Consider the following 57,223-nt stretch of genomic DNA (forward strand, 5'->3'; position numbering starts at 1 on the left):
GGGAAATCATCAACATCAACAACAGCTACTGGCTCCAACCACCAAAAAACATCGACCCCACCCAAACCCTCATCCTGCTCCCCAGCAGAACACCCGCCATCGCCGCCATCACGAAGAAGAAGAGAGCGAGCTGACCATGAAACTCCCCGAAGCCACACGCACGAGCGATCGAGGCTCCGCGCGAGATGCAGCGGGTGACACGAGATTTGGGCGCCGGAGGCACGTAGGGGCAGGCGTCAACAGCGATAGATAGGGGCTCAGGAACTCAGTCAGTGTCCCGACCGCGACAGCATTTTGGGGAGCGCCAGATCAGCCCAGCGCCGACTTCACGGAGTCCGTGAGCATCTGCGCGTCGCGGGCGGCGCCGAAGTACGGGGACGACGCGACGATCCAGTACTTGTCGGTGAAGATCTGCACGGTGCCGACTCCGCTGGCCGACGCGAATCCCTCGCCCGACGCGCGCAGCTGCGTGAGCGCGGCGCTCGACGGCTGGGCGACTCCGATGGTGATCCTCGAGCCATCCGTCGCCTGCACCCACGTGCACGCGACGCCACCGTTCGCGACCGCCGTCGCCGCGAGCGAGCCCGGCGCGGGTGCTTCCTCGACGAGCCCGAAGTTCGGATTGAACTCGTACATCGTCTCCGGCGACACCAGATCGACGCAGCTTGCCGCGATGGGAGTCCCCGGCGCGACGGGAGCTGCGGTGGCGGACGGTGACGCTGAGGACTCGGGGGACGCCGAAGGCGAGACGGACGGCGACACGGACGGCGACACGGAGGGCGACGGCGACGAACTCACCCCCGCGGACGCACGTGGCGACGGGGTTGGCGCATCATCGGCCGAGCACCCAGCAAAGCCAAGAGTCAGAACGCCCACGCCGACAAACGTCAACGCGAACCGGGAGACAACGACACCGCGCTTCAGTGACAAACCGACGACCTTTCTTCTGCAACTCTTCATGTCATCTTCACTCACAAGTACGCCGGGCCTGACCCTAGGCGCGCGGAGCGGCCGGGATAGAATCATCGATCGTGACCCCCGCTGAACTTTCCGCACTGCTTCTGACGTCCGCCACCGAGCTGCTGGCGCGCCGTTCCGGGCCGGATGCCCCCGTGATCACGGTCGCGGACATCTCGCTCGAACGCCCGAAAAACCGCGACCACGGCGACTGGTCGTCGAACATTGCGATGAAACTCGCCAAGGCTGTCGGCAGCTCGCCCCGGGACCTCGCGGCCGCGTTCGCGGAGGGCTTCCGCCTCATCGACGGCGTCGAGGCGGTTGACGTCGCCGGTCCCGGCTTCATCAACTTCACCCTGGATGCCGCCGCGGCCGGATCCCTCGCCAAGCGGATCGTTGAACTGGGCGACAAGTACGGCCACACCGACGCTCTGGCCGGCCAGACCATCAACCTCGAGTTCGTCTCCGCCAACCCCACCGGGCCGCTGCACATCGGTCACACCCGCTGGGCCGCCCTCGGCGACTCGATCGCCCGCGTTCTCACGGCATCCGGCGCCAAGGTCGCCACCGAGTTCTACATCAACGACGCCGGCGCGCAGATGGACAACTTCGGCGCCTCGATCCTCGCCGCCGCACGGGGGCTGCCGACGCCCGAGAACGGATACCCGGGCGCCTATATCGCCGAGCTCGCTGCCAAGGTGCTCGACGTGCAGCCCGACCTGCTCGATCTTCCTGACGACGAGGCTCTCGCCGACGCCCGGGAGCTCGGCTACCAGCTTCAGCTCGGCGAGATCCGCGCGTCGCTTGAACGGTTCAACGTGCACTTCGACGTCTGGTTCAGCGAGCGCACCCTGCACGCCGTCGACCCTTCCGCCGGGCATAGCCCCATCGATGACGCCATCGACCGCCTCCGCGCGCAAGGTCACGTCTTCGACGACGACGACGCGGTCTGGGTGCGCACCACCGACTTCGGCGACGACAAGGACCGCGTCATCCGCCGTGGCAACGGCATTTTCACCTACTTCGCCGCTGATGCCGCCTACTACCTGAGCAAGACCGACCGCGGTTACGAGCACAAGATCTACCTGCTCGGCGCCGACCACCACGGATATGTACACCGCCTCAAAGCCCTCGCCGGTGCCGCCGGCGACGACCCCGAGCGTGACATCGAGGTGCTCATCGGCCAGCTCGTCAGCATCAATGGCGCGCGCCTCTCGAAGCGCGCCGGCAACATCATCGAGCTCAACGACCTGCAGTCCTGGCTGGGGACGGATGCGCTGCGCTACTCGCTCGGACGCTATCCGGCCGACTCGCCGCTCACCCTCGACCCCGAGCTGCTCCGCAAGCGCACAAACGACAACCCCGTCTTCTACGTTCAATACGCGCACGCCCGCACCTTCTCGGTCGCGCGCAATGCGGCCGACTCGGGCGTGGACCGCAGCGTCTTCGACGCCTCCCTGCTTACCCACGAGACCGAGAGCGCGCTCCTCGGCCTGCTCGCGGAACTTCCCCGCATCGTCGCCCAGGCGGCCGAGCTGCGCGAGCCGCACCGCATCGCGCGGTATTGCGAGGAGCTCGCCGGCGCCTACCACCGCTGGTACGACAACTGCCGCGTCACCCCCCTCGGCGAGGAGCCCGTCGGCGACGTTCACCGCACCCGACTCTGGCTGAGCGACGCGACCGGAACGGTGCTGCGCAACGGCCTCGCGATGCTCGGCGTGAGCGCCCCGGACCGGATGTAGCGGGTGTCGTCCGACCCGTCGATGCGCGACACAGTGCCACTTAATCCGATTGGCACGGCGCCCTCGTCTGTGCGCACCGCACAGCGGGGCCGCCCACTTCTCCCGGCCGTCATCGGCGGCGTCGTCCTTCTGCTGATCGCCGTGCTGCTCGTGATCGCCGACAACACCGTGCGAACCGTCGTGCGCGACGCGATCGCGAGCGAGCTCGGCACAGCACTGCCGATCGAGCGCGGCAGCGACGTCGCAGTAGAGATCGGCGGGTTCTCGATGCTGGCCCAGCTCGCGGCCGGCCGCCTCGAACGGATCGAGGTGACCGCCGATGCTGTCGACTTCGGGCAGGTCTCCGGCGCCGCCGAGGCCGTCGCGACCGGGGTGCCGCTCGATCGCTCCCAACCCGCCGACTCGCTCACGATCGACTTCTACCTGCCAGAGGGCGAGCTGGTGAACCTGGCGGACAACCTGAGCGGCATCCCGCTCGACACGATCTCGATCGATGGCGACGAGATCCTCCTCGAAACCGAGGTGCGGGTGTTCGGAATCCCGATCCCGGTCTCGATCGGCATCGCCCCCGGCGCCGCCGACGGCCAGTTGACCTTCGACCCGAACAGCCTCAGCGTGAGCCAGGCGACCGTGACCGCCGAGCAGCTCCGCGGCGTGCTCGGTCCGGTCGCCGGTGCCGTGTTGCAGACCCGCTCGTTCTGCATCGCCGAGTTCCTGCCGGAGGCCTTCACCCTCAAGTCCGCAGACATCCGGCGTAATGAACTGGTCGTCCGGCTCGCCGCCGACCGTGTGATTCTCAGCGATGAGGCCCTCCAGCAAGTGGGCGCCTGCCCCGCTTGAACGCCTCCCAGCCACCCATTCGCTAGAATTCACACGGCCCGTAGCTCCGATCCGGGTTCGATCCCACCCCCACGTCACTCGCGAGGCACCCCTTTGGTCGACAACCCGCTCGCCCCGTCTTGGCTCGCCGAGCCTGACGACGCGAACGCGCTGGCTCCGACGGTCTGGTCGGTGGGAGCGCGCCGCGCGGCATCCGGCACAATCGAGGTCGCCGGCGTCGCGGCGACCGACCTCGCGGCGAGGTTCGGCACTCCTCTCTATGTCTGCGACGAGGCCGACGTTCGCGCACGCGCCGAGCGGGTCCGGGCCGCCTTCGACCGCGAATTCGCCCGCATCGGCTCGAGCGCGAAGGTCTACTACGCCGGCAAGGCGTTCTTGTCGACCGAGGTCGCCCGCTGGGTCACCGAGGCCGGGCTCAACATCGACGTGGCGAGCGGCGGCGAGTTCGCCGTCGCCATCGCGGCTGGAGTGGATGCTGCCCGCCTCGGCTTCCACGGCAACAACAAGTCACTCGCCGAGATCGAGCGCGCCGTCGCGGCCGGTGTCGGCGTGATCATCGTCGACAGCGTCATCGAAATCGAGCGGATCGCGGATGCTGCGGCCCGCCACCACACCGTGCAGCCGGTGCGACTGCGGGTCAACAGCGGGGTGCACGCGCACACCCACGAGTATCTGGCCACGGCGCGCGAAGACCAGAAGTTCGGCATTACGCTCACCGACGCGCCCAGCGCCGTCGCGGCGATCCGCTCGCACACGGGCCTGCGCTTCCTCGGCCTGCACTCGCACATCGGGTCGCAGATCTTCGAGTCAGACGGCTTCGCCGAGGCGGCCCGGAGGCTGCTCGCACTCCATGCCGAACTCCTCGACGGCGGCGACGTGCCCGAGCTCAACCTCGGCGGCGGATTCGGCATCGCCTACACGAGCGTCGACGAGGCCATGCCGATCGATCAGATCGCGACCACCTTTGCCGACATCGTTGCGGGGGAGTGTGCCCGTCTCGGCATCGCGGTTCCCGTCGTCGCGATCGAGCCGGGGCGCGCGATCGTCGGCCCGTCGACCTTTACCCTCTACGAGGTCGGCACCATCAAGGACGTGCTCGTCGACGGTTCGGCTGTGCGCAAGTACGTGAGCGTCGACGGCGGGATGAGCGACAACGCCCGCACCGCCCTCTACGGGGCCGACTACGCGGTGCGGATCGCGAACCGAATGTCGGCTGCCGCGCCCGCACTCGTGCGCGTCGTCGGCAAGCATTGCGAGAGCGGCGACATCGTCGTGAACGCCGACTACCTCCCGAGCGACGTCGCCCCGGGTGACCTGCTCGCTGTTCCCGCCACCGGCGCCTATTGCTGGTCGCTCTCGAGCAACTACAACTACCTCGGCCGTCCCGCCGTCGTCGCCGTGCGGGACGGGCAGGCCCGCGTGATCGTGCGCGGCGAGACCGAGGCCGACCTGCTTTCCCGCGATGCCGGCCTCGATTCGTTGGCCGCGCATCCGAACACCGCAACGAATGGAGTCGAATGATCGAGTACCGCAACCTCCGGGTCGCGCTCCTGGGCGCAGGATCGGTCGGTGCCCAGGTGGTATCGCTGCTCCTCCAGCACGGCGACGAGCTCGCCCAGCGCTCCGGCGCCGGCCTCGAGCTGGTGGGGGTCGCGGTGCGTGACATCGATGCCCCGCGCTCGGCCGAGATTCCCAAGCACCTGCTCACGACCGACGCCGAGGCGCTGATCGTCGGCGCGGACATCGTGATCGAGCTCATCGGAGGCCTCGAGCCCGCCCGCAGCTACATCCTGCAGGCGCTCAACTCCGGAGCCGACGTCATCACCGCCAACAAGGCGCTGCTCGCGACGCACGGACCGGAGCTGTTCGACGCCGCCGAGCAGGTCGGCGCCCAGTTGTACTACGAGGCCGCCGTCGCCGCGGCGATCCCGATCATCCGCCCGCTGCGCGACAGCCTTGCCGGCGACCGCATCCGCCGCATCATGGGCATCGTCAACGGCACCACGAACTTCATCCTTGACCGGATGGACACGGCAGGGGAGTCGCTCGAGGCGGCACTGAAGACCGCGACCGAGCTCGGCTACGCCGAGGCCGACCCGACCGCCGACATCGAGGGCTATGACGCCGCCCAGAAGGCCGCGATCCTCGCGAGCCTCGCGTTCCACACGAACGTGCCGATCGGCAAGGTGTACCGCGAGGGCATCACGTCCGTCACCCTCGAGCAGGTCGACGCGGCACGCAAGGCCGGCTACGTCGTCAAGCTGCTCGCGATCGCCGAGCGGCTCGTCGACAAGGAGACCGGCACCGAGGGCGTCAGCGCCAGGGTGTACCCCGCGCTCGTGCCCCGCACGCATCCGCTCGCGACCGTCCACGCGGCGAAGAACGCCGTGTTCATCGAGGCAGAGGCTGCGGGCGACCTGATGTTCTACGGCGCAGGCGCCGGCGGGATCGAGACAGCCTCCGCCGTGCTCGGCGACCTCGTCTCGGCGGCCAGGCGTCACGTCATCGGCGGCCCCGGACTCGCCGAGTCGACCGATGCCAACCTGCCGATCCTGCCCATCTCGAGCGTGACCACGAGGTACCAGATCTCGCTCAGCGTCGTAGACCAGCCCGGCGTGCTCGCGGCCGTCGCGACGCTATTCAGCACCCACGGCGTCTCAATCGAGACCGTCGAGCAGACCGTGGCGCAGCCCGATCCGCTCACCGGCGAGATGGCGGGCATGCCCGGCGCTACCCTTGTAATCGGAACGCACGAGGCGTCCGAGTCCGACCTGTCCGCCACCGTTCTCGCCCTCGGCGAGAGCAGTGTCGTGAGTTCTGTCACATCCGTTCTGAGAGTTGAGGGTTCCGAGTAATGTCCAACACTGAGAAGGCCACCAGTCGGCAGTGGCGCGGAGTGCTGCGCGAGTATGCCGACCGTCTCGACATCACCGACGCCACGCCGATCATCACCCTCGGCGAGGGCGGCACCCCGCTGATCCCCGCGCCGGCCCTGTCGGCCCGCACCGGGGCCAAGGTCTGGGTCAAGTACGAGGGAATGAACCCGACGGGTTCGTTCAAGGACCGCGGCATGACGATGGCGATCTCCAAGGCCGTCGAGCACGGGGCGAAGGCGGTCATCTGCGCCTCGACCGGCAATACCTCCGCGGCGGCCGCCGCCTACGCGACCCACGCCGGCATCACGTCGGTCGTGCTCGTGCCCGAAGGCAAGATCGCCATGGGCAAGCTCAGCCAGGCCGTCGCGCACAACGCGGAGATCCTGCAGGTGCAGGGCAACTTCGACGACTGCCTCGAGATCGCCCGCGACCTCGCCGACAACTACCCCGTGCACCTGGTCAACTCGGTCAACCCCGACCGCATCGCCGGCCAGAAGACCGCCGCGTTCGAGGTCGTCGAGGTGCTCGGCGACGCGCCCGACTTCCACATCGTGCCCGTCGGCAACGCCGGCAACTACACCGCCTACTTCCGCGGCTACAGCGAGGACCTCGCGCGCGGCGCATCCACCAGGCTCCCGCGCATGTTCGGGTTCCAGGCGGCCGGAAGCGCGCCGCTCGTGCTCGGCCACATCGTCAAGAACCCCGACACGATCGCGAGCGCCATCCGCATCGGAAACCCCGCTTCGTGGAAGTTCGCCCTCGAGGCGCATGAAACGAGCAACGGCTACTTCGGGGCCATCTCCGACAAGCTCATCCTCGAGGCGCACCGCATCCTCTCGGCCGAGGTCGGAATCTTCGTCGAACCGGCGTCCGCGATCAGCGTCGCCGGCCTGCTCGAGCGCTCCGATGCCGGCGAGATCCCGCGTGGCGCAACCGTGGTGCTCACGGTCACCGGCCACGGCCTCAAAGACCCACAGTGGGCCCTCCGCCGCGCGGACGGAACCGACGTTCAGCCCACGAGCGTTCCCGTCGACACCGCCGAGATCGCCAATGTGCTGGGGCTGCAGAAGGTCCCTGCGTGACACTGGGGCTCGCGCCCATTCCGGTCGGGCGCGCTGTTCAGGTCAAGGTTCCGGCGACAACCGCGAACCTCGGGCCGGGTTTCGACACGCTCGGCCTGGCCCTCTCGCTCTACGACAACCTCACCGTGACGGTGCGCGACGCACGCGGCGCGAGCGTCGAGGTCATCGGTGTCGGCGCGGGGGAGGTGCCGACGGATGAGAGCAACCTCGTGGTTACGGCAATCCGCCATACCTTCGCCGAGTACGGCTACGCGCTTCCGGGGCTCGACCTCGTCGCGCGCAACGCGATCCCGCACGGGCGCGGCCTCGGATCCTCCGGCGCCGCGATCGTCTCGGGCGTCATGGCGGCGAAGGGGCTCCTCGACGGCTTCGTCGACATCGACTCCAACGCGCTCCTCGCGATCGCGACCGGGCTCGAGGGGCACCCCGACAACGTCGCTCCCGCGCTGTTCGGCGGGCTCACCATCGCGTGGACGTCGGATGACACCCCGCAGCACAAGAAGCTGATGGTGCACCGGGGCGTGTCCCCGCTCATCTGCGTGCCGGAGAGCACGATGTCGACGGAGCTCGCCCGCAGCCTGCGCCCGGCATCCGTTCCCCACGAGGACGCGATCTTCAACGTCTCCCGCTCGGCGCTGCTGATCGCGGCACTGATCCAGAGCCCGGAACTGCTGCTCGACGCGACGGAGGACAAGCTCCACCAGAGCTACCGCGCCGCGGCCATGCCGGGCACCGAGTCGCTCATCACCGAACTGCGCTCACACGGCCTCGCGGCCGTGGTCTCGGGCGCTGGACCGTCGATCCTCGTGCTGTGCAGCGATCCTGCGCAGCGGCTCGAGGCCGCCGAGTTGGTCGCGAAACACACCGCGACTCACTGGCAGACGCTCATGCTGGCCGTCGACTTCAAAGGTGCTACAGTGATTCCGCACCCGGTGGAAGCGTTGGTCTAGCCAACGGCACTGACCTAATCCGCAGTGTGGCCTTGTCCGCATTTCGGATTCACGTCACTCCGCCCGGCGCAATCTCAACTAGCACTCGCTAATCGCAGACATCTCCTGCGCAACCCGCCCAGAACTGCGAATACGCGATCAATTTCCCCCCGGCAATCTTGTGCACGGGGCGAAAGGAACCTACTCAGTGACTGACGTCAACGTCCGTGCTTCCCTGAGCGCACTGCGCCTTCCGGAGCTCCAAGCTCTCGCGGCCAGCCTCGGCATCAGCGGAATATCCAAACTACGTAAAGGAGAGCTCGTGGATTCGATCACCGAGATCCAGAACACCACCGGAGCAGAGCCGACCGGCGACAGCGCCGCGGTGACCGAAGAAGGCAGTGCCGCCGCCGAGGCGTCCGTTGTCGAGGCGCCCGCCGCGTCTGAGCCGGCTGCAGCTGAGCCGGCTGCAGCTGAGCCGGCTGCAGCTGAGCCGGCCCCAGCCCGCAAGCGCGCACCGCGCCGCGCCAGTGCAGCCGCAGGCGTGATCACCGCGCCGCAGGCGATCGTGGCAGAGAAGACGCCCGAGGCCGCTTCGGCGCCGGTCGCCGCCCCGACGGCGGAGGCCACCGCTCCCGCCGGCGACTTCGTCGCGACCGCGTTCGACCCAGAGTCCGCCATCATCGACGAGGCAACCGCGGCCGAGACCCCCGACCCGGTGCCTGCGAAGGCCCACGTCAACCGCGGCCGCTCGCGCCGCGCCACCTCCGCCGGCGACGCGCCGCAGCAGGTCGCTGCCGACGCCGATGCCGACACCGCCGTCGAGGCTGTCGAACCCGCCCCGGCGACCGCCCGCAACTCGCGCAGCCGCAACGCCCGCAGCAAAGCGACCCGCGACGCCGCAGCCGACACCACGACCACCGAGGGCGCGTCTGACGCAGTCTCCGTTGACGCGCCGACCGACTCGGCCGCGGCCGATGCGCCGACCGACTCGGCCTCGGCCGACTCCGGCGACGAGAACCAGGCTCCGCAGCGCGGCTCGCGCAACCGCAACCGCAACCGCGGTGGCGGAGAGAACCGCCAGCAGGACACCCGTCAGGACACCCGCCAGCAGGATGGCCAGGACGACGAAGACCAGGGCGATTCCCGCCCGTCTGGCCGTGGTCGCAATAACCGCCGTGGCGACTCCAACGCGCAGCAGGACAACCGCCAGCAGGATGGCCGCCAGGACAATCGCCAGGACAACCGTCAGCAGGACGGTCAGGACGACGAAGACCAGGGCGACTCCCGCTCGTCTGGCCGTGGTCGCAATAGCCGCCGTGGCGACTCCAACGCGCAGCAGGACAACCGCCAGCAGGACAACCGCCAGCAGGATGGCCGCCAGGACAACCGCCAGCAGGATGGCCGCCAGGACAACCGCCAGCAGGATGGCCGCCAGGACAACCGCCAGCAGCAGGACAACCGTGGCGAAGACCGCAGCGAGCGCCAGATGCAGGCGGATGCCGAGGGCGACCGCAGCGGACGCAACCGCTATCGCGACCGCAAGCGCCGCGGACCGGGCGCCGGCGATGACTTCGAGCCGGAGATCTCCGACGACGATGTGCTGATCCCCGTCGCCGGAATCCTCGACGTGCTCGACAACTACGCCTTCGTGCGCACGAGCGGCTACCTGCCCGGCAACAACGACGTCTACGTCTCGCTCGGCCAGGTCAAGAAGTACAACCTGCGCAAGGGCGACGCCGTCGTCGGAGCGATCCGCCAGCCGCGCGAGAACGAGAACACCGGTCGCCAGAAGTACAACGCGATCGTCAAGATCGACTCGATCAACGGGCTTCCGGTCGAGCAGGCCGCCGACCGAGTCGAGTTCGGCAAACTCACCCCGCTCTACCCGCAGGAGCGCCTGCGCCTGGAGACCGAGCCCAACAAGCTCACCACGCGCATCATCGACCTCGTCGCCCCGATCGGAAAGGGCCAGCGCGGCCTGATCGTCTCCCCGCCCAAGGCAGGGAAGACGCTCGTGCTGCAGGCCATCGCGAACGCCATCGCGAAGAACAACCCCGAGGTTCACCTCATGGTCGTTCTCGTCGACGAGCGTCCGGAAGAGGTCACCGACATGCAGCGCACGGTCAAGGGCGAGGTCATCGCCTCGACCTTCGATCGTCCCGCCGAGGACCACACGACCGTCGCCGAGCTCGCGATCGAGCGTGCCAAGCGTCTCGTCGAGCTCGGTCACGACGTTGTCGTGCTGCTGGATTCGATCACCCGCCTCGGCCGCGCGTACAACCTCGCAGCCCCGGCATCCGGTCGCATCCTCTCCGGTGGCGTCGACTCGTCGGCGCTCTACCCGCCGAAGCGCTTCTTCGGAGCCGCCCGCAACATCGAAGACGGCGGTTCGCTGACGATCCTCGCCACGGCACTCGTCGAGACCGGATCCAAGATGGACGAAGTCATCTTCGAGGAGTTCAAGGGCACCGGCAACATGGAGTTGCGCCTCTCGCGGCACCTGGCCGACAAGCGCATCTTCCCCGCGGTCGACGTCAACGCCTCCGGCACCCGCCGCGAGGAGATGCTCATGGGCGTCGACGAGACGAAGATCAACTGGAAGCTGCGCCGCGCCCTCGCCGGCCTCGACACCCAGCAGGCGCTCGAGCTCGTGCTGACCCGCCTGAAGGACACCAAGAGCAACGTGGAGTTCCTCATGCAGGTGCAGAAGTCGATGCCGTCCTCAGCGGGAACAGACAAGGACTAAGTCATGTTCGAGTCAGTTGAAACCCTGCTGACCGAGCATGACGAGCTTCAGGAGCAGCTTGCTGACCCGGCTCTGCACTCGGATCCGGCCAGGTCGAAGAAGGTGAACCGGCGCTACGCGGAGCTCGCGCGAATCATCGCGGCGTACCGGGAGTGGCAGCAGCTGAACGACGACCTCGACGCGGCCACCGAAATGGCCGAAGAGGACGCGTCGTTCGCTGCCGAGGTTCCTGGCATCAGGGTGGAGCTGGATGCCGCGGCCGAGAAGCTTCGTCGCCTGCTCATCCCGCGCGACCCGCTTGATGCGCGCGACGTGATCATGGAGATCAAGATGGGGGAGGGCGGCGCCGAGTCGGCGCTGTTCGCCGCCGACCTCCTGCGCATGTACCTGCACTACGCGGAGTCCAAGCGCTGGAAGACCGAGATCATCGAACAGACCTCGAGCGACCTCGGCGGCATCAAGGACATTCAGCTCGCGATCAAGGGGTCCTCGTCCGACCCCGCCGAGGGGGTCTGGGCGCACCTCAAGTACGAGGGCGGGGTGCACCGCGTGCAGCGGGTGCCCGCGACCGAGTCGCAGGGGCGCATCCACACCTCGGCGGCCGGTGTGCTCGTCTTCCCCGAGGTCGACGAGCCCGAAGAGGTCGAGATCAGCCAGAACGACCTCAAGATCGACGTCTACCGGTCGAGCGGCCCCGGCGGGCAGTCGGTCAATACGACCGACTCCGCCGTGCGGATCACCCACCTTCCGACCGGCATCGTCGTCGCGATGCAGAATGAGAAGAGCCAGCTGCAGAACAAGGAGGCCGGAATGCGCGTGCTGCGCGCCCGGGTCCTCGCCCGCCAGCAGGAGGAGCTCGACGCCGAGGCGTCGCTGGTGCGCAAGAGCCAGATCCGCACCATGGACCGGTCCGAGCGCATCCGCACCTACAACTTCCCGGAAAACCGCATCGCCGATCACCGCACCGGCTACAAGGCCTACAACCTCGACGCCGTGATGAACGGGGCTCTCGAGCCGGTCGTCGAGTCGTGCATCCACGCCGACGAGGAAGCCAGGCTCGCCGACCTCGGCGACCAGTCCTGACCAGGCCGGGAACCGCGATGACGGATGCGAGCGCGCCCGTGCCGAGCGACGTCTCCGCGCTGCGCGCGGGCGCGATCGATGCGCTCGGCCTGGCCGGCATCGAGAGCCCCGACGTCGACGCCGAACTGCTCATCGGGCACGTGCTCGGGCTCAGCCGCGGGCAGGTGCAGGCGAAAGCGATCACCGGATCGCCGGTCTCGGGCGCCGATGCAGCGGAGATCGCCGGCGCCGTCGAGCGGCGCGCCGGCCGCGAGCCGCTCCAGCACATCACCGGCACCGCGCCGTTCCGTTCGATCGAGCTCTCGGTCGGGCCCGGGGTGTTCGTGCCGAGGCCGGAGACCGAGACCGTGGCCCAGTACGCCATCGACGCGCTCGGCGCCGTCGCCGGTGGTGCCCCCATCGGAGTCGACCTCGGCACCGGCAGCGGCGCGATCGCCCTCGCGATGGCGACCGAGGTCCCGCACGCGATGGTGCACGCGGTCGAGAACTCGGCCGACGCGTTCATTTGGGCCACGCGCAATTTCGAGCGGGTCGGGGGAGAAAACGCGCGACTGGTATTCGGCGACCTCGCCAGCGCATTCCCGGAGCTCGACGGCCTCGTCGACGTCGTCATCTCGAACCCGCCGTACATTCCGCTCGGCGCCATCCCGCGCGACCCCGAGGTGCGGCTGTTCGACCCCGAGCACGCCCTCTACGGAGGCGCGGACGGGCTGGATGTCGTGCGTTCGGTGTCCACGACCGCCCGCCGCCTGCTGCATGACGGCGGCACCCTCGTGATCGAGCACGGCGAGCTGCAGGGCGCCGCGATCTCGGCGCTGCTCGCCTCCGACGGCTGGAACGCCATCGCGACCCACCGGGACCTGCTCGGTCGCGACCGCGCCACGACGGCGCTGCGCTAGCCGCCGCTCAGGCTCGTGCGAGCGCGAACTCCTCGATCGCCCGCAGCATCCGCTCTCCGCTCGAGAAGTGATGTGCCGTGATTCCGATCGAGGCGGCGCCCTCGACGTTCTCGAGCATGTCGTCGGCGAAGAATGCCTGCTCAGCGGACACATCGTACTTCTGGAGCACCCGCGCAAAGACCGTCGGGTCCGGCTTCCGCGCGCCATAGTGGCTTGTCGTGAGCAGGTGGTCGCCGAACAGGTCGGTGAGTTCGGGCGCGAGCGCTGCGAGATGCTCGCCCGCGAGCGCGTTGTTGTTGGTGAGGAGCGTGATCTGCCCGAGCTCGGATGCCCGCCGCACCGCCGCGATCGAGTCGGGCCAGGGCGTCATCGCCCCGCCGCGAAGGCGCACCCACTCGCTCACGTCGACCTCGCATCCGACGGCGACCTCGAAGGCAGCCAGGTATTCGCGCCCGGTGCTGAAGACACCGGCTTCCGCTGCCCGCTCCCCGGTATCGTGCCACCAGCGGCGGCGCAGCTCGTCGAAGCTGAGGCCGGTCAGTTCGGCCATGCCGCGCATCCGTTCGCGCCAGTCGTAGGAGTACAGCACGTCGTCCATGTCGAAGATGAACAGCAGGCCCGTGTCGATCTCGGCACGGACTGGAACCCCCCGCGGTGGCCGCGATTGGGCGTCGGGGGAGGATGTGATCACGATGGTGCAAGCCTAGACGCTGGGCGCTCGGGCATGGCCGCTACGATGGGGGACGACATGGCGACGATTTTCGACTGCTCGGACAGCTCCGGGCTCCTCACGGGCATGCGCCTCGCGAGGGCTGCCATCGGCCGCGGCGAGCTCGTGGTCTTTCCGACCGACACCGTGTATGGAATCGCTGCCGACGCGTTCAACCCCGTCGCGGTGCAGCGCCTGCTCGATGCCAAGGGTCGCACCAGGCAGGCGCCGCCTCCCGTGCTCATCCCCGGGATCCCGACGCTCGATGCCCTCGCCGAAGAGGTGCCCGATGAGGTACGGGCCCTGGTGCAGACATTTTGGCCGGGCGGTCTCACCGTGATCCTTCCCGCCCGCAGCTCTCTCCAGTGGGACCTCGGCGAGACCGGCGGCACCGTCGCGCTCCGGATGCCAGCGAACGGGCTCGCCCTCGAGCTGCTCTCCGAGACCGGTCCGCTCGCCGTCTCCTCGGCGAACCTCTCGGGGGAGCCGGCCGCGATGACGGTTGCCGAGGCGGAGCGGATGCTGGGATCGAGCGTCTCCGTCTACCTCGACGGTGGCGAGACCGGCTCCGACTACAGCGAGTTCGCCGCGGCCGGAACCGGCTCCACCATCATCGACGCGACCGGGCTGCTACGCCCCGGAGGCGAGCTCAAGGTCGTTCGTGCCGGGGTCATTCCGGCGGAGGCGATCTACGCTGCGATTGCCGAGTCGAAGGTGGCGGCGGATGCTGCGGCTGGTGATAGTGACGACGAGGCAGCCGACGCTGTCGACCCCGACGACAATGTCGACCCCGACGACCCCGGCCCGCGCCCCTCGTGAGCATCACTTACTACGTGCTCGCCGCCGGCATCGCCGCCGTCATCACACTCACCCTCTCGGTCATCATCCTCAAGATCAGCCAGCGCTACCAGCTGTACTCCTCATCGATCCGCGACCGCGACGTGCACACCAGCCCGACGCCGCGGCTCGGCGGCGTCGCGATGTTCCTCGGCATCGTCACCGCCTTCTGGGTCTCCTCGCAGACCGCCCAGTTCTCGCTCATTTTCGCCGACCCCGGCCGCGTCGTGGCGATCCTCGGCGCGGCACTCATCATCGTGCTGATCGGCGTCGCGGACGACCTGTGGGACCTCGACTGGATGACCAAGCTCGCCGGCCAGATGATCGCCGCCGGAATCCTCGTCTGGCAGGGGGTGCAGCTGCTCACCATCCCGATCGGCGGAGTGACGGTGGTGCCACCCGTCCTCGGACTCATCCTCACCGTGGTCGCCGTCGTTCTCGTGATGAATGCCGTCAACTTCATCGACGGCCTCGACGGCCTCGTCGCCGGCGTCGTGCTCATCGCCAACATCGTGTTCTTCATCTACAGCTTCATCATCACCGACCGCACCTACCAGTCGGAGTTCTTCAATCTCGCGTCGCTGATCAGCGCGATCCTCATCGGCGCCTGCATCGGGTTTCTGCCGGTCAACTGGCATCCCGCGAAGATGTTCATGGGTGACTCCGGCGCGCTGCTGGTCGGGCTGCTGATGGCGGCATCCGCTGTCTCGGTCACCGGCCAGGTCGATACCGGCTCGGCGATCTCCGGCCGCCAGCTGCTGCCCGCCTTCATCCCGATCCTGCTCCCGCTCGCCGTGCTCGTCGTGCCCCTGCTCGACTTCGGGCTTGCGGTGTTCCGACGGCTGCGCGCCGGTAAATCGCCATTCAGCGCCGACCGAAAACACCTGCACCACCGTCTGCTCGACATGGGTCACAGCCACTTCCACGCCGTGCTGATCTTCTACGCGTGGACCGCGGTCGTGGCCGTCGGGTTCCTCATGTTCCTCTTCGTGCCGCCGTGGTGGGCGGTAGCGTTCATCGTCGTCGGCTTGTTCATCTGCTCGTGGATCACCCTGGCACCGCTCACCGGGCGCAAGGCTGTCGAGGCGGCCGTTCAGCGCGCCAGTGCCAGCCAGACCCTCGAGACCCACGGCAACCGCTACGACCCGCTCGACGCGGCATCCATCGACATGCCCGACGACGAGCACATCCCGGCCGAGAACGCCGCAGATCAAGCGGCGATCCTCGCGGCCCTCGCCAGAAAGGAACGACAATGAGCGCCATCCCCATCCTCCGGAGGGCGCTGGTCCTCGGCGGCATCTTCGCGCTCGTGCTCGCGATTGTCGGCGCCCTCGTGGGCTTTCTCGTCGCCGGCGGCATCGGCGTCGTCTCCGCCCTGATCGGCGCGGCGATGGCCTTCGTATTCCTCGGCATCACGGCCATGAGCATCCTGCTCGCGAGCCGCTACGACGTGCTGGCGTTCTTCGGAATCGTCATGGGCGCCTGGCTACTGAAATTCATCCTGTTCCTCGTCCTCGCCGTCGCGCTGCGCGATCAGGCCTTCATCGACCAGACCGTGATGTTCGTCACCCTCGTTGTCGGCGTCGTGGGAACCCTGGTCGTCGACATGGTCGTCGTCTCACGCTCCCGGTTGCCGTACGTGAGCGACATCAGGCTTCCGGGTGACCCCCCGCAGCGGCCACACGCCGACTAACGATTGGTCAGTCGTGGTGGTCTATTGCTAGAGTCATAACGAACAAACTCCCCCTTTTCTGTGCCGCGTGAGTTCACGCCCCGAGCTTGGAGATGGCGCTGCTACTCAACGCTCTCACTTCCGTCCTCCCCCTTGCCACTGATGGCGAAAGCGAAGAGGGAGTATTCGTCGGTCCTTCGATCGCCGAATTCTTCCCCGAAGCAGTCCTGTTCGTCGGCACTCCGTTCGAGATGAACCGGATCATGATGATCCGCATCGTGGTTCTGCTCTCGCTCATGCTGTTCTTCTACCTCGCGACCAGGCGGATGTCTCTCATCCCGACCCGCGCGCAGTCGATCGCCGAGCTCGGCCTCGGACTCGTCCGCGTCAACATCGCCGAAGACCTGCTGGGCAAGAAAGACGCAGCGCGATTCCTGCCACTGCTCACGACGTTCTTCTTCCTGATCCTCGGAATGAACATCACCGGGATCGTGCCCGCGATGAACATCGCGGGAACGTCGGTCATCGGCATTCCGCTGCTGCTGGCGGTCGTCGCCTACGTCGTATTCATCTACGCGGGGCTCAAGAAGCACCCGGCGGCGTTCCTGCGCAACTCGCTCTTCCCGCCCGGCGTGCCGTGGCCGCTGTACATCATCGTGACCCCGATCGAGTTCGTGTCGACCTTCGTGCTCCGGCCGATCACCCTCACGCTCCGATTGCTCATGAACATGATCGTCGGCCACCTTCTCCTCGTCCTCTTCTTCTTGGCCACGTCGTTCTTCTTCTTCGAAGTCGACGGGGTCGCGAAGCTGTTCGGCGTGGGGACGCTCGCATTCGGGTTTGTCTTCACGCTCTTCGAAATCTTGGTCGCCGTGCTGCAGGCGTACGTTTTCACCCTGCTGACCACTGTCTACATCCAGCTCGCGCTGGCAGACGAGCACTAACTAACTCGACCGGGGCAAATGCCCCAGTCGTTCATCACGGAAGGAATCACCACGTGGACGCATCAACCGTCGTAGCTGAGCTCAGCGGAAACATCGCGACCGTAGGCTACGGCCTCGCCGCAATCGGACCCGCCATCGGCGTAGGAATCGTCGTCGGAAAGACGATCGAGTCCGTCGCCCGCCAGCCGGAACTGCAGGGTCGCCTCACGGTGCTCATGTATATCGGTATCGCCTTCACCGAGGCACTGGCATTCATCGGTATCGCCACGTACTTCATCTTCGTCTAAGGACCGCGCATGTCTTCCGCAACATTCTCAGTGGTAGTGGCCGAGGAGGCTTTCAATCCTCTGCTGCCCGCGCTCCCGGACCTCGTCTGGGCTGCGGTGTGTTTCGTCGTGCTTCTGGCGTTCTTCTGGTGGAAGGTTCTGCCGACCGTCACGAAGGGTCTGGACGCGCGTGCCGAAGCCATCGAGGGCGGCATCAAGAAGGCGGAGAACGCCCAGGCGGAGGCCGCGGCTGCCCTGCAGCAGTACAACGAGCAGCTCGCTGAGGCTCGTGCCGAGGCAGGACGCATCCGCGAGGCGGCGCGCGCCGACGGCGTGAAGATCCTGAACGACCTCAAGACGCAGGCATCGATCGAGGCAGCTCGCATCACCGCGAACGCATCCGCGCAGATCGAGGCGGAGCGCCAGAGTGCGCTTGTGTCGCTGCGTGCTGAGGTCGGCTCGCTCGCGATCGACCTCGCTTCCGGAGTGATCGGAGAGAGCCTCACGGACGACAAGCGGTCCGCCGCACTGGTTGACCGGTTCCTCGCCGAGCTCGAAGCCGCCGACGTGAAGTCGGCTGGCGCGACCGAAAAGGTGAGCAGGTAACCGTGGGTTCTGCGTCCAGACAAGCGCTGTCGTCCTCGAGGGCGGAGCTTTCCGCACTCGGCGGCACGGTCGATCTGGCCACTGCCGAGCAGCTCTTCGCTGCCGCCCGTGCGATTGGTGGTTCGCTGCAGTTGCGTGCGATCCTCGCCGACGCGTCGACTTCTCCCGAGGTGAAGAGGTCCGCGATCACCGCGGTCTTCGGCGCCTCCTTCGGTCCAACGGCACTGGAAATCCTGGCCTCGGCTGCGAGCAAGCGGTGGTCCTCCGACGACGACCTGCTCAGTGGCATTGAAGAGCTCGGCATTCGTGCCGCGGCGGATTCCGCTGCGCCGGGAGTGAGCGTCGAGAGCGAGCTGTTCGCGTTCGGCCGAGCGGTGAGCTCGGACGACGAGCTGGAACTCGCCGTCGGCAGCAAGCTCGGCGCCACCGCATCGAAGGTCACCCTCGTGGAGACCCTGCTCGAGAAGAAGGTGTCCGCTCAGACGCTCGCGATCGTGCGGCAGCTCGTGCAGCAGCCGCGCGGGCGTCGTATCGGCGCGCTCGTGCGCTACGCGGCATCCGTCGTCGCCGACCAGTCCGGCCTCGCGGTCGCGACGGTCACGAGCGCGAAGCCGATCGCGGCCGACCAGCTCGTTCGTCTTCAAAAGGGCCTTTCGGCCAGCTACGGCAAGGAACTGCGCATCAATGTGGTCATCGACCCCGCCGTCATCGGTGGGATCCGGGTGCAGGTGGGAGACGACGTCATCGACGGCAGCGTCTCCTCTCGCATCAAGGACCTGAGACTTCAGCTCGCGGGCTGACAACCGGGATTGCCGCGAGGCGAGCCCACCAGAAGTATTCGGGACGGAAGACCGTCCCGCCAGCAGACAGGAAGAACGATGGCAGAAGTAACGATCAGCCCCGATGAGATCCGCGACGCCCTCAAGGACTTCGTCAAGGCCTACGACCCGAGCCGGGCATCGACGACCGAGGTCGGCTACGTCACGGATGCCGGAGATGGAATCGCCCACGTCGAGGGGCTCCCCGGCGTCATGGCGAACGAGCTCATCAAGTTCGCCGACGGCACCCTCGGGCTCGCCCAGAACCTCGACGAGAACGAGATCGGCGTCGTCGTCCTCGGAGAGTTCACCGGAATCGAGGAGGGCATGGAGGTCACTCGCACGGGTGAGGTCCTGTCCGTGCCCGTCGGAGACGGCTACCTCGGTCGCGTCGTCGACCCTCTCGGCGAGCCCATGGACGGCCTCGGCGAGATCGCCTCGGAGGGACGTCGTGCCCTCGAGCTCCAGGCGCCCGGCGTCATGCAGCGTAAGAGCGTGCACGAACCCATGCAGACCGGAATCAAGGCAATCGACGCCATGATCCCGATCGGTCGCGGCCAGCGCCAGCTCATCATCGGCGACCGCCAGACCGGCAAGACGGCCATCGCGCTCGACACGATCATCAACCAGAAGGCCAACTGGGAGTCCGGCGACGTCAACAAGCAGGTCCGCTGCATCTACGTCGCCATCGGCCAGAAGGGCTCCACGATCGCCGGCATCAAGGCCGCGCTCGAGGATGCCGGAGCAATGGAGTACACGACGATCGTCGCGAGCCCCGCGTCCGACCCCGCCGGCTTCAAGTACCTCGCCCCGTACACCGGCTCGGCCATCGGCCAGCACTGGATGTACGCCGGCAAGCACGTCCTGATCATCTTCGACGACCTGTCCAAGCAGGCCGAGGCCTACCGTGCCGTGTCGCTGCTGCTGCGCCGCCCGCCGGGACGCGAGGCGTACCCCGGTGACGTGTTCTACCTGCACTCGCGCCTGCTGGAGCGTTGCGCGAAGCTGTCCGACGAGCTCGGCGCCGGCTCGATGACGGGACTCCCGATCATCGAGACCAAGGCGAACGACGTCTCGGCGTACATCCCCACCAACGTGATCTCGATCACGGACGGCCAGATCTTCCTGCAGTCCGACCTCTTCAACGCCAACCAGCGCCCCGCGGTCGACGTGGGTATCTCGGTTTCGCGAGTTGGCGGCGACGCGCAGGTGAAGTCGATCAAGAAGGTCTCCGGAACGCTCAAGCTCGAGCTGGCCCAGTACCGCTCACTCGAGGCGTTCGCGATGTTCGCGTCCGACCTCGACCCGGCCAGCCGTCGCCAGCTCGCCCGGGGTGCACGCCTCACCGAGCTGCTGCGCCAGCCGCAGTACTCGCCGTACCCCGTCGAGGAGCAGGTCGTTTCGATCTGGGCCGGAACGAACGGCAAGCTCGACGAGGTGCCCGTTCCCGATATCCTGCGGTTCGAGCGCGAACTTCTCGACTTCCTGGGCCGGAACACCGACATCCTGACGACGCTGCGTGAGTCGAACGTGCTCTCCGACGACACGGTCAGTGCGCTGACGGAGGAGATCGACAAGTTCAAGCTCGAGTTCCAGACGGGCGAGGGCAGGCCGCTCGCATCCGTTGGGCGCGAGGTGTTCGAGGAGCTCCCGGAAGAAGAGGTCAACCAGGAGAAGATCGTCAAGGGTCGCCGCTGATATGGGATCGCAAGTCCGCGTCTACCGGCAGAAGATCAAATCTGCCCAGACGACCAAGAAGATCACGAAGGCCATGGAGCTCATCTCCGCTTCGCGTATCCAGAAGGCGCAGCAGCGAGTAGCGGCCTCCGGCCCCTACTCGCGCGCTGTGACCCGTGCGGTCTCGGCGGTCGCGACGTTCTCGAACGTCGACCACGTGCTCACGACAGAGCCGGAGGTCATCGAACGCGCCGCGATCGTGATCTTCTCCTCCGACCGCGGTCTTGCGGGAGCGTTCAACTCCAACGTGCTGCGGGAGGCGGAGGAACTCGCGACCCTCCTGCGCCACCAGGGCAAGGACGTCGTCTACTACCTTGTCGGTCGCAAGTCCGTCGGCTATTTCAAGTTCCGCAAGCGTGACGCGGAGCGGGAGTGGACCGGTGGGACCGACAACCCCGAGTTCACGACGGCGCAGGAGATCGGCGATGCTGTCGTCTCCCGCTTCCTTCAGCCCGCGAGCGAGGGCGGCGTGGACGAGATCCACATCGTCTACAACCGCTTCGTGAGCATGATGGTGCAGGTGCCGGAGGTCGTGCGACTGCTTCCCCTCGAGGTTGTCGAAGGAGTCGAAGCGCCCGATGACAACGAGCCCCTTCCGCTGTACGAATTCGAGCCGGATGCCGGCGATGTGCTCGACGCGCTCCTGCCCGTGTACATCGAGAGCCGGATCTTCAACGCGATGCTGCAGTCCGCTGCCGCGAAGCACGCCGCGACACAGAAGGCGATGAAATCGGCCAGCGACAACGCGGACAAGCTCATCACCACCTACACCCGGTTGGCGAACAATGCTCGCCAGTCCGAGATCACCCAGCAGATTTCCGAGATCGTGGGCGGCGCAGACGCCCTCGCCTCGGCCAAGAAGTAGACAGAACGAGAAGAGAGAAGCCATGACTGACACCGCAATTGCGTCGGCCTCGACGAAGACCGCCGGCGTCGGGCGTATCGCCCGCGTCACCGGCCCGGTCGTCGACATCGAGTTTCCGCATGACTCGATCCCGGAGATCTACAACGCTCTGAAGACGACGATCACGATCGGCGACAGCTCGACCGAGATCACCCTCGAGGTCGCACTGCACCTCGGCGACGACCTCGTCCGCGCGATCGCGCTCAAGCCCACCGACGGACTCGTCCGCGGCCAGGAGGTGCGCGACACTGGCGAGGCGATCTCCGTCCCCGTCGGCGACGTGACCAAGGGCAAGGTGTTCAACGTCATCGGCGAGGTGCTCAATGCCGACGCTGACGGCAAGGTCAACGGCGAGTCGTTCGAGATCACCGAGCGCTGGCCCATCCACCGCAAGCCCCCGGCATTCGACCAGCTGGAGTCGAAGACCGAGCTGTTCGAGACCGGCATCAAGGTCATCGACCTTCTCACCCCTTACGTGCAAGGTGGAAAGATCGGCCTGTTCGGTGGTGCCGGTGTCGGCAAGACCGTGCTCATCCAGGAAATGATCCAGCGCGTTGCGCAGGACCACGGTGGTGTGTCGGTGTTCGCCGGAGTTGGCGAGCGCACCCGTGAGGGCAATGACCTCATCGCCGAGATGGAGGAGGCGGGCGTCTTCGACAAGACCGCCCTTGTCTTCGGCCAGATGGACGAGCCGCCGGGAACGCGTCTTCGCGTCGCACTGTCGGCGCTGACGATGGCGGAGTACTTCCGCGATGTGCAGAAGCAGGACGTGCTGCTGTTCATCGACAACATCTTCCGCTTCACGCAGGCCGGCTCCGAGGTGTCGACCCTTCTCGGTCGCATGCCCTCCGCAGTCGGGTACCAGCCGAACCTCGCGGACGAAATGGGCGTGCTCCAGGAGCGCATCACCTCGACCCGCGGTCACTCGATCACGTCGCTGCAGGCCATCTACGTGCCCGCTGACGACTACACCGACCCTGCACCGGCGACCACCTTCGCGCACCTCGACGCCACCACGGAACTGAGCCGCGAGATCGCCTCGCGCGGCCTCTACCCGGCCGTCGACCCGCTCACCTCCACGAGCCGCATCCTCGACCCCCGCTACCTGGGCGAGGACCACTACCGCGTGGCGACGAGCGTCAAGTCGATCCTTCAGAAGAACAAGGAGCTGCAGGAGATCATCGCGATCCTCGGTGTCGACGAGCTCTCGGAAGAAGACAAGATCACCGTCTCGCGCGCCCGCCGCATCCAGCAGTTCCTCTCGCAGAACACCTACATGGCGAAGAAGTTCACGGGCGTCGAGGGTTCGACCGTTCCTCTCAAGGAGACGATCGAGTCGTTCGACGCGATCGTCAAGGGCGACTTCGACAGTGTCGCAGAGCAGGCCTTCTTCAACGTCGGCGGCATCTCCGACGTCGAAGAGAAGTGGGCTCAGATCCAGAAGGAAAACGACTAACGTGGCCGATCTCACTGTGAGCGTCGTCTCGGCCGACCAGGAAATCTGGTCGGGCACGGCGTCGATGGTGGTCGCGCGGACGACCGAGGGCGAAATCGGAATCCTGCCGGGCCACGAGCCGGTGCTTGCGATTCTGGCCAGCGGTGAGGTGCGCCTCACCGTGGCCGGGGGCGGCTCGGTTCGCGCGAAGGCGGACGACGGATTCCTCTCGGTCGAACACGACACCGTGACGATCGTCGCCCGCTCAGCGGAACTCGTCGAGGGCTGACGGTTCGGCAATGCTGATCGCGATGGCGGGACTCCCGGGAACCGGGAAGAGTACGATCGCCGGGCACGTCGGTGCGCGGCTCGGCGCCGCTGTGGTCTCGGTCGATCCGATCGAGGAGGCGATCCTGACCGCGGGAATCGACAGCGACCAGCCCACGGGCCTCGCGGCCTACTTGGTCGCCGAGACGCTTGCCGAGTCGGTGCTCGCGGCCGGGCACAGCATCGTCGTTGACGCGGTCAACGCGGTCGAGCCGGCCAGGGAACAGTGGGTGGGACTCGCCAAGCGGCAGGGTGTCGAGCTGAGGTTCGTCGAGGTCATGTGCTCCGACCGGGACCTGCACCTCGAGCGCCTCGCGGCGCGGGTGGCGAAGCTGCCCCACCTCGCCGAGCCGGACCGGCACGCGGTCGAGCAGAGCCTCGAGGACTACTCCGCGTGGCACGGGCAGAGCGCAGCCGCCCCGAGGCTGACGCTGGACACCTCGCACAGCGTGGAGTCGAACGTCGAGGCTGCACTCGCTTTCCTCACGGGCTGATGCTCGTTCTGCTTCCGCCGTCGGAGACCAAGCGCGACGGCGGAGACGATCGTGCCCTCGACCTGTCCAGGCTCAGCTACCAGGGGCTCACCGGGTCCCGCGCTGCGGCCCTGGATGCGACGAGAATTCTGGCGCTGGATCCGGATGCGATGGCCGCGGCCCTGCGGCTGGGCCCCACCCAGCACGGCGAACTCGAGCGCAACAGGCGTATCGCGCAGTCGCCGGTCATGGCGGCCATGGACCGCTACACCGGTGTGCTCTACGACGCGCTGGATGCCGCGACCCTGTCGCCGTCGGCGCGCTCGTTGGCGCGCTCGAGCGTGGTCATCCATTCCGCCCTCTTCGGCCTTGTCGGCGCTGGTGACCCCATCCCGGCGTACCGGCTGTCGCATGACTCCCGGCTGCCGGGGCTGAAGCTGCGATCTCTGTGGAGAGCGTCGATCGGAGCCGAGCTGGACCGGCACGACGGGCTCGTCCTCGACCTCCGCTCCGAGGCCTATGTGGCGCTGGGACCGGTGCCGGTCCGGCCCGAGAGCTACTTCCTCCGGGTCGTCGCCGCGGGGGTGGACGGCAAGAAGCGCGCCCTCAACCACTTCAACAAGAAGGGCAAGGGCGAATTCGTGCGCGCCCTGCTGGAGGCGGAGCAGGACCATGCCGACGGGGCGTCGCTGATCGAGTGGGCGCGGGGTCGCGGCATCCGTCTCGCGCTTGGTGCTCCTGGTGAGCTTGAGCTTGAGGTCGAGGAGGTCGTCGCGGCACAGCGCTGAGCGGTGGACGGGTCACAATCGCCCTGTCAGCGACCCGCGCGCCAGCAGCCCGCGAAGTGGTCGTCGACCATTCCGGACGCCTGCATGAGCGCGTAGAGCGTCGTGGGTCCCACGAAGCGGTAGCCGAGGCCGCGGAGGGCCTTACTCATGGCGGTCGATTCCGCGGTCACCGCCGGCACTTCGCCCGCGCCCGGCGGTCGCGCGCGCCGATGAGGAGCGAAGGACCAGATCATCCGATCGAGCGCGCCGGGGTCGTCGCGTACGAGCTCCCGGGTGATGCGCGCGTTGGAGATCGTCGCGACGATCTTCGCCCGATTACGGATGATGCCGGGGTCGAGCATGAGCCGCTCGACATCGGAGGTCGTCAGCTCGGCCACCGCGTCGATTTCGAAATCGGCGAACGCGCGGCGGAAATTCGGGCGGCGGCGCAGGATCGTGATCCAGGAGAGTCCGGCTTGAAAGCCTTCCAGACTGAGCTTTTCGAACAGCGGCCTGTCGCCGTGCAGCGCTACCCCCCACTCCTCGTCGTGGTAGCGGCGGTACTCGTCGTCGCCGGCGCTCCATCCGCAGCGGGCTACCCCTGCCTCATCAGTGACGACGCTCATGCGTGCCAGGGCACGGGGTGACTCGCGGTGCTCATGCGTGCCCGATCGACTCGTGGTCGAGCAACCAGACCTTGGTCGGAATGCCACTGCCGCCGCTGTAGCCGGTGATCTTGCGATTGGCGGCGAGAACCCGGTGGCATCCGATGATGATCGGCACCGGATTCGCCCCGATCGCACCGCCGACCGCGCGGCCGGCCGTCGGACGGCCTGTCGCGAGTCCGATGGCCCCGTACGAGGAGACATCGCCGAACTTCAGCCGGGCGAGCTCAGCCCAGACCGCACGCTGGAACTCGGTGCCGGCGAGGTTCACGGGGAGGTCGAAGTCGTGACGCTCGCCGGCGAAGTACTCAGCAAGCTGAACGGCGGCCGACTCGAGGATGGTGCTCGACGACTCTGCGACATCGTCGTGGGGCAAGTGGCCGTCGCGCTCGATAGCGAGCGAGGTGATCGCGCGTTCATCGGCGGTGATCTCGATGCGCCCGATCGGGCTGTCGACGCGCACGAGGTGAACAGGCATGGAAACCGCCGCCGGTGGGGGAGTGGCGGCCTCGTCGACCGTCGGAACGCTCAGGGTAGGTGCTGTGGTCATGAAACGACTGTAGCTGCGGCATCCGACCCGATCCGGCGGCTTTAGGACATCGGGTGGAGCCTGCTCCATTGCACGCCCTGGGGAGGAGCACTCCGGACGATCTAGTCTGGGACGATGGCAGAAATCGACTACCGCAACCTCGGCCGCTCCGGACTCATCGTCTCGACGATCGGGCTCGGCTGCAACAACTTCGGCCGGCTCCGCACGGCAACCGAGACGCAGGAGGGAACCGACGCTGTCATCGACGCGGCAATCGACGCCGGCGTCACGCTGTTCGACACGGCCGACATCTACGGTGCCGAGCGCGGCCTCAGCGAGACGCTCATGGGCAACTCGCTCGGCAAACGCCGCGGTGACATCGTGCTCGCGACCAAGTTCGGCATGGACATGCAGGGGTCGAACGGGCCGGATTGGGGTGCGCGCGGCTCTCGTCGCTATGTGCGGCTCGCCGTGGAGGCCTCCCTCCGCCGCCTGCAGACCGACTGGATCGACCTGTACCAGCTGCACGTGCCGGATCCCCTCACACCGATCGAGGAGACTCTCGATGCACTCGACGATCTCGTCGCCGAGGGCAAGATCCGCTACATCGGCCACTCCAACCTCGCGGGCTGGCAAATCGCCGAGGCCGAATACGTGGCCCGGCTGCACGAGCATCCGAAATTCATCTCGGCGCAGCACGAGTACAGCCTGATCGTGAGGGATGCCGAGCGGGAGGTGCTTCCCGCGGTGCGCGAGTTCGGCCTCGGGTTCCTCCCGTTCTTCCCGCTCTACAACGGGCTGTTCACGGGCAAGTTCACCCGGCAGGGTGGACCTGCTGACAGCCGGATCATGCACACGCGACCACACCTGCTCGAGAGTGCCCCTTGGGACGCGATGGACCGCTACGCGCAATTCTGCGCCGACCGCGACATCAGCATGCTCGAGGCGACGTTCGCCTGGCTGCTGGCCCAGCCCGCGCTCACGAGTGTCATCGCGGGCGCCACGAAGCCGGAGCAGATCGAGCAGAACGCGTGGGCGTCGACCTCGTGGTCGCCATCCCCGGCGGAGGTCGACGAGATCACGGCACTGTTCGACTAGCGTCTCCTCCCCAGGGAACCGGCGACGGGGTTCCCCACCGCGGTGCCGGGCGGGCGTCGTGGGGCACCGCCCCGCGGAAGACTGCGTGCATGGCAACCGTCGTGAAGACCCAGCGCCCGGAGGACTTCCTCGCCCTCGTTCCCCAGCTCGCGGGGTTCCGCCCGCGCAACAGCATCATCATCGTCGCGTTCCGCGGCAACCGCACCTGTGCGGCGATGCGTTTCAACGTGCCCGATGCGGATGCCGGAGCGGGCTACAGCACCGTCGCGGGTCGGCTCATCGGAATTCTCTGCAAGGTGAGGGGAGCCGACGCAGTCGTTCCCGTCGTCTACACCGACGACAGGTTCGCCGATTGCCGGGGCATCCCGCACGCCGGCTTCGTCAGGGCCGTCGTCGATCGCGCCAGAACCGCAGGGTTTCTGGTCCGCGACGCGCTCTGCGTCGCGGAGGACGGGTGGGGGTCCTATCTTGACCAGGACTGCCCGCGTGACGGGCGCCCGCTCGCAGCGATCGAGTCCTCCTCCGTCAACGGCGCGATCCCGCGCGAACTCCGGAACGACCTGGGGCCGGTCGACGCGGGGAGCGAATTGCCGACGGTGGACCTCGCGACGCGGGAGCGAGTCGCGCGGCTGGTGAAAGGACTTCACGAGTATGTGCGCGCGCAGCGTGATCCCGATGTCGCGGATGTCGCCGACCCCGCCATGGTCGACCCTGGTCTCATCGAACCGGAGTTATTCGAACCGGAGGCGATCGCACGCGAGCCCGACGACGACGGGTGGGACGACGACGGGTGGGAGGACGGCGACAATGAGCAGGACGACCTATTCGACGATGACGCGTATGGCGACGACTCCGACGGCGCGTACGGCGACGAGTCCTATGACGACGCGGGTGACGCAGACGACGACATGCCCAGATCCGGCTGGCTGCCCGGCTTCGCCGAAGACGCGCTGCAGCTCCCGCCAGACGCGATCGACGACCGAGCCGCGGCAGTGCTCATCCTGTGTCTTCAATCGCCGATGATGCGCGACGTGGTGATGCTTCAGTGGGCCTTCGGACTCGAGGTGGGGGAGCTGGCGCTCGATGAGAACAAGCGTTTCCTCGCAGGCGAGGACCCGGCGGCGTTCCTCGTCGCTCCACTCATGTGGGGAGACGGACCGCGGCCAGACGTCCCGCGGGTGCGAGCGGCGATCGTGCTCGTGAAGGCCCTCGCCGCTCGCGCGCCCCGGTCGATGAGGCCACCGCTGCTGTGCCAGCTCGCGTGGTTCAACTGGGCGCTCGGCAAGAGTTCGCTCGCGGGACGGTTCGTCGGCGAGGCGGAGCGGATCGACGCGAACTTCGGTCTCGCGGAGCTTCTTCGCGCGATGCTCGAGGCCGGCCATCTTCCCGAATGGGCATTCGCCATCCCCGACGACGCGGGAACGCGGTGAGCCCGCTGTCGCGGCGGTCGGCAGTGGTCAATGCCCCACGAGCGGTCCCATCACCCGGGCGGCGAGGGAGGGCCGTCCGGTCACTCGCTCCTCGACATCGGCGATGCCCATCGCGAGCAGGCCGGCGTTCGCCGCGGCGAAACGAATCGGTTCCGGCTCCCACCGAGGTGACTGGTGACCGACCCAGGGCAGGCGCACCAGGCTTGAGTCGGTGCCCGTGATCAGGTCGGCGAGGGTGCGCCCGGCGAGATTGGTAGTGCTCAGCCCGTCGCCGACGTAACCGCCGGCCGAACCGAGTCCCGTCTCCGGATCGAACCGTACACTCGCGTGCCAGTCGCGCGGCACGCCGAGCGGGCCGCCCCAACGATGCGTGATGGCCGCGTCCGCGGCTTGTGGGAACAGGTCGACGAGCGTGCGCCGTAGATGCTCGAACACCTTCGGCGAGTGGTCGTACCCGGCGCTCACGGCGCTGCCCCAGTGGTACCGGGCCCCGCGGCCGCCGAACGCGAACCTGTTGTCGGCGGTCCGCTGCCCGTAGACGAGCAGATGCCGGAAGTCGGTGAAGGTCTGGCCGTGATCGATGCCGGCGCGGCGCCAGAACTCGTCCGGCAGCGGCTCGGTGGCGATCATGAGCGAGTAGAGCGGCAGGATGTCGCGGTGCGACTGGCCAATCGTCGCGCCGTAGCCTTCGGTCGCCTGCACGATGACGGGCGCAAACACCGCCCCGCGCGTCGTGCGGACAACGCCCTGCGAGTACGACACCGCCTCGGTGCCCTCGACGATTCTCACCCCGCGCCGCTCGAGCGAGGCTGCGAGCCCCCGCACGAGCCTGGCCGGATGCACGCGGGCGCACGCCGGGTCGAAGACTGCCCCGAGCGCCCCGGCGGCGCCGAGCCGAGAACCGCCTGTGCCGCCCGAGTCACCATCGCCGGGCCCGCGCAGTTCGAGCGCGTCGACGCGGTAGAGCGCGGCCTCCTCGACGTCGGCTCGAGCCGAACGGAGCTGCGCGGCAGATCGCGCGAACGCGAGAGTGCCGCCCCTGACGAAGTGGCAGTCGATGCCCTCGGCAGCGGTCGCGCGCCCGACCTCGTCGACCGTCTCGATCATCGCCCGACGCATCGCGATCGCTGCGGCGCGTCCGTGAGCCCGCTCGAGCGACACCGTCGATCGCGGGAACAGCGCGCTGCACCAACCGCCGTTGCGACCGGACGCGCCGAAGCCCGAGATCTCCTTCTCGATCACCGTGATGCTGAGGCGATCGTCCCTGGCCAGCAGATAGTGCGCGGTCCACAGGCCGGTCAAGCCCCCGCCGATGATCGCGACGTCCGTGTGGAGGTCGCCATCGAGCGGTGGGCGCCGGTCCAGGCCGCCCGGGACGGTGTCGTGCCAGAACGACAGGTCCCGGTAGTCGCGGGTCAGATGAGGGTCCATGCCTCGGTCAGCACGCCGCGCAGGATGCTCTCGATCTCGTCGAATTCCTTCGGCCCGATGGTGAGCGGGGGAGCGAGCTGCACCACGGGGTCTCCGCGGTCGTCGGCACGGCAGTAGAGCCCGGCCTCGAACAGCGCCTTCGACATGAAGCCGCGCAGCAGGCGCTCCGACTCGTCGTCGTCGAACGTCTCCTTGGTGGCCTTGTCCTTGACGAGCTCGATGCCGAAGAAGTAGCCGTCGCCTCGCACGTCGCCGACGATCGGCAGGTCGAGCAGCTTCTCGAGGGTGGCACGGAAGATCGGGGAGTTCTCGCGCACGTTCTCGTTGAGCCCCTCCTCCTCGAAGATGTCGAGATTCGCGAGCGCGACGGCGGATGACACCGGGTGCCCACCGAACGTGTAGCCGTGATAGAACGCGGTGTCGCCGTGCTTGAACGGCTCGTAGATCTTCTCGCTGACGATCGTCGCGCCGATTGGGGAGTACCCGCTGGTCATCCCCTTCGCGCAGGTGATCATGTCCGGCTCGATGCCGTAGGTCGTCGAGGCGAACATGTTGCCGATACGACCGAAGGCGGTGATGACCTCGTCGGCCACGAGCAGCACGTCGTACTGGTCGCAGATCTCGCGCACACGCGCGAAATAGCCGGGGGGCGGCGGGAAGCACCCACCGCTGTTTTGCACGGGTTCGAGGAACACCGCTGCGACCGTCTCGGGACCTTCGAAGAGGATCATTTCCTCGATACGGTTCGCCGCCCACTGCCCGAAGACGTTCAGGTCGTCGCCGTGCTCCGGGGCCCGGTAGAAGTTGGTGTTGGGAACGCGGAACCCGCCGGGGGTCACCGGCTCGAACATCTCTTTCATTGCAGGGATGCCGGTGATGGCGAGGGCGCCCTGCGGCGTGCCGTGATAGGCGACGCTTCGCGAGATCACCTTGTGCTTGGTGCCGCGGCCCTGGAGCTTCCAGTAGTACTTCGCGAGCTTGAACGCGGTCTCGACCGCCTCGCCGCCGCCGGTCGAGAAGAAGACCCGGTTGAGGTCACCCGGCGCATAGTCGGCAATGCGGTCGGCGAGTTCGATGGCGGCCGGATGCGCATAGGACCAGAGCGGGAAGAACGCGAGCTCCTCGGCCTGCTTGGCGGCGACCTCGGCGAGACGCCTGCGCCCGTGACCGGCGTTCACCACGAAGAGGCCGCTCAGCCCGTCGATGTACTTGCGCCCGCGGCTGTCCCAGATGTGGTGGCCCTCGCCCTTCACGATGATGGGAACGCCGTGGCCATCCTCCATCACCGACTGGCGGGTGAAGTGCATCCAGAGGTGGTCCTTGGCCTTCTGCTGCAGATCGGCCTCGACCGTCGGCAGCAGAGTGTGGATTCCCTCGGAGATCGGAGTTTCTGTCGTCGTCATGATTACCGGGTTCCCCAGTTATAGAACTGTTTCTGCAGTCGCAAATAAACGAAGGTCTCGGTGGACTGCACGCCATCGATCCCTCGGATCTCATTATTAAGCAGGTCGATGAGCTGGTCGTCGTTCTCGCACACGATTTCTGCGAGGATGTCGAAACTTCCCGCGGTGAGCACGACATAGTCGACGGCGGGGATCGAGCTCAGCGCCTCGGCGACACGCGTGGTGTCTCCCGTGACGCGAACGCCGATCATCGCCTGGCGGTAAAATCCCAGCTGCATCGGGTCGGTGACGGCGACGATCTGCATCACGCCGGAATCGGTGAGCTTCTGAACCCGCTGTCGCACTGCGGCTTCGCTGAGGCCCACGGCCTTGCCGATCTCGGCGTACGAGCGCCGACCATCGTTCTGAAGCTGCTCGATGATCGCCTTCGAGACGTCATCGAGTTGCACCGGCTTGGCCGGGGTCGCTCTGCTCGTGGACGCCATCCACCGATTCTGTCAGCGAATTACACTCTCGGCAAGTGGATCCGCACTGAAGGTTGTCGATTTCGACTAAATCAGTGGCGACCGTCGTCTGGTTAAACGGCAGCCCACTGGCTATGTTGGAGCAATGACAGCTTCAGAACTGCGCAATTTCATCGGCGGCCAGTATGTCGAGGCTCAGGCCTCGTCGGCGTTCGACGTGATCGACCCCGCCACCGAGAAGAGCTACACCTCCTCACCCGTGTCCGGGCGCGAGGACGTCGACACCGCCTACGCCTCCGCCGCCGCCGCGTTCGAGGAGTGGGGCGAGTCCACCCCCTCCCAGCGTCAGCTCGCGCTCTTCCGCATCGCGGATGCGATGGAGTCCCGCGCGGAGGAGTTCGCTGACCTCGAGTCGCAGGACACAGGCAAGCCCCGCGGCTCGCTCGTCGAGGACGAGATCATGCTGTCGGTCGACCAGATCCGATTCTTCGCCGGCCAGGCCCGCAGCCTCGAGGGTAAGTCCGCCGGCGAGTACATGGCCGACCACACCTCGTTCATCCGCAGGGAGCCGATCGGCGTCATTGGCCAGGTCACCCCGTGGAACTACCCGCTCAACATGGCGGTCTGGAAGTTCGCCCCCGCGGTCGCGGCCGGCAACACCACGGTGCTCAAGCCGAGCGACACGACACCCCAGTCGACGCTGCTGCTCGCCGAGATCGCAGCGGAGTTCCTGCCGCCGGGAGTCTTCAACGTCATCACCGGCGACCGCACCACTGGCGCCGCGATGATCGAGCACCGCACCCCGCAGATGGTGTCGATCACGGGCTCGGTCCGCGCCGGGATGGAGGTCGCGAAATCGGCGGCGAACGATCTCAAGCGGGTGCACCTTGAGCTTGGCGGCAAGGCGCCCGTCGTCGTCTTCAACGACGCCGACATCGAGAAGGCCGCCGCGGGCATCGGGTTGGCCGGATACTTCAACGCGGGACAGGACTGCACCGCGGCGACGCGCGTGCTCGTGCAGGAGGACATCCACGACGAGTTCGTGGCGGCTCTGGTCGCGTGGGCGAAGCTGAACGCGACGACGGGAGCGCCCAGCGCCGACGACATCCTCTTCGGCCCGCTGAACAACTCCAGCCAGTTCGACCGGATCTCCTCCGTCGTCGACGCGCTGCCATCCAACGCGAACGTCGAGCTCGGTGGTCGGCGCCAAGGCGACATCGGCTACTTCTTCGAGGCATCGATCGTGACCGGTTTGAAGCAGACCGACGACGCCATCCAAAACGAGATCTTCGGTCCCGTCATCACCGTGCAGAAGTTCACCGACGAGGCGCAGGCCCTCGCCTGGGCAAACGACGTGCAGTACGGCCTCGCGTCGTCGGTGTGGACGAAGGACCATGGCCGCGCGATGCGATTCGCCAAGCACCTGGACTTCGGATGCGTGTGGATCAACACCCACATTCCGCTGGTCGCGGAGATGCCGCACGGCGGGTTCAAGCACTCCGGCTACGGCAAGGACCTCTCCGCCTACGGCTTCGAGGACTACACCCGCATCAAGCACGTCATGAGCTACATCGGCCACTAGCACGCCGGTCGAACGTAGGCTGTTCTCGTGGATGACGACGATCTCGCTGACACGGTCATCAGGCCGGCGCGTTCACCTGTCGAGCCGTCCGACCGCCCGGACGATGACACGATCGTGAAGGCACCGCCGCCGCTCGTACTGCCCGACGACGGCAGGGTGTCCACACGGTCCCGTGAGCGCGCCGTGGCGGAGGCCACCGCCCAGCCGGAGCCTTCCACCCCGGCCCGGTACCGGTTCAGCGTCAATTCGGCCGAGCCACTCCCGCTCGACGTTCCGGCGCTGATCGGCAGGGACCCCCGTCCGCCGCGGGTGGCGAGCGCCGTGCTTCCGCGATTCGTGCGGGTGAACTCGCCGAGACGCGAAGTTTCGGCCACTCACCTGGAGTTGCGCCAGGACGGAACATCGGTCATCGTGACGGACATGCGGTCAACCAACGGTACGGTGATCACCGTGCCCGGAATGCCTGAGTTCACATTGCATGCAGGCGGGTCGATGGTCGTCGCCCCCGGCACCACGCTTGACCTCGGGGACGACAACATCATTGAGATCATGCCGATCGGGCGTCTGCTCGCCCGTGACCTGGAACCATTCGAAAGGCTGTCCCCGTGACACAGATCGGTCGCAGCGCAGCTCTGCACTCCCTCAGCATCCCCGGCAGGCAGGGTCAGAGTGTCGGCTTGTCCTGGGGTGCGGCGACAGATATCGGCCGCAAACGAACCCTGAACGAAGACAGCTTCCTCGCGGAGGCCCCGTTCTTCGTCGTCGCCGACGGCATGGGCGGGCACGCCTCGGGTGACATCGCGAGCGCGGCGGTCGTGCGGCGCCTCGCCGAGGAAGGATCCGCCGACTTCGCCGAGCCGGAGCAGATCATGACGGCGCTCCGGATCGCGACGGCCGACATCACCCTCGCGGCCGACGACGACGACCTCGGGGTCGGCACAACAGCCACGGGCGCGGTGCTGACCCTTGTCGACAGCGAGCCGTACTGGGCGGTCTTCAACATCGGTGATTCCCGCGTGTATCAACTCATCGAGGGTGAGCTGACCCAGGTCACCGTCGATCACTCCGTCGTTCAAGAGCTCGTCGACGCCGGCCTCCTGGCCCAGGACGAGGCCGAGTTCCACCCCGACGCCAACATCATCACGCGCGCCGTCGGTTTCAATGCGGAGCCGATGGCAGACCTGTGGATGCTTCCCGCGCGCACCGGTCTCCGTCTGCTCATCTGCTCGGACGGGCTCACCCGCGAGGTGAACGATGTGGCGCTGCGCGAGACGCTCAACGCCGGATTCGGACCCCAGGAAACAGCCACCACACTCGTCGACGCCGCCCTCGCGGCAGGCGGCCGCGACAACATCACGCTCGTGATCGTGGACGTCGTCGAGTCTCCCGACGCCGCACCACTCGAGAACACGATCCCGCGGCAGGACGCCGCCACAGCCTGAGGCCAGCCACGCTGCGACCACTACTGGGGGTGCACCTCACGGGCCGTGAGCCGCCCGGCCTCCGCGGATAAGCCGGGACCCGCTGGTAGAATCGCATCTCTGAGTAGCGCACGGCGACGTGGCCACCTAACCGATTCTGAGCACACGAGGAGGCATCATGGCCAGACGCCTCCCGTCGCCGCCTCCGGTGCTCCCCGGCTTCACCCACGTGCACGTTCTCGGTTCCGGTGGCTTCGCCGACGTCTTCCTCTACGAGCAGAACATGCCCAGGCGGCAGGTGGCCGTGAAGGTCATGCTGAGCGAGGTCGTCAACGAGCAGGTCAGGCAGATGTTCCAGGCCGAGGCGAACCTCATGGCCCAGCTGAGCGCACACCCCTCGATTCTCACCGTGTACCAGGCGAGCGTCTCCTCCGACGGCCGCCCCTACCTGGTGATGGAGTTCTGCTCCTCCGGACTGAGCGACCGCTACCGCCGCGAGCGGATCCCCGTGCCCGAGATCCTGCGCATCGCCGTCAAGATCGGCAGCGCGATCGAGACCGCGCACCGCGCCGGGGTGCTGCACCGCGACATCAAGCCGTCGAACATCCTCCTCACTGCCTACGGGCATCCCGTGCTGTCCGACTTCGGCATCGCGTCGACGCTCGGCGAGGCCGAAAACCAGGAGGCGGTCGGCATGTCGATCCCCTGGTCGGCGCCGGAGGTGCTCGATGACGAGACGCCGGGCACGATCGAGTCGGAGGTGTGGTCCTTCGCGGCGACCGTGTACACGCTGCTCGCCGGCCGCTCGCCATTCGAGGTACCCGGGGATTCGAACCGATCCACCGATCTCATGGCGCGTATCAACCGGGCCACGGTGCAGCCGATCGGGCGGCCGGATGTGCCGGCGAGCCTCGAGCGTGCGCTGCAGCGCGGCATGTCCCGCCGCCCGGAGGCCCGCCAGCGCAGCATCCTGGAGCTCGTCCGCGAGATCCAGGCCGTTGAGACAGAACTCGGGGTGCTCCAGACGCCGATCGAGGTCGCAGTGGACGACTGGGCGCTGTCGTCGATGTCGGATCTCGAGGAGCGCACGCGCATCCGCGGGGTCGCCGGAGCACCGTCGTCGACCGCCGCGCGTCGTCGTCGTCGCCGCTCGTCCGCAGCGGAGCCTGACTCGGAATACGCCGCCGTCGGCACCCTTCTGAGGTCCTCGTCGTCACAGGTCGCCCGCAGTACAGGCACGACCCCACCCGCCACGACGCGCGCGTTCCGTTGGGTCGCGATCTCCCTCGTCGCCGCGGCCGTGCTCGTCATCGGAGTCGGCGCAGTTGTCACGACCAGCCTCGTGCGGGCGAACGCGGGAGCTATCCCCGTCGTGGTCGACATCGACGCGCAGGTTGCGAACGGCTCGGTCGAGTTCTCCTGGCCCGACCCCGGGCTGCTGCCCTCCGACTCGTACCAGATCTCCGCGACGGACCGGCAGCCGATCATCCAGACGCGGCGGCAGTTCGCGATTACGGCATCCGACGGTGACCGGGTCTGCATCACGGTCACCGTCAATCGCGACGGGAAGACCGGCGCGGCGAGCATCGAGAAGTGCGTGGTCTTCGAATCGTGAGGTTGCAGCGTGTTTAGACGCTGGCTCGCGAGCCACCGATCTCTCTTCGTGACCGCGACGAGCACCTCCCTGATCGCTGCCGTGGTCGCGGGCCTTGCCGTGGTGTCCGGCGGCTATGAAGCCCAGCGGATCGACCTGGGCGACGGGTCGGTGTGGGTCGCCAACTCGGCCGAGCAGGTGATCGGCCGCGCGAACACCGAGATCCTCGCGCTCGACACCGTCGTTGAGGGGAGCGGATCGGAACTGGACGTCATCCAGGCCGGACGCACGGTGCTGCTGTTCGACCGGGCGAACAGCAAGGTCGACATCGTCGACGCTGCGATCGCCGAGGTGAGCGACAGCGTTCCCCTCCCGCCGGAGGCGCCCGAGCTGTACCTCGCGGGCGAGACGGTAGTCATCCACGCGACCCGCACCGGTGCCGTGTGGTTAGTCCCGGTCGGCGAACTGCGCGACTTCGACGCCGAGGCCGAGCCGACACTGAGCCTCGGCAGCGACTCGGCGGTGAGCGTCAGCCCCGACGGCACACTCCTTCTCTACTCGCCGGACGCCGGCGAGGTGTACCGCGTGAACTCCGCCTCGGGCGACTCCGTCGAAGAGGCGTTCCCCACTGACTTCGCCGAGCCCGGCAGCGAGATCAGCATCAGTTCCGTCGCCGGACGCTGGGTTCTATTCGACGCGAACTCGAGTCGGATCTCGATCGAGGGGCGGATGCTGGACCTCTCCGGGCTTCTCGCCGGCGCGCGGAACGCCGTATTGCAGTCCCCGAGCGACACCGGCGACAGCGCGCTCATCGGCTTCCCGGGCGGGCTCCTCTCTGTGCCGCTCACCGATGGGGCTCCCACGCTGGTCGCCGACACCGGGGGAGGTGCCCCCGCTGCGCCGCTCGTGCTCGGCGATTGTGTGTTCGCCGCCTGGACCTCGGGTGTCGCGTGGCGGGACTGCGCCGGCGACACGGCACCCACCGAGCTCTCACTGGAATCCGTCGGCCGGAGCGCGGCGCGTCTCGATTTCGCGGTGAACGGCGACAGGGTCGTGCTCAACGATCCCCGCAGCGGCAGCAGCTGGGCGGTGCAGCAGCGCGGCGAGCTCATCGACAACTGGGACGAGCTCATTCTCGAGGACGAGGAGAGGCAGGAGGTCGAGGAGAACAACGACGACGTGCCTCCCGAATACGAGGCCAACCAGCTGCCGCCGATCGCGATCGAGGACGAATTCGGTGCCCGCGCCGGGCGCGCAAACGTGCTCCCGGTGCTGCTCAACGACTACGACCCGAATGGCGACGTGCTCGTTGTCGAGACGGTCGACGAGATCGAGGAGAGCATCGGTCGGATCGATGTCATCGACAGCCGCCAGCGCATCCAGCTCACCCTCTTGGATGATGTGACGGGCACGGTGACCTTCGGGTACACGATCTCCGACGGCCGCGGCGGAACGGCGGCGGCGACCGTGACGGTCACCGTCAGGTCACCGGGGGAGAATTCGGCGCCCGTGCAGATGCGCCCGACCCGCGCGATTGTGGCCGAGGGAAACCGCGTCACCACCTCGGTGCTCGGCGACTGGATCGACCCCGACAGCGACGCCTTCTACCTCACCGCGGCGACGTCAGCGCCACCCGACGTCGTGACCTACAAGCCCAGCGGCACGGTCGACTTCCAGGAGGGCGGCGAGTCAAGCCAGCTTCGCGCCGTCTCGCTGGCCGTCTCCGACGGCCAGGCGGTGGGGGCGGGCAGCCTCACCGTTTCGGTGCGCCCGGCCGGCGAGGTGCCGATCATCGCCGACCCGTTCGTCGTGCTCAGTTACGCCGGTCAAGAGACGACAGTCAGGCCGCTCGAGCACGTGCGCGGCGGGACGGGCGAGCTGCGGCTGAGCAGTGTCGCGCCGCGGCCGGGAGTGACGATCGAGGCGAGCCTCGAGGCGGGTACCTTTCGCTTCACAAGCGACCAGGTGCGTAGCCACATCCTCGAATACGTGGTCAACGACGGCGACCAGACCGTCACGGGAACGGTCCGGATCGACGTGCAGGCGAGGCCGGACGCGAACAGCACGCCGATCACGATCCTGAAGACCGTGTTCGTGAAGACGCTGAGCAGCGAGACCGTTGACGTTGCCTCGACCGACATCGATCCCGCCGGAGGGGTGCTGCTCGTCACCGGGGTCTCGAACGTGCCAGACGGGTCCGGTGTGAGCGCCGACGTGCTTGAGCAGCGCTACGTCCGGGTGACCCTGACCGCCCCGCTCGCGGGCACCGTTGCCTTCGACTACCGCGTCACGAACGGACTCGCGAGTGCCGACGGCGTGATCACCGTCGTCGAGATCCCCCGACCGACAACTCTCCAGCCTCCTGTCGCCGCCGACGACACGGTCACAGTGCGGATGGGTGACTCGGTCGACATCCCCGTGCTCGACAATGACGCGCATCCGGACGGCGAGCAGCTCACGCTCAACCCGAAGCTTCCCTCGGGCCTGCGGAGCGCATCAGGACTGCTGTTCGCCTCCGGCGACGTGCTGCGCTACCTGGCGCCCGAGCGCAGCGGCAACTTCACCGCCGTCTACGAGGTGGCGGGCCCCGACGGGCAGGTCGACCAGGCCGAGGTGCGCATTGCGGTGCGGGAATCGGTCGCTGCGACGAACTCGGCGCCGGTACCAGCCCCGGTGACCGCTCGCGTGCTTGCCGGCGAAACCGTGCGAATCAAGATCCCGCTAACCGGCATCGACCCCGACGGCGACTCCGTACAGCTGCTGGGGCAGGACTCGAGCCCGCAGAAGGGCGCCGTCACCGATGTCGGCAGCGACTACATCGACTACCTCGCCGGCGAGTACTCCGCCGGCACCGACACCTTCACCTACCGGGTGATCGACTCCCTCGGCAAGCGGGCCATCGGATCGGTGCGCGTCGGCATCAGCGCGCGTTCCGGCGACGCCGGAAATCCGATCGCGGTCGAGGACGAGGTGCTCATCCGGCCAGGCAAGACCGTGTCGGTGCAGGTGCTCGCCAACGACTCCGACCCGGACGGCAGCCCGCTGAGCATAGTCAGCGTCGAGCCGAACAGCCCGGAGATCGGCTTCGAGATCGTCGGCGACATCGTCACGGTGACCCCGCCGACCGACCCGGGACGATACGGTCTCGTCTACACGATCGAGAACGCCTACGGCGGCACGAGCTCCAACTTCATCACTGTGGTCGTCGATCCGGATGCCCCGCCGGCATACCCGGTCGCGAGGGACACCGTGCTGACCCTCTCCGACATCGTGGATCGCGACACGGTCAACGTCGACGTGCTGCGGAACGTGTTCTTCGCCGACGGTGATGTGTCGTCGCTCGAGCTGTCGCTGCTCCCCGGCTACGGCGACACCGCGACGGTGGTGCGGGGCAAACGTCTCGACATCACCATCACCGACAGGCGGCAGATCGTCCCGTTCTCCGTCGCCAACCCCGACGACCCGACGATCGTCGCTTACGCGTTCGTGTGGGTTCCCGGCTTCGACGACGCCCTCCCGCAGCTCGACCGTACGGCGCTCACGCTGACCGTCGCCAGCGAGTCGCGAATCGAGTTCGACCTCAACGACTACGTTCTCGCGGTTGCCGGCCGGAACGTGCGCCTCGTCGACTCGACAACGGTGCAGGCGACCAATGCGAACGGCGACAGCCTGGTGGTCGATGAGGACACCCTCTCCTTCACCTCGGCCGACGGCTACTTCGGTCCCGCCTCGATCTCGTTCGAGGTCACCGACGGGACGAGCATCGACGACCCGACCGGTCGCCGGGCGACGCTCGTCCTGCCGATCAGGGTCACGCCGCGCGAGAACCAGCCCCCGGTGTTCACCGGCGGCACAATCGACTTCGAGCCGGGGGAGGAGAAGACGCTCGACCTGCTCCGACTGACGACCTACCCCTATCCGGACGACATCGACGAGCTCGCCTACAGCGCGGGACCGACCCCTCCGGCAGGGTTCGACTACGAGATCCGCGGCACGAACCTGATCATCCGTGCGAACGAGGGCACCAGGAAGGGAACCTCCACCGGGCTGACGATCGGAGTGCGCGACGATCTCGCGGCGGGGCAATCCGGACGCATCCAGCTTGCGGTCGTCGCGTCCACCAGGCCACTCGCGAAACCGGCCGCCGACTCGATCATCGCCCCCCGCGGCGCGACGACGAGCGTCGACGTGCTTGCGAACGACGAGGCGACCAACCCGTTCCCCGGAGGGGAACTTACCGTCGTCGCGATCACCGGACTCGACGGATCGGCGGTCCCGGAGGGCATCACCGTCACCCCCAATGCCACGAGGACGAGACTGTCGGTGACGGTCTCGCCCACAGCCGCTGCCATCAACACCAACCTGCAGTACCAGGTCGCCGACGCGACCCGCGATCCCAGCCGGTACGCGTTCGGATCGATCGCCATCTCGGTGCAGGACCGGCCAGACACGCCCATCGCCCCCGCCCGGGCCGACGGCGGCTACGAGGAGGGTCTCCTCACCCTGCGCCTCACTGCACCGCCCTCGAACAACTCGCCCATCGTCAAGTACGAGGTGGTGAGCACGAGCAACGGAAACTACCGCAAGGACTGCGGCACCGCGCTGCGCTGCGAACTGGCCGACCTCGAGGCGGGGCTCCGCTACCGGTTCTCGATCATCGCCACGAACTCCATCGGCGCGTCGGAGGCGAGCCCGGAGAGCGTCCCGTTGACGGCCGACTACCTCCCGGCGGCACCACGGTCGGTCACGGCCAGCGCGACGGCCGCTGACGCCCGGCCCGCGCTCGATGTGGCATGGTCGCCCGTGGCCGACCCCGTGCTCGGCACGCCGGTCTCGGGGTATGTCGTGCGGGTCTCCGGCCCCGGAGTCGACTTCCAGACGACGACGGGCCCCGAGTCGGCGTCACTCACCACCACCGCGTCGGGCGCCCTCGTGCCGGGCTCGCAATACTCGGTCACCGTGTACGCGCGCAACGCGGCGGCAGTGCTGAGCGACGCCGACTGGCGCAGAACCTCCTCCGCCGCCGTCACCGTCATCGGCGCGCCGGGCCAGGTCAGCGTGGCCGCCGACGTCGTGAACGGGTCCGCCGGGCAGATCCGGGTCACCTGGGGCGCAAGCAATCCGAACGGCGCGCCCGGGGTCGTGTACTCGGTCGGCCGGTTCCGTGCCGACGAGGGCATCCCGTCGTCGTGCGGGGCGGGCGGCCCCAACCCCGGCGTCTCATCGGGTGCGCAGGCCCCCGCCGCCTCCGGGTGGATCGACGGCGGCGCCACCGACGGCACCGACTACCGCTACGTCGTGTACGCCGACAACGGGCTGTTCTGCACCTCGTCGGCATCCGGCGCAGTGCAGAGCAAGGCGCCCCCCGGGGCAACCCTCGCGTCGACCGCGGTCGAGCAGCGCGATGGCAAATTCGATCTGCGGGTCGGATCCCTCTCGGTTTCCTCCGGCATCGTCAGCCGGTTCCAGGCGCAGCTGAACGGCTCCGGAACGTGGTTCAACGTCGGGGAGGGCGACTGGCTCACCTCTGCGGCGAATCTCGCCGTCTACGGCGCGCCCCAGTCGGTCATCTACCGGGCTTGCCGGGACTCCTCGGAGTTCTTCTGTGGGGCGGCGTCGACCGCGCAGACACTGACGCCGGTGAACGTCCGCGGCTCGATCGTGTCGTGCGAGGCCGGGTCGACGCCCACGTCGAACCCGCCCGCCAACCAGGGCGCGCCGACCTACGGCTACCTCTACTCCTATAACGACGGCGGGCCGCCGTTCGAGATCTGGTCGGAGTTCGCGCAGGATGCTGTGGCTCCCGACCCCTCGGCCGTGGGCTCCGGCGAAACCGGTGTGCGGCTCAAGGTCGTCGTGTCGTTCGCCGACGGCTCGACCTACACCGATGATGGGTACGTGCAGGCCACGTGCTCGCCCAGGCCCTGATCGAGCCGCCCGGCACCACCCGGGCGCGAAGCACCCAGCATCCGAAATTCGAACACACCGCAACCCAAGGGGCCACGACATGACCATGACACCAGAGCAGGCCGGCTGGTTCTCTGCCACGTTCAACCGGCTCGTCGGCAACGTCGAACAGGTGATCCTCGGCAAGACATTCGTGGTGCGGCTGTCATTCGCGGCGTTGCTGTCGGAGGGTCACCTGCTTCTCGAGGACTTCCCGGGAACCGGCAAGACCTCTTTGGCACGCGCGATCGCGCAGAGCGTTGCCGGAGTGAGCAGCCGAATCCAGTTCACCCCGGACCTGCTGCCTGGCGACATCACGGGCGTGAGCATCTACGACCAGCGCAGCGGACGATTCGACTTTCACCGCGGGCCGATCTTCGCGAACATCGTTCTCGCCGACGAGATCAACCGTGCGAGCCCGAAGACCCAGTCCGCGCTCCTCGAGGTCATGGAGGAGGGGCACGTCACCGTCGACGGCACCACCCACGGCGTCGGATCGCCGTTCATGGTCATCGCGACACAGAACCCGATCGAGCAGGCTGGTACCTACCGACTGCCCGAAGCGCAGCTCGACCGGTTCATCATGAAGGCATCGATCGGCTACCCGGACCACTCCTCCACGATCCGCATCCTCGAGGGCGCCGGCACCAAGGCGCACGAGGCGACAGTTCCGGCGGTCGTCTCCGCGAGTACGATCGTCGAAATGGCGACCCTGGCCCGCACGGTGCACGTCGACCCGTCGATCAACGACTACATCTCCCGGCTCGTCGACGCGAGCCGCAGTGCGGTCGAGGTGCGCCTCGGCGTCTCGGTACGCGGCGCCCTCGCCCTCGTGCGCGCCTCCAAGACTCTCGCGGCCGCCTCAGGCCGGCACTATGTGATCCCGGACGACGTCAAGCTTCTCGCCGAGCCCGTCCTCGCCCATCGGCTCATCCTCGATGCCGAGGCCGAGTTCGACGGCGTCACCGCGCTGAGCATCATCGGCCAGCTTCTCATCGAGACGCCGCCACCGAGCGACAGGCAAGCGGTGTGACACTCAAGCAGGAGGACACCAGGAGCGGGGCGAAGCGGGCGCCGTCGCTTCCCGCCTCGACCAGGACCGACTCCCGCACGGCCAACGGTCGCGAGTACTACACGACCGTGGCCTCCGTGGCCGGCCTCACGAATGCGCGAACGCGAATTGTCGGGGACCGAACGGGACTCCTCGCCGACGTCATCGTCGCGCTCGTCCGAGCTGGCCGAGCCGTCCTCGCGCTCCTCCGCCGGGTCGGCACCCGCATTGGGGCCGTCGTCACACCGCTCGGCTGGTCCACCGCGATCGTCGTGCCACTGTCTCTCCTGTTCGGCTACCGCTTCGGCTGGCTCGAACTCGTCGCGGTCGGGTACGCGGGAGTCATCCTGCTCGCCATAGCGGTTCTGTACCTCGTCGGGCGGGTCACCTTCGACGTCGAACTGGTGATTCCGCATCGCCACCTCGTCGTCGGCCAGCCCGGTACCGGTGTGGTCTCCTTGCGCAACCCCACGCGGCATCGGGTATTGGGCACGCGCGTCGAAGTGCCGGTGGGCAGGGCGCTCATCGACCTCGCAGCTCCGAGCCTCGCGGCGGGCGAACAGTCTCGGCATGAATTCTCCGTTCCCACCTCGCGCCGTGGAGTCCTCGACATCGGACCCGTCCGCGGCGTGCGCGCCGATCCTGTAGGAATGGTGCGCAGAGAGCTGGTGTGGACGGGAACGAGGCAACTTTTCGTGCATCCGAAGACGATCGACGTGCCGAGCACGAGTACCGGCCTCATCCGCGACCTGGAGGGACAGCCGACCCGGGACCTCACCAACAGCGACGTCTCGTTCCATGCGCTCCGCGAATACGTCGCCGGCGACGAGCGCCGCTATATCCACTGGAAGAGCACGGCGAAAACCGGAACGTACATGGTGCGCCAGTTCGAGGAGACCCGGCGCAGCCGCCTCGTGGTCGCCCTCAGCCTCGCCGAGTCGGACTTCGCCAGCGCCGCGGAGTTCGAAATGGCGGTCAGCGCGGCGGGGTCTCTGGGTCTTCGGGCGATCAGGGATGCGCGGGAGGTGTCGGTCGTCGTGGGCGAGGCGACGCCCGAGTTTGCCAAGCGCAAGGTGCTCGGAATCCGCCAGCTCGGCTCGCTCAGCCGCACCCGGCTCCTCGACGATCTCGCAGGCGTCGATCGCGCGGAATCGTCCCTGTCGATCGTCGATGTCGCACGGGTGACCTCGGAGAAGTTCGCTGGCATCTCCGTCGCGTTCCTCGTGTGCGGGTCGCTCACGACGCCGACCCAGCTGCGCGCGGCATCCGTACTCTTTGCGGCGGGGGTCGAGGTCGTTGCCGTCGTCTGCGACCCGGATGCGGTGCCGGGATTGCGCCGGTTCGCCGGGCTCAGCGTGCTCACGATCGGTTACCTCGACGACCTCGGCCGCTCCCTCGCCAGATCGTCGTCGGTATGAGACGGCGACGCCCGACCCTCAGATCCACCGTCGCGACCACCGCGATGATGTGGCTTGCCACCGCGATCGCCGCGACGGCCCTCTGGCCCGTCTACGAGAGCGCGGCGTTCCTGCTGATGCTCGGCGTGACGACCGTCGTCGCTTCGGCGCTGGCCATCACGGGGGCTGTGTTCCGGTTTCCGGCGCACCTCGTCGCCCTGTCCGGGGTGCTCGCCTACGTCGTTCTCGGGGTTCCTCTCGCGGTGCCGGGCGAGGCCCGCTACGGGGTGCTGCCCACCCTCCCCGGGCTCGCCGACCTCGGATACGGCACGATCGCCGGCTGGAAGCAACTGCTCACCATCACCCTGCCGGTGGGCAGCTACGAATCCCTCCTCGTTCCTGCCTTCGTGCTCGTCCTCGCAAGCGTGTTGGTCGGACTCTCGGTCGCGCTTCGAACGCGCGTCGCCGAGCTCGCCGTGATCGCGCCGGCCACCCTGTTCATTGCCGGCATCATTTTCGGCTCGACCACCGCATTCTTTCCCGTGGCATCGGCGCTCGCCCTCACCGCCACCATGCTTTTCTGGCTCATCTTCTTCCGCTGGTACCGTCGCCGCACGTCGGCGCGCAACGGCCGCTCAGTCGGCGATGCCAAGGGAACGAGCACCCGCGTCCCCGATGACATGATCTTCGTCGGCGCGCGCACGGTTCTTGCCGCCGGGCTCATCATCGCGGTCGCGGCAGGCGGCGCGGTCGCCGCAACGGCACTCGTACCGCCGGCCGGCGACCGCGAAGTTCTGCGGTCCACGATTGTGCAACCGTTCGATCCTCGCGACTATCCGAGCCCACTGTCGGGATTCCGGCGCTACCACCAGGAGACCAACGCCGACGCGACGATGCTCACCGTCAACGGGCTGCCCGAGGGAGCCCGCATCCGCATCGCCACCCTCGACACCTACGACGGTGTCGTCTACTCGGTCGGAGCGGAAGGGCGTAACAGCGACTCCGGATCATTCACCCTGGTGCCCTCGCGCTTCGACAGGTCGAGCCTCGACGGCGACCGGGTCGCTGTCGAGGTCAGCGTCGGCGGCTACTCGGGCGTGTGGCTGCCGACGGTCGGCGCGCTCGAGAGCATCCGCTTCACCGGGCAGGGTGCCTCCGGGCTGCGCGGGTCGTTCTACTTCAACGACAACTCGGGGAGCGCAGCGGTGCTCGGGGAGCTCAGCGCGGGCGACGGCTACCGGTTGTCCTCAGTGCTGCCGTTCGAGCCCGCTCCGGAGGCGCTCGCGCGGGTCACCCCCGGTGCCTCACAGCTGCCGGCACTCCCGGTGCTTCCGGAGGACCTCTCCGTCGCGCTCGACCGCTACTCGGGCCAGATCCAGGGGCTTGGCGCACGCCTGTCCGCGGCGATGACCGGGCTGCGGGCCGAGGGATACATCAGCCACGGCGTCGCCGACGACGAGCCGACGAGCAGGTCGGGTCATTCCGCCGACCGCATCGCCGAGCTGTTCTCCGATCAGCAGATGATCGGCGACGAGGAGCAGTATGCGGTAGCTGCTGCGCTCATGGCGCGCGAGATCGGCTTCCCCGCCCGGGTCGTCGTCGGGTTTGCCCCAACGGATGCCGTACCGGACGGCACGACCGTCATCACCGGCACCGACATCTCGGCGTGGATCGAGGTCGATACCGTTCAATACGGCTGGGTCACGATCGACCCGACTCCGCCCGAGCGCGATATCCCCGAGCGGGCGCCGGAGGAACCGACCCAGGTTGCCCGCCCGCAATCGCCGGTGCAGCCGCCGGTCCTCGATCGAGACGTGCCAGAGGACCAGCTCGCCCCGGAGACCGCGCAAGACGAGGCCGACACGGACGACCCGCTGCTCGCCCTCGTGCTTCTGGCGCTGCAGGTCTCCGCGTGGACGCTGCTCGGGATCGCCCTCCTGCTCTCGCCGTTCCTCGCCATCATCGGGGCGAAGCTCCGACGGCGGCACCTGCGTCGCACCGCGGTCTCACCGCTCGAACGGATCAGCGGAGGCTGGCATGAGTTCGCCGACGCGGTGGTCGACCACGGCTATGCGCCCCCGGGCGGGGCCACCCGCGCCGAATATGCCGAGACCGTCGGCGGCGTCCAGCCGCTCCTGCTCGCGGCAGCGGCTGACCGGGCGGTGTTCGGCCCGAACGACCCGAGCGCGAGCGAGGCCAAGCAGCTGTGGCGGTCAGTCGAGGAGCTCCGCCACTCCCTCGACAGGGGGCTCACGAGACGCCAACGGCTGCGGGCGCGCATCTCGCTTCGATCGCTCGGCGGCAAGAAGACGACGTAGGGTGTGTCGTGATGAAATGCCCGAGCTGTTCCCAATCGCTGCCCGCAGAGGCGCTGTTCTGCGGCGCTTGCGGTCAGGCCGTCGCGCCGCCGGTACTCGCACCCGCCCAGATCCGTCCGTTCATCGAGCCGCCACAGGCGATCCGTCAGACGACCGGCAGGGATGAACCGGCCGGCGTCACCGACAACAGCGCCTGCGACGAGTGCGGTGCGGCGATGTCGTTCTCCGACATATTCTGTGGTGGGTGCGGTCGCGTGTCGCCCACCGTGAGCGCGGCCTTCACGAGCGCACGCGACACCGCCATCATCGAATCGATCCGTCCGACTTCGACGGAGCGCCCCGCCGATGGGGCTGCCGCACCGCGGGTTCGCGCGCCGGGCGCGTCAAACGATTCTCGGGCGCGGCTCGCGCCGCCGCCGCCCGCCGCCGGGGACACCCGGGCTGCCGAATCGACCGGACTCGTCGCCGCGGGGGCGAAGGGCGAGCGTTTCGTGCTGCAGTTCAGCACGGGCGAGAGCGTCACGGTGAGCGGTACCGGACTCGTCGGCCGGAACCCGGTCTCCGAGCCGGGGGAGTATTTCGACCATCTGGTGCGGGTGCTCGACTCCACCCGTTCTGTGTCGAAGACCCATCTCGAATTCGGGCAGCAGGCCGGCGAGTTCTGGGTCTCCGACAGGTATTCCGGCAACGGCACGATCCTGCGGGCGCCTGATCGCCCGGGGATAAGGTGCGAGCCCGGTAAGCGACAGATCGTCGAGCGCGGCGCGCGAGTCGTGATCGGCGAGCAGTTCTTCGTCGTGAGCTAGGTGTAGCCTCCAACAGTCCCCTCCTTCCCTGCTCCTTCGGGATCCCGCTTCGGTACGGGTGCGTCGCCGCATCCTCACGCGGGCGCGGAACGTGGTGTGCTTCGCTGGTGGACTCCTTGCTTCCGCTTCCCCGGCATCCGGCCCGCGCGGAACAACCGCCGCCCTCGCTCCCTGCCGTGCCCGCCGAGCGTCCGCCGTATTCGTTTCCCCTGATCGCAACCCTTGCGCCCGTCGCCGTCTCCGGTCTGATCTGGACGGTCACCCAGTCGCCCTTCGCGCTCATCTTCGCGCTGCTCGGCCCGATGGTCGCCATCGCGAGCCTCGCCGATTCGAGAGTGCAGCGGCGCCGGCGGCGCCGTGCCGAACAACGCCGGTTCGACGCGGAACTCGCGCAGACCTTCCGCGCAATTGTCGCCGGCCACGAGGCAGAGCGAGCGGAACTGGACGCGTGCTATCCCAGCGTTCACACCCTTCTTCGGGAGAGCACAGAGGCCGAGGGAGGTGCCGCCGGCGACGGGTGGGCTGGCCGGGCGGGGGACGCGGGCCGGGTCGGGCTGGCGGGGCTTGCCCTCCCGATCACCCTCGGGCGCGGAACGGTGCGGAGCACTCTCGCCCTCGAGGAAGAGTCCCCAGCGGGGCGCGTGCCCGATTCCCGGGTCGCCGCGTCCCTCGGCGACGCACGGGCGGCTGCCGCCGTTCTCGAGGACGCACCCGTCGTCGTTGATGCCCGGCTCGGGATCGGGGTGTGCGGGCCGCGTGCGGCGGCCATGGCGGTGGCGCGCGCCGTGATCGTGCAGTTGGCCGGCACACTCAGTCCCGGGACGACCACCATTCGCGCGGGCGGCTCGGAGTGCGGCTGGGCCAGGGCCCTTCCGCACCGGCTCGAGCCGGGTGCGGGCACGTTCCCTCACGCGCAGGCGTTCGAGTTCGTGCTGCGCGCGGCGGAGCCAGCGGATGGCACGCGTGCCGGCCCGCCCCCCGTAATCACCGTCGGCGTCGCGGACCGGGCCGGTGACCTGCCTCGGCAGTGCGGCGTGATCGTCACCGTGGGCACCGGCGGCACAGCATCCGCTCGACTTCGCGGGCGACGGGGCGACGAGGGGGAGCTGCGAGTCGACTTCGCGTCGGAGCGCGAGGCCGCGTCCTTTGCGCGCGTGCTGCGCCGCCGCTCGGAATCGGAGGGGCTCGTCGAGGGCGAGCTGCCGGAGCGGGTGCTCCTGGCCGGGCTGGAACTTCCCGATGCCCGGGGCGCGGGGCTGCGCTGCGCCGTCGGGCGTGCGGGCGCCGACCCCTGGCTACTCGACCTCGTCGCCGACGGCCCGCACGCGGTCATCGGCGGAACGACCGGGAGTGGCAAGAGCGAGCTGCTGATCTCCTGGGTGCTGTCGATGGCGGCCGCCCACCCGCCGTCAACGGTCACCTTCCTCCTCGTCGACTTCAAGGGAGGGGCATCATTCAACGCGATCAGTTCGCTTCCGCACAGCGTCGGGGTCATCACCGACCTCGACGCCGGTGCCGCCCACCGCGCGCTCGAGAGTCTCCGCGCCGAACTCCTGTTCCGCGAGCGCACCCTCACCAGCGCGGGAGCGCGGTCGATCGAGGAGGTCGAACCGCCGGGGCTGCCCCGGCTTGTCATCGTCGTCGACGAATTCGCCGCCCTCGCATCGGAGTTCCCCGAACTGCACCGCCTCTTCGCCGATCTCGCCTCGCGGGGGCGGTCCCTCGGCATCCACCTTGTACTGTGCACGCAGCGTCCGGCAGAGGCGTTGCGTGATTCGATTCTCGCGAACTGCACCCTCCGCATCGCGTTGCGGCTCAACAACCGTGCCGACAGCTCGGCGGTCATCGGCAGCGGTGCGGCCGCCGACCTCCCGCTGCGGCCACTCGGTCGAGCGCTCGCATCCGTCGCCGGCGAAAAGCCGCGCGCGGTGCAGGTTGCCATCTCGGATGCCACCGACGCTGCCAGGGTCAGCGGGCTGTGGCCGGGGCACGGGCGAGTGCGGCGACCCTGGTGCGACCCGCTTCCGTTGATTGTGCCGCACGCGGAGCTGGCCGGCGCGGTCAGTCCCGACGGAGGGGTCGATCCAGGCGGCGGGCTCGATCCCGACGGCGGGGCGGACGCCGACCGATTCGTGTTCGGGCTCATCGATCTGCCGCGGGAGCAGCGGCGGCAACTCGCGATCTATCGGCCCCTCGTCCACGGCAACCTGCTCGTCTGCGGCGCGCAGGGCACAGGCAAGTCAATGGTGCTCGACGCGATCGTCGCTGGCGGTCCCCGCCGTGCAACCCAGCTGATTCCCGGGGACATCGAAGGAGCGTGGGATGAGCTCGCGGCCCTCTGCGCCTCGCTCGCGAGCGGCGCGCTGACGCCCCGGGTTGTCCTGCTCGACGACATCGATTCGCTGTTCGCGAGATTCAGCCAAGAGCATCGGCTCGACTTCGTCGACATGCTCGCTCGGCTGCTCCGGGACGGTCCCCGCCACCGCATGACCGTCGTCGTTGCGACGCAGCGGTTGCCCGCCGCTCTGCACACGGTCACGGCATTGTGTGGTTCGCGACTTCTGCTGCGCCTGCCGAGCCGGCAGGACCACCTGCTTGCCGGTGGCCTCGGCGAACAGTACGACGAGCGGCTCCCGCCCGGCGGTGGCGTGTGGCAGTCGAATCGGATGCAGGTCGGCCACCTGCCGCCCCGGCCGCCGCAGCCCGCCCCGGTGCCGCAGGTTCTCGATTTGCGGCCCGGTGCGACGACTGCCGTCGTGAGCGCGTCGCCCCGTGACCTCGCCACGCGGGTGGCGGGCGGGCGCGGCATCCGCCTCGTCGATGTCGGGACGGCGGACGCCGCTCAAGTCACGCATGCCGCGGTTCACACGATCCTGCTCGGAGACCCCCAGGCGTGGCAGGGCGCGTGGGCGACCCTAGTGGCAGTGCGGGGCCGCATCCCTTTCGCCTTCGACGGCTGCACCGTGGGGGACTTCCGTGCCGTCACCGGCTCGCGGCGCCTTCCGCCACCGCTGGCTCCTGCGTCCCGTTCGTTGTGGCTGCTGACCACCGGCGACACTCTCGAGCGGGCCACGCTGCCTGGGCAGGTCCGCTAGCCGAGCACGCCGCCGGCTTCCGCGAGTCGCCCACTCGTGTCGGGTCCGGGGCGTAACAGGCGACATAAGTGGGCAGTTGGCGTGCATCCTGCCCGATGCCGAGCGGGGGAGCGATCTGCCGTGTGCGGTCAGTCGGCAGGGTCGGATACGTGGGGCGGGCCGGATGCTTCCCGCGGCCCTCAGCGCAGACTGGTATGGCAATCTGACTCCGCGGCGGGGATCGGTCCGCACCGAGCGCAGGAGATGGTGCGCCACGCCGAGCTCCGACACCCGGAATCACGCCGTGTGGCGAGAAACTCCTGCGTAGTGTCCACGTGCGCTGGCCCCGTATTCGAGCACGCCGCCATCTCCCGCGAGTCGCCCACTTGTGGCGGGTCGGGGGCGTATCAGGCGACATAAGTGGGCAGTTCGCGCGACATCTCGGCGGTCCTGCGTGGGGTGAGCAGGTCCCGCCGGGCGCGGGGAGCGAGATCGTGACGCGGTTGCGTCCGTCGTCGACCCGAACTGAGCGAACCGAGGGAATCCGCACTGAATCAGGCATAAAGGCGCTGATTTCGTGAAATCTATGTTTCGATATGGGCGTTTTCCTCTCCGAAGAGTGCAATCCGCGCCGCCTCTGTGCAAGTATCGATCAACGCGGATCGAGGATGATCCGCACCTGTCCCGCCGTGGTTAGAGGAGTACGCCGACATGACCAGACCGCTTCCCAGAGACCCAATGATCCAGCAGCTGATCGCTCAGGCGCGGCGGTCGCAGTTGTCGCGCCGCACCCTGATGAGCGGTGCCGGCCTCGGTGCCGCCGCACTCACGCTCGCGGCCTGCGCGACGGACGATGGCGCAGCGCCAACGCCCGCCGAGGACAACTCGGCGAACGACAAGACACTCAACTGGGACAACTGGGCCGCCTACATCGACGAAGACGACGACGGTAATTACCCGACCCTCGTCGCTTTCGAGGAGGAGACGGGCATCAAGGTCAACTACTCCGTCGCAGTCGACGACAACAACAGCTACTACGGCAAGGTCAAGGACCAGCTGGCCCTCGGCCAGGACATCGGCGCCGACCTCGCCTGCCTCACCGACTGGATGGTCGGGCGCCTCATTCGCTTCGGCTACGTGCAGGAGTTCGACCAGGCAAACCTGCCCAACGCGAAGAACCTCACACCCTCTCTTCAGAACCCTGACTTCGACCCGGGACGCACCTTGTCTCTGCCGTGGCAGGGTGGATTCGCCGGGATCTGCTGGAACAAGGAGAAGGTGCCGGGCGGACTCGAGTCGGTCTCCGACCTCTGGAAGTCCGAGCTCAAGGGCCGCGTCGGGGTGCTCTCAGAGATGCGCGACACGATCGGCCTCATCATGCTCGACAACGGGGTGGACATCAGCGGCGACTGGTCCGACGACGAGTTCAACGCGGCGATGGAGATCTTCGAAAAGCAGGTCAACGACGGCCAGATCCGCAATATCAAGGGCAACTCGTACCTCGAGGACCTCAAGAACGAAGACACCCTCGCGGCTATCTGCTGGTCAGGCGACATCACCGTCATCAACGCGGAAGCCGGAGACAAGTGGGAGTTCGCGATCCCATCCGCCGGAGCGACGCTGTGGAACGACAACTTCGTCGTGCCGATCGGATCCCAGCGAAAGGCGAACGCCGAGGCGCTCATGAATTACTACTATGAGCCCGAGGTCGCGGCCGAGGTCGCCGCCTGGGTGAACTACATCACGCCGGTCGTCGGCGCTCAGGAGGCCGCCATGGCAATCGACCCCGAGCTCGCCGAGAACCAGATGATCTTCCCGAACGAGGACACGCTGTCGAACGCCTTCATCTTCCGTACCCTGTCCGGAGCCGAGGAGTCCACCTACGGCTCGGCCTTCCAGGCTGTGGTCCTGGGGTCCTGATGGCAGCGGGAGGGTTCGCTGAGGCCGGCGCCGACCTCGAACTCGTCGGGATCCAGAAACGGTTCCCCGGCTTCACCGCGATCGAGGAGCTCGATCTCACGATCCCGGCGGGCTCGTTCTTCGCGCTGCTCGGACCATCCGGTTGCGGCAAGACGACAACGCTTCGGCTCGTCGCGGGCCTCGAGGAGGTGACAGCGGGACGCATCCTGATCGGCGGCAAGGATGTCACGTCGACGAAGGCGTACCAGCGCCCGGTGAACACGGTCTTCCAGAGCTACGCCCTCTTCCCGCACATGTCGATCATCGACAATGTGGCGTTCGGGCTGCGGCGGCGCAAGATCGACGACGCGACGGGGAAGGCGCACGAGGCGCTGCGGCTGGTCGAACTCGACCACCTTGCCGCCCGCAAGCCGTCCCAGCTGTCCGGCGGCCAGCAGCAGCGGGTCGCCCTGGCCCGCGCGATCGTCAACCGGCCGGCGCTGCTGCTGCTCGACGAGCCGCTTGGCGCCCTCGACCTCAAGCTGCGCCGCCAGATGCAGCTCGAACTCAAGAGCGTGCAGGAGGAGGTCGGACTCACCTTCCTGCACGTCACGCACGATCAGGAGGAGGCCATGACAATGGCCGACACCGTCGCCGTCATGAACAAGGGGCGGATCGAGCAGCTCGGTGCCCCGGCCGTTCTCTACGAACTCCCGCGCACGGTGTTCGTGGCCAACTTCCTCGGCCAGTCCAACCTGTTCAGCGGCCAGGTGGTAGCGGAGAACCCCGACAGCATCTCGGTCGACATTGAGGGCAACCGGATCCTCGTGCCGAAGGCGAGGGCGCACCGCACGAGTGGACATGTCACCGTCGGCGTCCGTCCGGAGAAACTCATCCTCTCGCGCGAGGCCCCGACGGAGTCGGCGGCCAACAACATTCTCGGCCCGGGACGCGTCATCGACGTCTCCTTCAGCGGGGTCAGCACGCAGTACCTCATCCAGATCCCCCTGGTCGGCACGATTGTGCTGTTCGCCCAGAACATGGGCACCGGTCCCATCGTCGGAGAGGGCGCCGAGGTGTGGGTGTCCTGGCATGTCGAGCACGGATTCGGCCTGGACGACGAGGTCGAGTCGGGCCCCCGGTTCCCGGCTGACACTGACACGGCGACCCTCGCCCTGCAGAAGAGACACGCACTCATGTCGGAGCTCGGGGAGGACTAGCCGTGGCATTCTCCGCATTCGCCACGGCGACAGCCACCGAACAGGCTCCGCGTCGCGCGAGCAAGGTCGCCCTGTTGCTCCTGCTCCCCGGTATCGCGTACCTGATGCTGTTCTTCCTCGTGCCGCTCTTCTCGCTCGTGATCACCTCGCTGCAGGCGCCGGCGGAGTTTGGCGACATCGGAGAGTACAACAACGCCTTCCGCTGGGAGAATTACACGACGGCTATCGGGCAGTACAGCGGCCAGATCCTTCGCTCGTTCGTCTATGCGGTGCTCGCGACGATCTTCGCGCTGCTGTTCAGCTATCCGCTGGCCTACTTCATCGGGGTTCGGGCCAGGCCCTATCCGCTGCTGCAGAAACTCATCCTCGTGATGGTCATCGCCCCGTTCTTCATCAGCTTCCTGCTGCGCACCCTCGCCTGGAAGCAGATCCTCTCCGACGAGTCGCCGGTCGTCGCCGGGCTCAAGGCGCTATCGCTGCTCGCCCCCGACGCATACCTGACCGGAACCCCGTTCGCGGTCGTGTTCGGGCTCACCTACAACTTCATCCCGTTCATGACCCTGCCGCTCTACGCGTCCCTCGAACGGCTCGACACCCGGTACCTCGAGGCCGGCAGCGATCTGTACTCGACGCCGTTCACGACGTTCCGCACGGTGACGATTCCGCTGTCGATGCCCGGAATCGTCTCGGGAGTGCTGCTGACGTTCATCCCGGCGGCAGGTGACTACGTCAACGCGAGTCGGGAGTTCCTTGGCGGCACTGGAACGACCATGATCGGAAACGTCATTGAGAGCAACTTCCTGATATCGCTGAACTATCCGGCCGCGGCATCGCTGTCCATCATTCTGATGGCCGTGATCCTCGTGCTGGTGACCGTGTACGTGAAGCGAAGCGGAACGGAGGACCTGCTGTGACACTCCAGGAAGGTGCGGTGCTGGCCGAGGCGGTCACCGCCCCAGACACCAGGAACCGGCGGCAACGCCCGAGCTTTGGTCTCGGCAAGTTGCTGCTGCCGCTGTACACGACGCTCGCTCTGCTGTTCCTGCTCATCCCGATCGCCTACACGTTCGTGTTCTCGTTCAACGATTCGGTCAAGTCGAACATCTCGTGGCGCGGTTTCACCTTCGACAATTGGACCGGCGTCTGCAACGCGCAGGACGTCTGCGAGGCGTTCGGCAACAGCATCCTCATCGCGTTCGTCGCGACCGTCGCGGCGACGACGCTGGGCACGATGATCGCGATCGCGCTCGTGCGCTACCGGTTCCGGTTCCGGTCGAGCATCAGCCTGCTGCTGTTCCTGCCGATGGCGACCCCGGAGGTCGTGCTCGGTGCCGGCCTCGCGGCGCAGTTCCTCGGCGCGGGGGTCCAAAAGGGCCTCGGCACGATCATCATCGCGCACACGATGTTCTGCATCAGCTTCGTCGTCGTCACGGTCAAGGCGAGGGTGTCGAGCATCGACCCGGCGCTCGAGGAGGCCGGCCGCGACCTGTACGGATCACCGGCGCAGGTCTTCTGGCGCATCACGTTCCCACTGCTCCTGCCCGGTATCGTCGCCGCAGCGCTCCTCTCGTTCGCCTTGAGTTTCGACGACTTCATCATCACGAATTTCAACTCCGGGGCCGCGACGACCTTCCCGAAGTTCGTCTACGTCGCCGCATCCCGCGGCATCCCCGCCGAAGCGAACGTCATCGCCTCGGCCGTCTTCGTCCTGGCCATCACCCTCGTCATCACCACCCAGGTGACGTCGACGCTGCGCGCGCGCCGACTGGCAGCGAAATCCTGATGGCTGAGGCGAACTCTCCTTACCCGCACCGCGAGCTCCTTGCCGAACTCTGGGAGGTGGAGGTCGAGCGGTTCCGCGCCGCACGGCCGCAGTCTGAGCGCCTGTTCCAGCAGGCGAAGGAGCACATGGCCGACGGCGTGCCGATGCTGTGGATGGCGAAGTGGCCGGGACCGTGGCCGGTCTACGTCGACGTCGCGCAGGGAGCGCACTTCCGCTGCGTCGACGGCCTCGACCATGTCGACCTCTGCCTCGGCGACACCGGCGCGATGTGCGGCCACGCGCCCCCAGCATCCGTCGCGGCGATCACCCACCAGCTGAGCCGGGGCTCGACCTTCATGCTTCCGACCGCGGATGCCGCCGCCGCAGCGTCGATGCTCGCGGAACGCTTCGGCGTGCCCAGCTGGCAGTTCTCACTGTCAGCGACCGACGCCAACCGCAGCCTCATCCGGTACGCCCGCCAGGTCACCGGCCGCCGCCGCATCGCCGTGCACGACTACTGCTACCACGGCACGGTCGACGAGGCCTACGCGACCCTCGACGAGAACGGCGCCGTCGTCTCCCGGCGCGGCAACATCGGACCGCCGGTCGCGCTCGACGAGACCACGGCCGTAGTTCCGTTCAACGACATCCCGGCCCTCGAAGCGGCCTTCGCCGCGGGCGATATCGCCGCGTTCCTCATCGAGCCGGCGCTCACCAACATCGGCATCGTGCTGCCCGATCCCGGCTACCACGCCGCGGTGCGCAAGCTGTGCACCCGGTTCGGCGTCATCCTCATCATCGACGAGACACACACCTTCAGCGCCGGGCCCGGCGGCATGATCCGAGCAGATGCCCTCGAGCCGGATGCCGTCGTCATCGGCAAGAGTATCGGCGGGGGTATCCCGGCGGGCGCCTACGGGATGACGAGCGAGTTCGCTGCCGCAGTTCGGGCGAGCCTTGATCTGGAGGACATCGACGTCGGGGGAGTCGGCGGCACCCTTGCCGGCAATGCCGTCTCGCTCGCGGCGATCCGCGCCACCCTCGGCGAGGTGCTCACCGCGGACGCGTTCGTGGGAATGATTGAGCGCTGCACCCAGTGGACCGCCGGCGTGCAGGCGGCGCTGGACGAATTCGACGTGCCCTGGCAGGTGACCCAGCTCGGCGCCCGTGCCGAATACAGCTTCCGTGCCACCGCGCCGACGGCCGGCAGCGAGGCCGCCGAGGCGGACGACTTCGAGCTGCAGCAGTACCTGCACCTGCACGCCCTCAACCGCGGCATTCTCATCACGCCGTTCCACAACATGGCGCTCATGAGCCCGGTGACATCGGCGGCCGATGTCGAGCGGCACACCGTCGCGTTCCGCGAGGCCGTCGAGAGCCTCTACGCCTAGACGATATGAGTACGGCGCTTACCTCTTGAGGCTGGGGCCCCCGTTCGAGTAGACGTGGGTTACCAGCCTGCGGAGGTTGGCCTATCCACA

Annotated in this window: 47 protein-coding genes; 40 read left to right on the forward strand and 7 right to left on the reverse strand. The window is 67.8% G+C overall.

The genetic code is table 11. From position 1 onward, the window contains the following. Positions 1-309 precede the first annotated feature (309 nt). Positions 310-636, reverse strand: coding sequence for a hypothetical protein (locus ABIB15_RS13200; protein WP_354479472.1), 327 nt, complete (start codon positions 634-636; stop codon positions 310-312). Between ABIB15_RS13200 and ABIB15_RS13205 the strand changes: the two genes are divergently transcribed. From ABIB15_RS13205 to prmC, 10 genes are all read left to right on the forward strand, one after another. Then, positions 623-1,045 carry a hypothetical protein gene (locus ABIB15_RS13205; protein WP_354479475.1) on the forward strand — a complete coding sequence of 141 codons (423 nt, stop codon included), beginning with the start codon at positions 623-625 and terminating at the stop codon, positions 1,043-1,045. The genes ABIB15_RS13200 and ABIB15_RS13205 overlap by 14 nt on opposite strands. Further along, positions 1,032-2,699 carry an arginine--tRNA ligase gene (locus ABIB15_RS13210; RefSeq protein ID WP_502908979.1) on the forward strand — a complete coding sequence of 556 codons (1,668 nt, stop codon included), beginning with the start codon at positions 1,032-1,034 and terminating at the stop codon, positions 2,697-2,699. Before ABIB15_RS13205 ends, ABIB15_RS13210 begins: the two co-directional genes overlap by 14 nt. Before the next feature lie 69 nt (positions 2,700-2,768). Further along, positions 2,769-3,539 (forward strand): LmeA family phospholipid-binding protein, encoded by a 771-nt coding sequence (locus ABIB15_RS13215; RefSeq protein ID WP_354479478.1) that lies wholly within the window; start codon positions 2,769-2,771, stop codon positions 3,537-3,539. A 93-nt stretch (positions 3,540-3,632) separates the two neighbouring features. Further along, a complete protein-coding gene (gene lysA / locus ABIB15_RS13220; RefSeq protein ID WP_354479481.1) occupies positions 3,633-5,060 on the forward strand; it encodes a diaminopimelate decarboxylase in 1,428 nt (475 codons plus the stop codon). Continuing rightward, entirely contained in the window at positions 5,057-6,394 is a 1,338-nt protein-coding gene (locus tag ABIB15_RS13225) for a homoserine dehydrogenase (protein WP_354479484.1), read from the forward strand. Before lysA ends, ABIB15_RS13225 begins: the two co-directional genes overlap by 4 nt. Next, a complete protein-coding gene (gene thrC / locus ABIB15_RS13230) occupies positions 6,394-7,497 on the forward strand; it encodes a threonine synthase (RefSeq protein ID WP_354479487.1) in 1,104 nt (367 codons plus the stop codon). The genes ABIB15_RS13225 and thrC overlap by 1 nt, the downstream gene beginning before the upstream one ends. Beyond that, a complete protein-coding gene (thrB, locus tag ABIB15_RS13235; RefSeq protein WP_354479490.1) occupies positions 7,494-8,447 on the forward strand; it encodes a homoserine kinase in 954 nt (317 codons plus the stop codon). The genes thrC and thrB overlap by 4 nt, the downstream gene beginning before the upstream one ends. A gap of 187 nt (positions 8,448-8,634) precedes the next feature. After that, complete coding sequence (gene rho, locus ABIB15_RS13240) at positions 8,635-11,175, forward strand: transcription termination factor Rho (protein ID WP_354479493.1); 2,541 nt, start codon at positions 8,635-8,637, stop codon at positions 11,173-11,175. Between the two features lie 3 nt (positions 11,176-11,178). Further along, the gene (gene prfA, locus ABIB15_RS13245) at positions 11,179-12,258 is read left to right on the forward strand and encodes a peptide chain release factor 1 (protein ID WP_354479496.1); all 1,080 of its coding nucleotides are present in this window, start codon (positions 11,179-11,181) and stop codon (positions 12,256-12,258) included. Positions 12,259-12,275: 17 nt separating this feature from the next. After that, a complete protein-coding gene (prmC, locus tag ABIB15_RS13250) occupies positions 12,276-13,157 on the forward strand; it encodes a peptide chain release factor N(5)-glutamine methyltransferase (RefSeq protein WP_354479499.1) in 882 nt (293 codons plus the stop codon). 7 nt (positions 13,158-13,164) lie between these two features. On the opposite strand, the gene ABIB15_RS13255 is transcribed toward prmC, so the two are convergent. Continuing rightward, entirely contained in the window at positions 13,165-13,848 is a 684-nt protein-coding gene (locus ABIB15_RS13255) for an HAD family hydrolase (protein WP_354479502.1), read from the reverse strand. A 57-nt stretch (positions 13,849-13,905) separates the two neighbouring features. Between ABIB15_RS13255 and ABIB15_RS13260 the strand changes: the two genes are divergently transcribed. From ABIB15_RS13260 to ABIB15_RS13320, 13 genes are all read left to right on the forward strand, one after another. Beyond that, positions 13,906-14,685: an L-threonylcarbamoyladenylate synthase gene (locus ABIB15_RS13260; protein WP_354479583.1), complete on the forward strand. Its 780-nt coding sequence runs from the start codon at positions 13,906-13,908 to the stop codon at positions 14,683-14,685. Continuing rightward, entirely contained in the window at positions 14,682-15,959 is a 1,278-nt protein-coding gene (locus ABIB15_RS13265) for an MraY family glycosyltransferase (protein WP_502908980.1), read from the forward strand. Before ABIB15_RS13260 ends, ABIB15_RS13265 begins: the two co-directional genes overlap by 4 nt. After that, positions 15,956-16,396: a Cg1360 family ATP-synthase-associated protein gene (locus ABIB15_RS13270; RefSeq protein WP_354479505.1), complete on the forward strand. Its 441-nt coding sequence runs from the start codon at positions 15,956-15,958 to the stop codon at positions 16,394-16,396. Before ABIB15_RS13265 ends, ABIB15_RS13270 begins: the two co-directional genes overlap by 4 nt. A gap of 92 nt (positions 16,397-16,488) precedes the next feature. Continuing rightward, complete coding sequence (gene atpB / locus ABIB15_RS13275) at positions 16,489-17,319, forward strand: F0F1 ATP synthase subunit A (RefSeq protein WP_354479507.1); 831 nt, start codon at positions 16,489-16,491, stop codon at positions 17,317-17,319. Positions 17,320-17,372: 53 nt separating this feature from the next. After that, the gene (gene atpE / locus ABIB15_RS13280) at positions 17,373-17,606 is read left to right on the forward strand and encodes an ATP synthase F0 subunit C (RefSeq protein WP_354479510.1); all 234 of its coding nucleotides are present in this window, start codon (positions 17,373-17,375) and stop codon (positions 17,604-17,606) included. A gap of 9 nt (positions 17,607-17,615) precedes the next feature. Continuing rightward, entirely contained in the window at positions 17,616-18,191 is a 576-nt protein-coding gene (locus ABIB15_RS13285; RefSeq protein ID WP_354479513.1) for a F0F1 ATP synthase subunit B, read from the forward strand. A gap of 2 nt (positions 18,192-18,193) precedes the next feature. After that, positions 18,194-18,991 (forward strand): F0F1 ATP synthase subunit delta, encoded by a 798-nt coding sequence (locus ABIB15_RS13290; protein ID WP_354479516.1) that lies wholly within the window; start codon positions 18,194-18,196, stop codon positions 18,989-18,991. Positions 18,992-19,069: 78 nt separating this feature from the next. After that, positions 19,070-20,707, forward strand: coding sequence for a F0F1 ATP synthase subunit alpha (gene atpA, locus ABIB15_RS13295; protein ID WP_354479518.1), 1,638 nt, complete (start codon positions 19,070-19,072; stop codon positions 20,705-20,707). Position 20,708: 1 nt separating this feature from the next. Continuing rightward, positions 20,709-21,611: a F0F1 ATP synthase subunit gamma gene (locus ABIB15_RS13300; RefSeq protein WP_354479520.1), complete on the forward strand. Its 903-nt coding sequence runs from the start codon at positions 20,709-20,711 to the stop codon at positions 21,609-21,611. 22 nt (positions 21,612-21,633) lie between these two features. Then, on the forward strand, positions 21,634-23,106 hold the full coding sequence (gene atpD, locus ABIB15_RS13305; RefSeq protein WP_354479523.1) for a F0F1 ATP synthase subunit beta: 1,473 nt from the start codon (positions 21,634-21,636) through the stop codon (positions 23,104-23,106). Position 23,107: 1 nt separating this feature from the next. Then, positions 23,108-23,374, forward strand: coding sequence for a F0F1 ATP synthase subunit epsilon (locus ABIB15_RS13310; protein WP_354479525.1), 267 nt, complete (start codon positions 23,108-23,110; stop codon positions 23,372-23,374). Between the two features lie 10 nt (positions 23,375-23,384). After that, positions 23,385-23,906, forward strand: coding sequence for a P-loop nucleotide/nucleoside kinase family protein (locus tag ABIB15_RS13315; RefSeq protein ID WP_354479528.1), 522 nt, complete (start codon positions 23,385-23,387; stop codon positions 23,904-23,906). Then, positions 23,906-24,673, forward strand: coding sequence for a YaaA family protein (locus ABIB15_RS13320; protein ID WP_354479529.1), 768 nt, complete (start codon positions 23,906-23,908; stop codon positions 24,671-24,673). The genes ABIB15_RS13315 and ABIB15_RS13320 overlap by 1 nt, the downstream gene beginning before the upstream one ends. Before the next feature lie 26 nt (positions 24,674-24,699). Here ABIB15_RS13320 and ABIB15_RS13325 read toward each other — a convergent pair whose 3' ends face one another. Continuing rightward, complete coding sequence (locus tag ABIB15_RS13325) at positions 24,700-25,278, reverse strand: DNA-3-methyladenine glycosylase I (protein WP_354479531.1); 579 nt, start codon at positions 25,276-25,278, stop codon at positions 24,700-24,702. 31 nt (positions 25,279-25,309) lie between these two features. Further along, positions 25,310-25,867: a methylated-DNA--[protein]-cysteine S-methyltransferase gene (locus ABIB15_RS13330; RefSeq protein ID WP_354479533.1), complete on the reverse strand. Its 558-nt coding sequence runs from the start codon at positions 25,865-25,867 to the stop codon at positions 25,310-25,312. 114 nt (positions 25,868-25,981) lie between these two features. Here ABIB15_RS13330 and ABIB15_RS13335 point away from each other — a divergent pair, with 114 nt between their 5' ends. After that, positions 25,982-26,944: an aldo/keto reductase gene (locus ABIB15_RS13335; protein ID WP_354479536.1), complete on the forward strand. Its 963-nt coding sequence runs from the start codon at positions 25,982-25,984 to the stop codon at positions 26,942-26,944. Positions 26,945-27,033: 89 nt separating this feature from the next. Then, positions 27,034-28,374 carry a DUF4192 family protein gene (locus ABIB15_RS13340; protein ID WP_354479538.1) on the forward strand — a complete coding sequence of 447 codons (1,341 nt, stop codon included), beginning with the start codon at positions 27,034-27,036 and terminating at the stop codon, positions 28,372-28,374. 27 nt (positions 28,375-28,401) lie between these two features. Here the strand turns inward: ABIB15_RS13340 and ABIB15_RS13345 are convergent, their stop codons facing one another. The 3 genes from ABIB15_RS13345 to ABIB15_RS13355 are packed head-to-tail and all read right to left on the reverse strand — an operon-like array spanning position 28,402 to position 31,693. Then, positions 28,402-29,805 (reverse strand): NAD(P)/FAD-dependent oxidoreductase, encoded by a 1,404-nt coding sequence (locus ABIB15_RS13345; RefSeq protein ID WP_354479541.1) that lies wholly within the window; start codon positions 29,803-29,805, stop codon positions 28,402-28,404. Beyond that, positions 29,790-31,208 carry an aspartate aminotransferase family protein gene (locus ABIB15_RS13350; RefSeq protein ID WP_354479544.1) on the reverse strand — a complete coding sequence of 473 codons (1,419 nt, stop codon included), beginning with the start codon at positions 31,206-31,208 and terminating at the stop codon, positions 29,790-29,792. Before ABIB15_RS13350 ends, ABIB15_RS13345 begins: the two co-directional genes overlap by 16 nt. Before the next feature lie 2 nt (positions 31,209-31,210). Continuing rightward, complete coding sequence (locus ABIB15_RS13355) at positions 31,211-31,693, reverse strand: Lrp/AsnC family transcriptional regulator (RefSeq protein ID WP_354479547.1); 483 nt, start codon at positions 31,691-31,693, stop codon at positions 31,211-31,213. A 124-nt stretch (positions 31,694-31,817) separates the two neighbouring features. Between ABIB15_RS13355 and ABIB15_RS13360 the strand changes: the two genes are divergently transcribed. The 15 genes from ABIB15_RS13360 (at position 31,818) to ABIB15_RS13430 (ending at position 57,133) form a co-directional block, all read left to right on the forward strand. Further along, the gene (locus ABIB15_RS13360; RefSeq protein ID WP_354479549.1) at positions 31,818-33,254 is read left to right on the forward strand and encodes a gamma-aminobutyraldehyde dehydrogenase; all 1,437 of its coding nucleotides are present in this window, start codon (positions 31,818-31,820) and stop codon (positions 33,252-33,254) included. Between the two features lie 27 nt (positions 33,255-33,281). Further along, positions 33,282-33,863 (forward strand): FHA domain-containing protein, encoded by a 582-nt coding sequence (locus ABIB15_RS13365; RefSeq protein WP_354479551.1) that lies wholly within the window; start codon positions 33,282-33,284, stop codon positions 33,861-33,863. Continuing rightward, positions 33,860-34,696 carry a PP2C family protein-serine/threonine phosphatase gene (locus ABIB15_RS13370; RefSeq protein ID WP_354479554.1) on the forward strand — a complete coding sequence of 279 codons (837 nt, stop codon included), beginning with the start codon at positions 33,860-33,862 and terminating at the stop codon, positions 34,694-34,696. The genes ABIB15_RS13365 and ABIB15_RS13370 overlap by 4 nt, the downstream gene beginning before the upstream one ends. Before the next feature lie 157 nt (positions 34,697-34,853). Beyond that, entirely contained in the window at positions 34,854-36,290 is a 1,437-nt protein-coding gene (locus ABIB15_RS13375; RefSeq protein ID WP_354479557.1) for a serine/threonine-protein kinase, read from the forward strand. Between the two features lie 9 nt (positions 36,291-36,299). Beyond that, on the forward strand, positions 36,300-42,197 hold the full coding sequence (locus tag ABIB15_RS13380) for an Ig-like domain-containing protein (protein ID WP_354479558.1): 5,898 nt from the start codon (positions 36,300-36,302) through the stop codon (positions 42,195-42,197). Between the two features lie 79 nt (positions 42,198-42,276). Next, positions 42,277-43,248: an AAA family ATPase gene (locus ABIB15_RS13385; RefSeq protein ID WP_354479560.1), complete on the forward strand. Its 972-nt coding sequence runs from the start codon at positions 42,277-42,279 to the stop codon at positions 43,246-43,248. Continuing rightward, entirely contained in the window at positions 43,245-44,684 is a 1,440-nt protein-coding gene (locus ABIB15_RS13390) for a DUF58 domain-containing protein (RefSeq protein ID WP_354479563.1), read from the forward strand. Before ABIB15_RS13385 ends, ABIB15_RS13390 begins: the two co-directional genes overlap by 4 nt. Continuing rightward, the gene (locus tag ABIB15_RS13395) at positions 44,681-46,981 is read left to right on the forward strand and encodes a transglutaminase-like domain-containing protein (protein ID WP_354479566.1); all 2,301 of its coding nucleotides are present in this window, start codon (positions 44,681-44,683) and stop codon (positions 46,979-46,981) included. The genes ABIB15_RS13390 and ABIB15_RS13395 overlap by 4 nt, the downstream gene beginning before the upstream one ends. A gap of 11 nt (positions 46,982-46,992) precedes the next feature. Continuing rightward, complete coding sequence (locus ABIB15_RS13400) at positions 46,993-47,787, forward strand: double zinc ribbon domain-containing protein (protein ID WP_354479589.1); 795 nt, start codon at positions 46,993-46,995, stop codon at positions 47,785-47,787. Between the two features lie 107 nt (positions 47,788-47,894). Continuing rightward, positions 47,895-50,882, forward strand: a complete 2,988-nt coding sequence (locus ABIB15_RS13405; protein WP_354479568.1) for an FtsK/SpoIIIE domain-containing protein — start codon at positions 47,895-47,897, stop codon at positions 50,880-50,882. 690 nt (positions 50,883-51,572) lie between these two features. Then, positions 51,573-52,781 (forward strand): ABC transporter substrate-binding protein, encoded by a 1,209-nt coding sequence (locus tag ABIB15_RS13410; RefSeq protein WP_354479570.1) that lies wholly within the window; start codon positions 51,573-51,575, stop codon positions 52,779-52,781. After that, positions 52,781-53,980 (forward strand): ABC transporter ATP-binding protein, encoded by a 1,200-nt coding sequence (locus tag ABIB15_RS13415; protein ID WP_354479572.1) that lies wholly within the window; start codon positions 52,781-52,783, stop codon positions 53,978-53,980. The genes ABIB15_RS13410 and ABIB15_RS13415 overlap by 1 nt, the downstream gene beginning before the upstream one ends. Positions 53,981-53,982: 2 nt before the next feature. Then, positions 53,983-54,894 (forward strand): ABC transporter permease, encoded by a 912-nt coding sequence (locus ABIB15_RS13420; RefSeq protein ID WP_354479575.1) that lies wholly within the window; start codon positions 53,983-53,985, stop codon positions 54,892-54,894. Positions 54,895-54,983: 89 nt separating this feature from the next. Continuing rightward, positions 54,984-55,763: an ABC transporter permease gene (locus ABIB15_RS13425; RefSeq protein WP_354479592.1), complete on the forward strand. Its 780-nt coding sequence runs from the start codon at positions 54,984-54,986 to the stop codon at positions 55,761-55,763. After that, positions 55,763-57,133, forward strand: a complete 1,371-nt coding sequence (locus ABIB15_RS13430) for a transaminase (RefSeq protein ID WP_354479578.1) — start codon at positions 55,763-55,765, stop codon at positions 57,131-57,133. The genes ABIB15_RS13425 and ABIB15_RS13430 overlap by 1 nt, the downstream gene beginning before the upstream one ends. The last annotated feature ends 90 nt before the right edge of the window (positions 57,134-57,223 follow it).

This window comes from Marisediminicola sp. UYEF4 (assembly GCF_040546025.1).
Classification (GTDB): domain Bacteria; phylum Actinomycetota; class Actinomycetes; order Actinomycetales; family Microbacteriaceae; genus Marisediminicola.

What these genes read in the sequence shown, in the direction of transcription:
- ABIB15_RS13300 (WP_354479520.1), top strand. Translation starts at nt 20,709, where the DNA reads ATGGGATCGCAAGTCCGCGTCTACCGGCAGAAGATCAAATCTGCCCAG.
- ABIB15_RS13335 (WP_354479536.1), top strand. Translation starts at nt 25,982, where the DNA reads ATGGCAGAAATCGACTACCGCAACCTCGGCCGCTCCGGACTCATCGTC.
- ABIB15_RS13430 (WP_354479578.1), top strand. Translation starts at nt 55,763, where the DNA reads ATGGCTGAGGCGAACTCTCCTTACCCGCACCGCGAGCTCCTTGCCGAA.
- ABIB15_RS13355 (WP_354479547.1), bottom strand. Translation starts at nt 31,693, where the DNA reads ATGGCGTCCACGAGCAGAGCGACCCCGGCCAAGCCGGTGCAACTCGAT.
- ABIB15_RS13395 (WP_354479566.1), top strand. Translation starts at nt 44,681, where the DNA reads ATGAGACGGCGACGCCCGACCCTCAGATCCACCGTCGCGACCACCGCG.
- ABIB15_RS13340 (WP_354479538.1), top strand. Translation starts at nt 27,034, where the DNA reads ATGGCAACCGTCGTGAAGACCCAGCGCCCGGAGGACTTCCTCGCCCTC.
- prmC (WP_354479499.1), top strand. Translation starts at nt 12,276, where the DNA reads ATGACGGATGCGAGCGCGCCCGTGCCGAGCGACGTCTCCGCGCTGCGC.
- atpD (WP_354479523.1), top strand. Translation starts at nt 21,634, where the DNA reads ATGACTGACACCGCAATTGCGTCGGCCTCGACGAAGACCGCCGGCGTC.
- ABIB15_RS13360 (WP_354479549.1), top strand. Translation starts at nt 31,818, where the DNA reads ATGACAGCTTCAGAACTGCGCAATTTCATCGGCGGCCAGTATGTCGAG.
- ABIB15_RS13315 (WP_354479528.1), top strand. Translation starts at nt 23,385, where the DNA reads ATGCTGATCGCGATGGCGGGACTCCCGGGAACCGGGAAGAGTACGATC.
- prfA (WP_354479496.1), top strand. Translation starts at nt 11,179, where the DNA reads ATGTTCGAGTCAGTTGAAACCCTGCTGACCGAGCATGACGAGCTTCAG.
- ABIB15_RS13410 (WP_354479570.1), top strand. Translation starts at nt 51,573, where the DNA reads ATGACCAGACCGCTTCCCAGAGACCCAATGATCCAGCAGCTGATCGCT.
- ABIB15_RS13270 (WP_354479505.1), top strand. Translation starts at nt 15,956, where the DNA reads ATGAGCGCCATCCCCATCCTCCGGAGGGCGCTGGTCCTCGGCGGCATC.
- ABIB15_RS13200 (WP_354479472.1), bottom strand. Translation starts at nt 636, where the DNA reads ATGTACGAGTTCAATCCGAACTTCGGGCTCGTCGAGGAAGCACCCGCG.
- ABIB15_RS13385 (WP_354479560.1), top strand. Translation starts at nt 42,277, where the DNA reads ATGACCATGACACCAGAGCAGGCCGGCTGGTTCTCTGCCACGTTCAAC.
- thrC (WP_354479487.1), top strand. Translation starts at nt 6,394, where the DNA reads ATGTCCAACACTGAGAAGGCCACCAGTCGGCAGTGGCGCGGAGTGCTG.
- ABIB15_RS13325 (WP_354479531.1), bottom strand. Translation starts at nt 25,278, where the DNA reads ATGAGCGTCGTCACTGATGAGGCAGGGGTAGCCCGCTGCGGATGGAGC.
- ABIB15_RS13375 (WP_354479557.1), top strand. Translation starts at nt 34,854, where the DNA reads ATGGCCAGACGCCTCCCGTCGCCGCCTCCGGTGCTCCCCGGCTTCACC.
- ABIB15_RS13330 (WP_354479533.1), bottom strand. Translation starts at nt 25,867, where the DNA reads ATGACCACAGCACCTACCCTGAGCGTTCCGACGGTCGACGAGGCCGCC.
- ABIB15_RS13260 (WP_354479583.1), top strand. Translation starts at nt 13,906, where the DNA reads ATGGCGACGATTTTCGACTGCTCGGACAGCTCCGGGCTCCTCACGGGC.
- ABIB15_RS13225 (WP_354479484.1), top strand. Translation starts at nt 5,057, where the DNA reads ATGATCGAGTACCGCAACCTCCGGGTCGCGCTCCTGGGCGCAGGATCG.
- ABIB15_RS13400 (WP_354479589.1), top strand. Translation starts at nt 46,993, where the DNA reads ATGAAATGCCCGAGCTGTTCCCAATCGCTGCCCGCAGAGGCGCTGTTC.
- ABIB15_RS13415 (WP_354479572.1), top strand. Translation starts at nt 52,781, where the DNA reads ATGGCAGCGGGAGGGTTCGCTGAGGCCGGCGCCGACCTCGAACTCGTC.
- atpA (WP_354479518.1), top strand. Translation starts at nt 19,070, where the DNA reads ATGGCAGAAGTAACGATCAGCCCCGATGAGATCCGCGACGCCCTCAAG.
- ABIB15_RS13320 (WP_354479529.1), top strand. Translation starts at nt 23,906, where the DNA reads ATGCTCGTTCTGCTTCCGCCGTCGGAGACCAAGCGCGACGGCGGAGAC.
- ABIB15_RS13350 (WP_354479544.1), bottom strand. Translation starts at nt 31,208, where the DNA reads ATGACGACGACAGAAACTCCGATCTCCGAGGGAATCCACACTCTGCTG.
- atpB (WP_354479507.1), top strand. Translation starts at nt 16,489, where the DNA reads ATGGCGCTGCTACTCAACGCTCTCACTTCCGTCCTCCCCCTTGCCACT.
- ABIB15_RS13285 (WP_354479513.1), top strand. Translation starts at nt 17,616, where the DNA reads ATGTCTTCCGCAACATTCTCAGTGGTAGTGGCCGAGGAGGCTTTCAAT.
- ABIB15_RS13345 (WP_354479541.1), bottom strand. Translation starts at nt 29,805, where the DNA reads ATGGACCCTCATCTGACCCGCGACTACCGGGACCTGTCGTTCTGGCAC.